At 61.9% G+C, this 43,139-nt stretch carries 35 protein-coding genes and 1 riboswitch (1 of these 36 only partly in view); of the genes, 8 read left to right on the top strand and 27 right to left on the bottom strand.

Annotated features, from left to right (window positions below; all coding sequences use genetic code 11):
* The first annotated feature begins 192 nt into the window (after positions 1 to 192).
* Positions 193 to 5,703, top strand: a complete 5,511-nt coding sequence (locus NKI18_RS13515; RefSeq protein ID WP_353019863.1) for a PDDEXK-like endonuclease domain-containing protein — start codon at positions 193 to 195, stop codon at positions 5,701 to 5,703.
* A gap of 57 nt (positions 5,704 to 5,760) precedes the next feature.
* Here NKI18_RS13515 and NKI18_RS13510 read toward each other — a convergent pair whose 3' ends face one another.
* From NKI18_RS13510 to NKI18_RS13500, 3 genes are all read right to left on the bottom strand, one after another.
* Positions 5,761 to 6,531, bottom strand: coding sequence for an amino acid ABC transporter ATP-binding protein (locus NKI18_RS13510; protein ID WP_352452513.1), 771 nt, complete (start codon positions 6,529 to 6,531; stop codon positions 5,761 to 5,763).
* Positions 6,528 to 7,208 carry an ABC transporter permease subunit gene (locus NKI18_RS13505; protein WP_023721020.1) on the bottom strand — a complete coding sequence of 227 codons (681 nt, stop codon included), beginning with the start codon at positions 7,206 to 7,208 and terminating at the stop codon, positions 6,528 to 6,530. Before NKI18_RS13505 ends, NKI18_RS13510 begins: the two co-directional genes overlap by 4 nt.
* A gap of 122 nt (positions 7,209 to 7,330) precedes the next feature.
* Positions 7,331 to 8,104: an amino acid ABC transporter substrate-binding protein gene (locus NKI18_RS13500; RefSeq protein ID WP_023721021.1), complete on the bottom strand. Its 774-nt coding sequence runs from the start codon at positions 8,102 to 8,104 to the stop codon at positions 7,331 to 7,333.
* A gap of 325 nt (positions 8,105 to 8,429) precedes the next feature.
* On the opposite strand from NKI18_RS13500, the gene NKI18_RS13495 reads away from it, so the two are divergent.
* A complete protein-coding gene (locus NKI18_RS13495) occupies positions 8,430 to 9,287 on the top strand; it encodes an RNA polymerase factor sigma-32 (RefSeq protein WP_023680558.1) in 858 nt (285 codons plus the stop codon).
* A gap of 13 nt (positions 9,288 to 9,300) precedes the next feature.
* On the opposite strand, the gene NKI18_RS13490 is transcribed toward NKI18_RS13495, so the two are convergent.
* From NKI18_RS13490 to thiB, 4 genes are all read right to left on the bottom strand, one after another.
* On the bottom strand, positions 9,301 to 10,770 hold the full coding sequence (locus NKI18_RS13490) for a M48 family metalloprotease (RefSeq protein ID WP_352621109.1): 1,470 nt from the start codon (positions 10,768 to 10,770) through the stop codon (positions 9,301 to 9,303).
* Between the two features lie 254 nt (positions 10,771 to 11,024).
* Positions 11,025 to 11,816: a thiamine ABC transporter ATP-binding protein gene (gene thiQ, locus NKI18_RS13485; RefSeq protein WP_352621107.1), complete on the bottom strand. Its 792-nt coding sequence runs from the start codon at positions 11,814 to 11,816 to the stop codon at positions 11,025 to 11,027.
* Entirely contained in the window at positions 11,813 to 13,432 is a 1,620-nt protein-coding gene (gene thiP, locus NKI18_RS13480; protein WP_352621105.1) for a thiamine/thiamine pyrophosphate ABC transporter permease, read from the bottom strand. The genes thiQ and thiP overlap by 4 nt, the downstream gene beginning before the upstream one ends.
* 251 nt (positions 13,433 to 13,683) lie before the next feature.
* Positions 13,684 to 14,697, bottom strand: a complete 1,014-nt coding sequence (gene thiB, locus NKI18_RS13475; RefSeq protein ID WP_352621103.1) for a thiamine ABC transporter substrate binding subunit — start codon at positions 14,695 to 14,697, stop codon at positions 13,684 to 13,686.
* 43 nt (positions 14,698 to 14,740) lie between these two features.
* Positions 14,741 to 14,855: riboswitch (TPP riboswitch) on the bottom strand.
* Positions 14,856 to 14,982: 127 nt separating this feature from the next.
* On the opposite strand from thiB, the gene NKI18_RS13470 reads away from it, so the two are divergent.
* The 4 genes from NKI18_RS13470 (at position 14,983) to NKI18_RS13455 (ending at position 18,062) form a co-directional block, all read left to right on the top strand.
* Positions 14,983 to 15,627: a thiamine diphosphokinase gene (locus NKI18_RS13470; protein ID WP_352621101.1), complete on the top strand. Its 645-nt coding sequence runs from the start codon at positions 14,983 to 14,985 to the stop codon at positions 15,625 to 15,627.
* 15 nt (positions 15,628 to 15,642) lie between these two features.
* Positions 15,643 to 17,463, top strand: coding sequence for an ABC-F family ATP-binding cassette domain-containing protein (locus tag NKI18_RS13465; protein ID WP_352621100.1), 1,821 nt, complete (start codon positions 15,643 to 15,645; stop codon positions 17,461 to 17,463).
* A 117-nt stretch (positions 17,464 to 17,580) separates the two neighbouring features.
* A complete protein-coding gene (locus tag NKI18_RS13460; RefSeq protein WP_023680565.1) occupies positions 17,581 to 17,763 on the top strand; it encodes a type II toxin-antitoxin system CcdA family antitoxin in 183 nt (60 codons plus the stop codon).
* Positions 17,763 to 18,062 (top strand): CcdB family protein, encoded by a 300-nt coding sequence (locus tag NKI18_RS13455; protein WP_352621098.1) that lies wholly within the window; start codon positions 17,763 to 17,765, stop codon positions 18,060 to 18,062. Before NKI18_RS13460 ends, NKI18_RS13455 begins: the two co-directional genes overlap by 1 nt.
* A gap of 31 nt (positions 18,063 to 18,093) precedes the next feature.
* Here NKI18_RS13455 and NKI18_RS13450 read toward each other — a convergent pair whose 3' ends face one another.
* Positions 18,094 to 19,764: a hypothetical protein gene (locus NKI18_RS13450; protein ID WP_352621096.1), complete on the bottom strand. Its 1,671-nt coding sequence runs from the start codon at positions 19,762 to 19,764 to the stop codon at positions 18,094 to 18,096.
* A 72-nt stretch (positions 19,765 to 19,836) separates the two neighbouring features.
* The gene (locus NKI18_RS13445) at positions 19,837 to 21,135 is read right to left on the bottom strand and encodes an adenylosuccinate synthase (RefSeq protein ID WP_023680654.1); all 1,299 of its coding nucleotides are present in this window, start codon (positions 21,133 to 21,135) and stop codon (positions 19,837 to 19,839) included.
* A gap of 321 nt (positions 21,136 to 21,456) precedes the next feature.
* On the opposite strand from NKI18_RS13445, the gene NKI18_RS13440 reads away from it, so the two are divergent.
* Positions 21,457 to 22,359 (top strand): DMT family transporter, encoded by a 903-nt coding sequence (locus NKI18_RS13440; protein WP_352621094.1) that lies wholly within the window; start codon positions 21,457 to 21,459, stop codon positions 22,357 to 22,359.
* A gap of 59 nt (positions 22,360 to 22,418) precedes the next feature.
* On the opposite strand, the gene serA is transcribed toward NKI18_RS13440, so the two are convergent.
* From serA to glmM, 5 genes are all read right to left on the bottom strand, one after another.
* Positions 22,419 to 24,017 carry a phosphoglycerate dehydrogenase gene (serA, locus tag NKI18_RS13435; protein ID WP_352450817.1) on the bottom strand — a complete coding sequence of 533 codons (1,599 nt, stop codon included), beginning with the start codon at positions 24,015 to 24,017 and terminating at the stop codon, positions 22,419 to 22,421.
* A gap of 182 nt (positions 24,018 to 24,199) precedes the next feature.
* Positions 24,200 to 25,375: a phosphoserine transaminase gene (locus tag NKI18_RS13430; RefSeq protein ID WP_352621092.1), complete on the bottom strand. Its 1,176-nt coding sequence runs from the start codon at positions 25,373 to 25,375 to the stop codon at positions 24,200 to 24,202.
* Positions 25,376 to 25,557: 182 nt separating this feature from the next.
* Positions 25,558 to 26,307, bottom strand: a complete 750-nt coding sequence (locus NKI18_RS13425; RefSeq protein ID WP_352450819.1) for an outer membrane protein — start codon at positions 26,305 to 26,307, stop codon at positions 25,558 to 25,560.
* Between the two features lie 232 nt (positions 26,308 to 26,539).
* Entirely contained in the window at positions 26,540 to 27,367 is an 828-nt protein-coding gene (locus NKI18_RS13420; protein ID WP_352589941.1) for an outer membrane protein, read from the bottom strand.
* Between the two features lie 227 nt (positions 27,368 to 27,594).
* Entirely contained in the window at positions 27,595 to 28,947 is a 1,353-nt protein-coding gene (glmM, locus tag NKI18_RS13415) for a phosphoglucosamine mutase (protein ID WP_031213285.1), read from the bottom strand.
* Between the two features lie 874 nt (positions 28,948 to 29,821).
* Here glmM and NKI18_RS13410 point away from each other — a divergent pair.
* Positions 29,822 to 30,484 (top strand): hypothetical protein, encoded by a 663-nt coding sequence (locus NKI18_RS13410; protein ID WP_353019869.1) that lies wholly within the window; start codon positions 29,822 to 29,824, stop codon positions 30,482 to 30,484.
* A gap of 585 nt (positions 30,485 to 31,069) precedes the next feature.
* On the opposite strand, the gene ftsH is transcribed toward NKI18_RS13410, so the two are convergent.
* The 13 genes from ftsH to NKI18_RS13345 all read right to left on the bottom strand — a co-directional run.
* On the bottom strand, positions 31,070 to 32,995 hold the full coding sequence (ftsH, locus tag NKI18_RS13405) for an ATP-dependent zinc metalloprotease FtsH (RefSeq protein ID WP_023677989.1): 1,926 nt from the start codon (positions 32,993 to 32,995) through the stop codon (positions 31,070 to 31,072).
* A gap of 105 nt (positions 32,996 to 33,100) precedes the next feature.
* A complete protein-coding gene (gene tilS, locus NKI18_RS13400) occupies positions 33,101 to 34,531 on the bottom strand; it encodes a tRNA lysidine(34) synthetase TilS (protein ID WP_352621113.1) in 1,431 nt (476 codons plus the stop codon).
* A 57-nt stretch (positions 34,532 to 34,588) separates the two neighbouring features.
* Positions 34,589 to 35,704, bottom strand: a complete 1,116-nt coding sequence (gene ybgF, locus NKI18_RS13395) for a tol-pal system protein YbgF (RefSeq protein ID WP_352621089.1) — start codon at positions 35,702 to 35,704, stop codon at positions 34,589 to 34,591.
* 188 nt (positions 35,705 to 35,892) lie between these two features.
* Entirely contained in the window at positions 35,893 to 36,399 is a 507-nt protein-coding gene (gene pal, locus NKI18_RS13390) for a peptidoglycan-associated lipoprotein Pal (protein ID WP_023677992.1), read from the bottom strand.
* Between the two features lie 245 nt (positions 36,400 to 36,644).
* Positions 36,645 to 37,022, bottom strand: a complete 378-nt coding sequence (locus NKI18_RS13385; RefSeq protein ID WP_023677993.1) for a four helix bundle protein — start codon at positions 37,020 to 37,022, stop codon at positions 36,645 to 36,647.
* Positions 37,023 to 37,096: 74 nt separating this feature from the next.
* Complete coding sequence (tolB, locus tag NKI18_RS13380; RefSeq protein ID WP_245274748.1) at positions 37,097 to 38,368, bottom strand: Tol-Pal system beta propeller repeat protein TolB; 1,272 nt, start codon at positions 38,366 to 38,368, stop codon at positions 37,097 to 37,099.
* Positions 38,369 to 38,446: 78 nt separating this feature from the next.
* Positions 38,447 to 39,604, bottom strand: coding sequence for a cell envelope integrity protein TolA (gene tolA, locus NKI18_RS13375; protein ID WP_353019859.1), 1,158 nt, complete (start codon positions 39,602 to 39,604; stop codon positions 38,447 to 38,449).
* Positions 39,605 to 39,611: 7 nt separating this feature from the next.
* Entirely contained in the window at positions 39,612 to 40,070 is a 459-nt protein-coding gene (tolR, locus tag NKI18_RS13370; RefSeq protein ID WP_352522864.1) for a protein TolR, read from the bottom strand.
* Positions 40,071 to 40,079: 9 nt separating this feature from the next.
* On the bottom strand, positions 40,080 to 40,790 hold the full coding sequence (gene tolQ / locus NKI18_RS13365) for a protein TolQ (protein ID WP_352489260.1): 711 nt from the start codon (positions 40,788 to 40,790) through the stop codon (positions 40,080 to 40,082).
* A 292-nt stretch (positions 40,791 to 41,082) separates the two neighbouring features.
* Entirely contained in the window at positions 41,083 to 41,553 is a 471-nt protein-coding gene (gene ybgC, locus NKI18_RS13360) for a tol-pal system-associated acyl-CoA thioesterase (RefSeq protein ID WP_352540302.1), read from the bottom strand.
* A 127-nt stretch (positions 41,554 to 41,680) separates the two neighbouring features.
* Entirely contained in the window at positions 41,681 to 42,721 is a 1,041-nt protein-coding gene (gene ruvB, locus NKI18_RS13355; protein ID WP_352454896.1) for a Holliday junction branch migration DNA helicase RuvB, read from the bottom strand.
* Positions 42,718 to 43,122 (bottom strand): type II toxin-antitoxin system VapC family toxin, encoded by a 405-nt coding sequence (locus NKI18_RS13350; protein WP_352622663.1) that lies wholly within the window; start codon positions 43,120 to 43,122, stop codon positions 42,718 to 42,720. Before NKI18_RS13350 ends, ruvB begins: the two co-directional genes overlap by 4 nt.
* Positions 43,119 to 43,139 carry the 3' end of an AbrB/MazE/SpoVT family DNA-binding domain-containing protein gene (locus NKI18_RS13345; RefSeq protein WP_352569593.1) on the bottom strand. It continues 264 nt past the right edge of the window, so the window shows 21 of its 285 coding nt (coding positions 265-285); the start codon falls outside the window, past its right edge — the gene reads right to left on this strand; it ends in the stop codon at positions 43,119 to 43,121. The genes NKI18_RS13350 and NKI18_RS13345 overlap by 4 nt, the downstream gene beginning before the upstream one ends.

The raw sequence follows: 43,139 nt of genomic DNA, 5'->3' as shown, positions 1-43,139 counted from the left end.
GGCGCCACATCGGCCACCTCGTTGAAACGATCGAGGCAACCGAATGCAACAACTACTTCGCAAACGCCGGCTACGCTTCCATCAAAACGTGAAAGGCTCTAGAATAACCTGTGGTGGCCTAGATTAAAGCTCAGGAAACCAAACGCGCGACCCTATACCTATCGCCAAAGAATCAACCTAGAGCTTCCATAAATGGCACCCAGAACATCTGGCCGAAAAGACGCAGGCCAATTCTCAAAATTGGTCGCGCGAAAGATCGAAGAGATCCGTCCGCGTCTTCTCGATCTTACGCCTAGAAATCCGCTCATCTCCATGAGCTTTCATGCACGCTCGACCAGCCATGTGAGAGTGGTCGACGAGTTGCCGGAAGCACTTTATTTCCGGCTGACAAACGGCGAGAAAATGGTGTTCTCACCGCTGCCCCCGTTTGGTGAAGACAGCAAGGATGAGCAACCATCTTCTTTCGTTGAAGCTTACACGATGGCCTATCGGAGCGACGAGGCCTTCACAGATTCTATGGCACAGTTAGATCCCGAAGACCCAAGTTATATTGACGACGTTCGGAGATTAGAGCGCGAACTAAAGGATCGCCTACGTGCGCAACTCGGAATGCCAATGCGCATCACACGCAAAGACGAATCTGTTGTTCAACACGCGAAGAACAATGGCATCTCTGCGAGCTATGACCTTCCTGCGCCGCAAGAGCAGCATGAAGACGGGCGGCACGAAGATGATCATATCCAGACTCTCTTGCTGCCGCCTGATCTCGAACGGAAGCTAAACGGCATCATATCCAAGGCCAGAACTGTCGAGCAGGAAACTGGCATTAGCGTCCTGCGGACGGCAATCGGTTTCTTGGAGTGGAAGGATCCGGCGCGGGCAGATGGTCGGATTTTTCTATCGCCGCTCATTCTTTTGCCAGTGAAGATCACTCTGAAGCGCACTGCGGAAGGTCCGGTTTATTGGACAGAAGGCACTGGCGACGAGGCAGAACTCAATCTTGCTTTGAAGGAGAAGCTATCCCGAGAGTTTGCGATCGAACTCCCCGATTATGACGGCGGGTCTGTCGAGGATTACTTCGAGGTGCTCGGCGAAACAAATCATCGAAAGCTACCCTGGCGGGTGCGGCGACAGGTCGTGTTCGGTGTTTTCCCGGCTGCGCGCATGTCGATGTATGCCGACCTGGACACTTCAGAAACCGACTTTGCGGAGAATGGCACCCTAGAAAACATTCTAGTAGGTTCGGATCGCCCAGCGGACGGCGCACTAGCGGAAGAATATGACGTGGATGACCGGGACATCGAGGCTAGCGTCCGCTACGTGGTCAAGAAGGCCGATTCCTCGCAGTTCAGCGTCCTTGTCGATCTCGCAAAAGGCAAGAACCTTGCCGTTGAGGGGCCGCCTGGCACAGGCAAGTCCGACACGATCGTTAACGCAATTGCTGCAGCGCTTGGGGCTGGAAAGCGAGTGCTGTTCGTTGCCGAGAAGTCCGCAGCGCTGGAGGTGGTCAAGAATCGGCTGGACGAGGTAGGCCTTGGAGAATTCGTCCTGCCATTATTGGCTGGGAGCTCGTCTCGCGAAGAATTTATGGAGTCGATTCGCGATAGACTGGGGCTACGTGCGCAACGGCCACGAGAGTTGCAACAACAACTTGATCGATTTTCAGCGGCGCGCGACAGCCTATCCGAATACGTCGAGGTATTGGGAAGCGAATGGAACCACACCGCTATTACCGTTCACGAACTTCTTGGTCACGCCATTGCAACGGCAAAGAATCTGGATTCAGTTCCTAAAGATATAGTATTGAATCACCATTTGCCTGAGACGGATTTTTCTGCCGCAAAAATCACTGAACTTGCTGCCGATGCGTCACGTTTAGGCACGTTGTTCTCCGAGGCAAAAAACGCTCCGTCTTTTTGGCAATTCGCCGGTGGGATCAATCCAAGCCCCTTCGTCATTGATCGGATACTCGATCAAGCCAGGCTCGTAGCCGAAGCGTTTGAAGATGTCGCGAACAGGCAAGCGGCTCTGTCCGCTTACAAGCTTGCCGGCTACGGAACAGCTGAAACGCATGATCAGCTTGTTGAGATCCTCTCATCGCTCGCGGAAATTATTGAAATAGAGACAGCGGGGGACCACTCATCCTTGCTTTGCTGGAAAGATGTTGGGGCGCTGCGTAGTTTCCTGACCGGTTGTCGTAATTGCCAGAAGACCTCTGTCGAGCTTGCAGAAACTCTGGTCGAGCCGGCAGAGAAAAACGCAGATGGGATGATCGAGTCGATCTACAAAATTTGCGCTGACTACGGGTTCGACACTCTGGACGTTAGCCGCCTCACCCGACGCCAAGAAACGCTTCATGGAGCGGTTGCCTCAATTGCTCGCGTCGAGCAAGTTATCCAGCGTTTCATCAAGCATTGTCCTGAATCCGAGCGATGGCCCCTTGGGGATATCGTTCGGTCGAGAAATCTTATTTCCGCGACTAGTCCAACGGTCTTGCGCATGCGGTCGGCTCGGCTCGAAGATGCCGCAGCCGTCGCGACTCTCGCGGACCTGGTGCGCAGCGGCATCGACTTAAAGCAACAAAAGTCCGAATTGACCGACGTATTGCGCGTCAGCCAGATAAACGGCTCAGCGTTGTCATCTGCACTCGTATGCATTCGGAATGCCGGGCGGCTATCCTTTTTGACGGCCTCGTACCGGGAAGCCAAGAGACGATATGCAGCCGTCTCTCGCCGGAGCAAGTTTAACAGATTTCAGGCTCTAGCTGATTTGGAGAAGGCGGTTTCTCTAGCCGAAGAGTCGGATGCATTCTTGGAACGTGCGAGAAACACCGGGGTTTTCGGCGTACAATTCAACGGACTGGAAACCGATTTTTCGCTGTTTGCCGAACTCGCCAATTTCTATGAAGCCGTGGCCGCGCAATTTCCCCATGTGGAGCAGCGAGAGCTACGCTATTTTCTGAAGACCGCGGAAACTGATGTCTTATCGGAGTTACCGATCCTTCCCGAGATATCGGGCGATTGGAGCGCTGGCGATGTCACCAGGTTACACCATAAGAGAAAAGACGAAGCCGAGCGCTATAGTGAAGGTTTGAAATCACTTCTCCCCTTACTGCCTGCATTGAAGAATCTGTCATCTATCGCAGTGGAGAATTTGCCCGGCCTGGCCAAGGGCGTCCAGAAGTTCGGCGTCGAATGTGACGAGTTGGACAATGACAAAAATATGCAAACTGCCCTAGGGAAAAGATTTGCCGGCTGGCGAACACCCGTTGATGATGTTGAGCCTTATGTCTCTGCGGGTGAAATAATTTCGTCTGCCGGCGAAATGGCCGATGGTCTACGAAGAGCATGTCGCCAGAACCGCTTGTCTAGTTTGCGTCATGAGGCGAACGGTATTTTGGATCTTTTCGTTATTGCCAACAGCAAATTGGAGGAGTTGGATCAGACGGCTGAAGGTAATTTTGTAGAGCCGCTCCACGGCAAAACGCCGTCAGAAGTCTTCAACGTGGTTAAAATTGCTGCGGAAGACCGGACAGGACTCCGCCGCCATGTCGAGATTAATTCATTATCATCTTCACTGGATCAGGCCGGTGTTCTAACGACAATAAATAGGCTGAATGGGTCCGGAACAGTCGCCGGAAACCTCGGTTCTAATCTTCAGGCCCTGATCAACCGCGCATCCGCTGAACGAATCTATCGCTACTACGGGCGAGGATTGCACGAATATTCCGGTGTCCGCATGGATGAATTGCGGAAGACATTAAAGGCTGCGGATGATGAAGTCCGTTCCTTGTCACGCAAAGCCCTGCGAGCCGAACTCATCGCCGAATCGCGTCCGGCATCCGGCATTAGTCGTGGTCGCGTCGGCGATTTCACCGAAATGGGTTTGATTGAGCACCTAGCTGACAAGCGGCGGATTCGCCAGCCTGTTCGTGAGATCATGCGTAAAGCTGCTCGCGCACTGTTAGACCTGAAACCGTGTTGGATAATGTCACCGTTGGCAGTAGCGCGGTACATTCCCAAGGGGTCTGCAGAGTTCGATCTCTGCATAATCGACGAAGCATCCCAGATGCCCCCCGAGGATGCTATTGGAGCACTGTTTCGCGCCCGCCAGGCAATGGTCGTTGGCGATACCAAGCAGCTGCCGCCGACGAATTTCTTCCATCAGGTTTTCGATGATCAGGAGGAGGATGACGATGCCGATCCAGTTACTGACGAATCTGTTCTCGAAATGGCAAATGCCACCTTCCGACCGAAGCGCATGTTGCGGTGGCACTATCGCTCGCGCAATTCAGCTTTGATTCGATTTTCAAATCGCATTATGTACGACGACAATCTTGTCGTGTTTCCGTCGCCGAATGAAGAAGACAAGTCCACCGGCGTTTCGCTGGTAGAGACAAACGGAATTTACAAAGCCGGCCTAAACGACATTGAGGCCCACAACGTTGTAGAGCATGCGCTGGTGTTGATGCGAAAACACCCAGAACGTTCGCTCGGCATTGTAGCGGTGAATAAATCGCAGGCCGAGCATATTCGCGAACTGCTCGACTATCAAATTGCCCGCGACAAGATCGCATTTGAATACGTCGAACGTTGGAAGGAGCGCGACGTCGGCCTAAACGCTTTTTTCGTCAAGAACCTCGAAAACGTCCAGGGTGACGAGCGCGATGTTATATTCATTTCGACGGTGTATGGACCTCCCGCCGCTGGCAAAAAACCGCACCAGCGGTTCGGGCCGATAAACGGCATTGGGGGGCAACGGCGGCTGAATGTCCTTTTTTCGCGTGCACGGGACCAGATTGTCACTTTCACCTCAATGACCGGTGCCGACATAACTGCGGACCAGACCTCAAATCCCGGCGCCTGGATGCTGAAGCGTTGGCTGGAGTATTCAGCCGGCGCGCCCTTGGATGTGGCGGACAGTGGCACTCACGATGCATTCGACTCTCCACTGGAAAACTATGTAGCAAGCCAGATCCGATCGATCGGCTGCCTTGTCGATTGCCAAGTCGGCGTGGACGGCTATTCGATCGATCTTGCAGTGCGGCATCCCGCTTGGCCGTATGGCTATATCCTTGGTGTCGAATGCGACGGTGCAACATACCATTCGTCACGATCTGCTCGCGACCGCGATCGGCATCGACAAGAAATCCTCGAAAATCTCGGGTGGCATCTTTATCGGGTATGGTCGACAGATTGGTTCGCAAACCCTCGCGAAGAAGCCAACAAGCTGCGAACTGCTATCACCGAGCGAGTAAAGGTGCTCAAAGAAGATTTAAAGAAAACAACCGCCAGCCCAACGCCTGCTCCCCCAAGGCAAATGCCAATCTCTGATGGTCGCGAGCCAACGATCGCTCGTCCGGATCAACGCAACGGCGGGCAGAACTCCACTCTTAGTCAAACGACCCTGCCTTTTGAACAGAGCGTCGCCACTCTGGAGACACCGCAAACCACGCGTACAGCCACATCACGCGCCGGAGCTCAATTGGGCGACACAGTGCGCATTCGTTACATGGATAAGGCGGATGATGTTTTTCAATTCAAGATAGTCACCCTACCGAGCGCTCCGGAGAGGGGGCTGGTAAATGCATCAGCTCCTTTGGCAAAATCGGTGATCGGTTGCGAAGTCGACGATGAGTTCGAAGTGTTGTTCGGCAGCCGCATTCGAAAAGCCGTCGTCGAAAAACTGAATAAGGGCGGGTAAACCCGACCCGGCCTTGCGCCGGGTTTTTTTGTCTTAGCTGACCGGCGACGGGCATATCTAACCTTCGCCGCCCTCCCTTTCCGCCTCGTGCTTCAGCGTGGCGATGAACCGCTTGGTCCGCTGGCGTTCCGGGTTGCTGAACAGCACCGCGGCCGGGCCTTGTTCGACGATGTTGCCGGCATCGAGGAACACCACTTCCCGCGCGATCTTGGAGGCGAGCCGCAGGTCATGCGTCGCCATCACCATGGTCGTGCCCTCGCTGGCGAGCTTGCCGAGCACGTCGACCACCTCCTGCGCCAGTTCCGGATCGAGTGCAGAGGTCGGCTCGTCGCAGAGCAGGACCTTCGGCGAAGGCGCCAGCGCCCGGGCAATCGCCACACGCTGCTGCTGGCCACCTGACAGCGTCGCCGGCCAGGCATCGGCCTTGTGCGCCATGCCGACCTTTTCGAGCAGGGCCAGCGCCCGTTCGCGCGCCCTCTCCTTGGGCCATTTCAGCACCGTCACCAGCCCCTCCATGATGTTCTCGATCGCAGTGCGATGCGGAAACAGCTGGAAATTCTGGAACACCATGCCGGTCTGCAGCCGCAGCCGCTGGATATCCCTGGTCGAGACCCTGCCGCCGGGGTGGAATTCGAGTGCATCGTCGCCGATCCGTACCGTGCCTGAAGTCGGCAGCTCGAGCAGGTTAATGCAGCGCAAAAGCGTGCTCTTCCCTCCGCCCGACGGCCCGACAAGCGCCGTAACGCTGCCTTCCTCGATGGTGACGGTCACGCCCTTCAGCACCAAATTGTCGCCGAAACGCTTTTCGATGTTGGTGAGGCCGATCATGCGCGCGCCTCCAGGAAGCCGCCATAACGGTTGAGCCGCGTTTCCAGCCGCGCCTGCAAGGCCGACAGCACGGAGCTCATGACCAGATAGAGGGCCGCTGCCTCGACATAGAGGATCAGCGGCTCATAGGTGGTGGCGACGATGCGCTGCGCTGCCTGGAACATCTCCGGCACGGTGATGGCGGCGGCGAGCGAAGTGTCCTTGACCAGCGAGATGAAGGTGTTGGACAGCGGCGGCACGGCGACGCGCCCCGCCTGTGGAAGAATGGTGCGCCGCATTGCCTGGGCCCAGGTCATGCCGATCGAATAGGCCGCTTCCCACTGGCCCTTGGGCACCGAACCGATGACGGCGCGGATGATTTCCGACGAATAGGCACCGATGTTCAAGGTGAAGCCGATCAGTGCTGCCGGAAAGGCGTCGAGCAGGATGCCGACCGATGGCAGGCCGTAGAAGATAAGGAACAGTTGCACGAGAAGCGGCGTGCCGCGGAATATCCAGACGTAGAAGCGGACCACGGCGACCAGCGGTTTGGGACCGAACAGCCGGACAAGCGCCACAACCAGACCTAGGACAAGACCGAATGCAAACGACAGCAGCGTCAACGGCACGGTGAAGATCAGTGCAGCCCACAGCAGCGTAGGCAGGGATTCCAGCATCAATTGCAGCCAATGCGGCACGAAGGCTCCTCCTTGCCAGATTGCCGTCGCTCATATCACGCGAAAGCGGCGGGCCGTCGAAAGACAGCTCGCCGCGATACGAACGACGCGGGCCGGCATTCGGCCCACACGAGAAAGCCGTTTTACTTCGAAACGTCCTGGCCAAAATAGGTGTCGGCGATTTTCTGGTAGGTGCCGTCGGCCTTGATGTCGGCCAGCGCCTTATTGATGGCGGCCACCAGTTCCGGATCGCCCTTGCGCACGATGACGCCGGAATAGTCGGCGTTTTCTTCCTGCGCGGCAATCTTCACATTGGCGTCGGGCTTGTGCTTCTTGAAGTCGAGGAAGGACAGGCTGTCGTTGATGGTGGCGTCGGCGCGGCCCGTAAGAAGCAGCTGGATCGACTGGTCGAAGCCGTCGGTGCCGACGAGCTCGGCGCCGTTGGTTTCAGCCAGCTTGCCGAAATTCGAGGTCAACGACTGCGCCGCCTTCTTGCCCTTGAGATCGGCGAAACCCTTGATGTCGGTGTTGTCGCCGCGCACGATCAGCACCGCCTTGGAGGCGATGTAAGGATCCGAAAAGTCATATTTGGCCTTGCGCGCCTCGGTGATGCCGACCTCGTTGATGACGGCATCGTAGCGGTTGGCATCGAGACCGGCGATCAGCCCGTCCCATTTGCCTTCGAGGAACTGGGCTTTGACGCCGAGGCGCTCGGCGATGGCCCGCGCGATCTCGACGTCGAAGCCGACCAGCGCGCCGGAAGCATCATGATAGGTGAAGGGCGCATAGGTTCCTTCCGTGCCGACCTTGAAGACGCCGGACTGCTTGATCTGGTCGAGATTGGCGCCGGCGTGGCCGGCGGCGATGGCCAGAACCTGCAGCGTTCCGGCGATGATGAGCGATTTGAGCCATTTCATTTTTCTGTGATCCCGTCCTTGGCCGATGTCCGGCGTCATTGCGAGTGCCGGAAAATGACAGATGCGCGATGCCAGAATAAGAAACTAAATTTCAAAAATCTCGCGCCCTTGAAATCCAATCCTCAACCAGCATCTCCGGGCGCCATCCGGCTGAGCCAAGGCCGGTGGCGAATCGCCTGGAACAGCGCAATCGACATGACAGTCCGGGGGAACATTCCCCCGCATGGCACGTTCTTCGCTGTTGTAGGGCGCGGCGCCGCCATTTCAACCATCGGCGCCAACTCACGATTCGATCGCACCGCAACGCCTGGAGCAGGAGCGCGGCATGATGGAAGACAGTGCAGGACGGACCATGGTTCGCGCGGCGATGAAAGCCCCTTATCTGGAACGTGACGAAGAGCATCTCCTGGCGCTGCGCTGGAAGGAAAACAATGACCAGCACGCGCTGCACCGCATCACCGTCGCGCATATGCGGTTGGTCATTTCCATGGCGTCGCGGTTTCGCCACTACGGCCTTCCCCTGGGCGACCTGATCCAGGAAGGCCATGTCGGGCTGCTGGAGGCAGCGGCCCGTTTCGAGCCCGAGCGCGAGGTGCGGTTCTCGACTTACGCGACTTGGTGGATTCGCGCCTCGATGCAGGACTATATCCTGCGCAACTGGTCGATCGTGCGCGGCGGCACCAGCTCGGCGCAAAAGGCGCTGTTCTTCAACCTGCGGCGTCTGCGCGCCCGCCTGGCAAACGGCGCCGAGCAGATGTCGAATGCCACGCTCTACCGCGAAGTGTCGGCGGCTCTCGGGGTATCGGAGGCCGATGTGGCGATGATGGATTCCCGCCTTTCGGCGCCGGACAGCTCGCTCAACACGCCGCTAGCCGACGATGCGGGCGCAACCGAGCGGATGGAGTTCCTGGTTTCGGATGACCCGCTGCCCGATGAGGTCGTCGGCGATACGATCGACGTCGAACGCCGCTCGGTGTGGCTGAAGACGGCACTCGGCGCTCTCAATGCGCGCGAGCTCAGGATTATCGAGGAGCGCCGGCTGAGCGACGAGGGCGCGACGCTCGAAGCGCTTGGCGAGACACTCGGCATCTCCAAGGAACGTGTCCGGCAGATCGAGGCGCGCGCCATGGAAAAGCTCAAGGCGGCGCTGGTGAAGCAGAACCCGGAATTTCTCGCAGCCTGAATCGCGTCGGCTGCTATTTGTCGGTGACGATCTTGACCTTGTCGCCGGCCGAAACCGCGGCACCCGGCGACAGCGCGTTGAGCACCCTGAACAAATCCAGCTTGCGGTCGACGCCGACCATCTGTGCGGCCAGCGAGCCCATTGTCTGGCCGGGCTGCACCGTGACGATGCGGATACGCAGCGGCTTCAACGCCGCCTTCTCGGCAGCACTCAGGATGCGGAACGAGCCGCTGACCGAGCGCGCCACCGTGCTCAGCGAGGTGCTGGCCGAAGGTGCCGCGGTCAGCAAGCGGTAGACCTGGCCGCCGGCGCGGATCACCGCAATATCGAATTGCCAGCCGTCGGCGCCGGCATGCGCGGTTGCCGCTTCGTTGCCGTTGATCGTCTCCTGGCGCACGCTGCTGTCGTCGAGGCCGGCAACCCAGCCGCTGCGGATGTAGTCGGTCAGCGAGCGGTTCTTGTCGATCGAAACGCCGTCGAAGCGGATCGCCATGTCGCCCGGGCCGGTCGCCGTCACCGCCGCCGCCGAATTGTCGATGACGAAGCCGTTGGGCACCGAGAACGACACGCCGAGGCCAGGATGCAGGAAGGTTTCGCCGCGCACATAGCCTTCCTCCGGCGTGTCGCCGTAAAGCAGCCCGTCTACGCCGGCAAGAAATGAATCGCGGTCGCGCGACCCGACACCGGGCGCGCCGAACTGGCGGGCGTGGCGCTGCGCGAGGTCGATACGCTGCGGCGTGTTGGGGTGCGTCGCCAGGAAGTCGAGGCTGGCGTCAGTGGCGCCGCTGATCGAGCGAAAATCGGTATAGGCCGACATCGACTGCAGGAAGTGGCCGGCGGCGTAGGGATCGAAACCGGCTTCGCCGATCGATTTGATGCCGATGGCGTCCGCCTCCAGCTCCTGATTGCGCGAGAACTGGGCCAGCCTCAGCTTGCCGCGGATCAACGCCGCCTTGGCCGTCGGGTTGTCGCCGAGCACATCCGAAACGACCTTGGTCGCCAACCCCTCCTCGGCTTCCAACTGCTGGCGCTGCAGGCCGTGGTTGGCCGTAACGTGGCCCATCTCATGCGCAATGACGGCGGCAAGCTCGGCCGAATCGTTGGCCAACGCAAGCAGGCCGCGGGTGATGTAGAGATAACCGCCCGGCAGCGCGAAGGCATTGACGTTGGGCGAGTTGAGGATGGTGATGCGGTAGGTCTGGGTTGGGTTGGCCGACACCACGGTCAGTCTGCCGACGATCTTGGCCACCATGCGCTCGAGCTTGGGGTCGGAATACTCGCCGCCATAGGTAGCGAGGATGCGCGGGTGCTGCGCCTTCGCCAGTTGAGCGAGCTTGCCGTTGGCGGCGACATTGTCGACCGTGATCGGCTTGTCTGAGGGCTGAAAGCCTGATTCCTGCACGTCGGGAGGCGTGAACATCTGGCAGCTTGCCAGCGCCACGGCGAGACCGGCCAGCGCCAGAAAGCGCGCCAGCGGTTTCACCCTCCGATTGTCGATGCCGGTCGGCAGATCGGCTTCCTTTCAAGTCCTGGCACGTGACGGCGAAAATCGGGCGCGATTTCCGGAAAGCATCACGCGCAAAATCAAGTGCTACGGCGTCCTTCGTGCGTCCGACAGATACGAGGCAGCAAGGGCAAATCACGGTCTAAGCCGGACCAGCTCCTGGCGGACCTAGCCACACTACCTCGACCATGGCAAGCAAGCGCCGCTTCGCCTTCCGCCGGTTTGACCATAAATTATGTCCGCTTCCGGGCAACATCTCGTGATCCAGCCGCAAACGGACCCGAGCCGATATAGCGTCGGAATGCCTCCGGTCCAGCCCCGACGAAAAAAACGGCCGCGGTGCCTGTCGCGGCAACCGTGCCACCATCCAGGAAAACCATGTTTTGGCCGATACGGCGCGCATCGTCCGGCTGGTGCGTGACGAATAGCACCGTCATGCGCTGCTCCGAATGGACGTCGGCCACCAGGTCGAGCATGTCGTCGCGCAGTGCCGGTCCGAGCGAAGCGAACGGCTCGTCGAGCAACAACACCGGCCGGTCGCGCACCAGGACCCGGGCGAGCGCGACGCGCTGCCGCTCGCCGCCGGAGAGTTCGCGCGGCAGCCGGCTTTCCTTGCCGGCAAGGCCGACGCGCTTCAGCGCTGCGGCGATTGCGGCGCGGTCAGCCTCGCTCAGCCTGAGCGAAGGCGAGCGGCCGAGCCCGACATTCTGCTCGAGGGAAAGATGGGCAAACAGGTTGTTTTCCTGGAACACCATCGATACCGGCCGCGCTGATGGCGGCGCAGTGCTGAGGTCGGCGCCGCCGATCAGCACGCGGCCCGACCGCGGCGTCTCGAAGCCGGCCACCAGATTGAGCAGCGTCGACTTTCCCGAACCGCTCGGCCCCATGATCGCGGTGATTTCCGACGCCGGGAAATCGACATCGAATATAAGCGGCGTTTCACCATAGCTGAACGAGACATTATCGAGCCGCACGGCTGCGCCTTTTTCCACCGAAATGGACCGTTCCGGGCTGATCGGCATCATGATTTCTCCCTCCTTCCCAGCCAGTCCGCGGTCAGCACCAGCGCCAGGCAGACAAGGCCGAGCAGCAGCGCCAGCCCGGCCGCATCCTCGGTGCGGTAACTGCCCATGCGCGCCAGCAGCAGATAGGGCAAGGTCTGCACGGAATCGCTGCCGAATAGCGCAATGACGCCGAGATCACCGAGCGACAGTGCCATGGCGAAAGCGAAGCCGGTGGCGAGCGGCCGCCGCAGCGACGGCCAGTCGACCTGCCGCAACCGGTTCCAGCCCGAGATGCCAAGCTGTGCGCAGAGCCGTTCGTGGCGTTCGCTCGCCGCATCATAGGCAGGGCGGATGGCGCGGATGGCGAACGGCATCGCCATCACCGCATTGACCGCAACGACCATGACAGGGGCGAGCGCAAAGACATCGCCGACGGTGCGCAGGAGCAGGAACCAGCCGGCACCGATGACGATGGGCGGCACCACCAGGACGAACCCCGCACCGGTGTCCGCCAGATGTTCGAGCAGTGTCCGCCGGCCCTGCCGCCGGGTGAGCGCCAGCGCCCGGCGCGCCATGACCAGCGACAGCGACAACGCCACAGAGAGCAGCGCCGATAGGAGGGAGAGCACGGCACTGGTCGCCGTCGCTTGCCGCACCGCGCTCTCGCCGGCCAGGCGGCCGAGATCGGCGCCAAGCCCGGCTGCCAACGTGGCCGCCATCGGCCCGGCGACAAACAGCAGTGCCAGCCCGATCGCCAATGCGTTCAGCACGGTCTCGGCCGCACCGGCTGAAAAATACCGGCGCGGCGCCACCGGCAGATTGGCATCCCCGACCATATTGGCGCCGAGCCGCGTCAAGGCCAGCACGACGACGAAGGTCAGGGCAATCTGCAGCAGGGTCAGCGTCACAGCCCGCGCCGGGTCGAAGTCGAAACGCAGCGCCTGGTAGATGGCAACCTCCAGCGTCGTCGCGCTGGGTCCGCCGCCGAGCGTAAGCACGATGGTGAAGGAGGTGATGCACAGCATGAAAACGAGCCCGGCAACGCCCGGCAAGGCCGCACGCAGCGGCGGCCATTCGATCAGCCGGAAGGCCGGCGCAGCACCCATGCCAAGCTGGCTCGCCAGCCGCCATTGGTCGGCCGGCACGGTCTGCAACGCCTCCAGGAACAGCCGCGTCGCCAGCGGCAGGTTGAAGAAGACATGGGCAACGAGTATGCCCGACAGGCCATAGATGCCGGGCCAGCTCTGGCCGCCTAGCGAGCCCAGCGTGCCGGCAAAATAGCCGGCGCGGCCATAGAGCGCTAGGACACCGAGTGCGGCAACAATGGCCGGCAGCGCCAGCGGCACGGCGAAAAGCTGGAGGATGAAGCCTCGCCCGAAAAAACGCGGATGCCGCGACAGGGCGCGCGCGATGAACAGCGCCGGTGCAACGGAGAGCAGGGTCGACAGCAGAGCCTGCCAGAGCGTGAAACGGACGACGCGCAAGAGATAGGAATCGAAAGCGGCGGCGGCGCCGGACAGGTCGCGTGTGGCTTCGACGACGAGCCCGGCGAATGCACCGCCGATCAGCAGCGCGATGGCGGCGAGCGCGACGATGCCGGCAGTGACGCGGGGATCGGCCGGATGACGCGTACGCATGTCGTGCTACCCGACACTACGACAGGTGTTGATCGAAGGAAATACCTGACAATGGCCGAGCCCACCCCTCTCTGGCCTGCCGGCCATCTCCCCCTCAAGGGGGGAGATTGCGCACTCAGCCGCCTTCGCCAATCTCACAAGTGGCAGGACGAGGAGAGGCGACAAAGCTGCCGATCTCCCCCCTTGAGGGGGAGATGGCCGGCAGGCCAGAGGGGGGTGGCTTGGCGCAAACATCCGACGAGGCTTGAGCCCTACCTGCTCATCGCCGCAAGCCACTCATCGACCCAGGCCTTGCGGTTGGCCGCGACGTCTTCCGGGCTGAACAGCAGGGTCTTGGTCGGCTTGACCAGCTTGTCGAACGCCGGGTTGAGCGGCTTGTCGGTTTTGCCGGCCGGGAACATCCAGTTGGTTTCGGGAATGACATCCTGGAATTTCGGTCCGGTCATGAAGGCAATGAACTTTTCTGCCAGCGGGTTCTTCGCACCCTTGGTGGTGATCCCCGCAACCTCGATCTGCAGATATTCGCCCTCCTCGAAGGACGCCGCCTGGTAGCGCTTGGTGTTTTCGGCGACCATGTGGTAGGCCGGCGAGGTGGTGTAGGACAGCACCATCGGCGCCTCGCCCTTGGTGAACAGGCCGTAGGCCTCGCTCCAGCCCGGCGTTACCGTCAGCACCTTCGCCTTGAGTTTGGCCCAGGCTTCCGGCGCCTTGTCGCCATAGACCGACTTGACCCACAGCAGCAGGCCAAGGCCCGGCGTCGAGGTGCGCGGATCCTGGATGACGATCTTCTCTCCGGCATCGCCCTCGACCAATTCCCTGAGGCTCTTCGGCGGGCTCTTCAGTTTTTCGGTATCGTAGACGACGGCGAAATAGCCATAGTCGAACGGCACGAAAATATCGTCGCTCCAGCCGCCCGGCACACTGACGCCCGACACGGCGCCGTGCGGCGAAAACAGGCCGGTTGCCTTGGCGTCGGCGGTTAAGTTGGTATCGAGGCCAAGTACGATATCGGCCTTGGTCGCGGCGCCTTCCAGCTTCACACGGTTGAGCAGCGCCACGCCGTCGGCGACCGAGACGAATTCGACGACGCAACTGCATTCTGCCTCGAAGGCCTTCTTCACCGCCGGTCCCGGACCCCAATCGGCGGTGAAGCTTTCATAGGTATAGACCGTCAGTCTATCCTGTGCCGATGCCTGCCCTGGCAGGGCGAGCGCGGATGCCGCAAGCAGGACAATTGAGACAAGAGAGTGGAAAAAACTGCGCATCGGCGCCTCCTTCGTTCGCGTTGAAAGGAATTGAGGCGTCGGGCTGTCCGAAACGTCTAATCCCTCCGCCGGTACAAACCGGATCAGGTTCAGCGGGTTGGCAGTCTTGCCTCTCAGCCGGTCCGCGAAAATCGCGTCCGGCACCCCGTTAGAGCGTTGCGACACATAGGCCCGGCCGAAGTGCTGCGCAAGCGGAAGTTTGCCGGGCATCCAAAGCCCAGCCTTCCGTTTCGTCTGCCGTTTCATCTTCCGTTTCCGGGGCAGGGCTGGTAAGGGCCACGAGATATGAGCACATTCACCATCCTGCTTGGCGGCGATCTCATCCGCACGCCGCTGCTCGACCGCCAGGTCGAAGGCTCGCGCGTCATCGCCGCCGATGCCGGCATCGGCCATGCCCGCATGCTGGGCCTGAGGCCGGAACTCTGGGTCGGCGATTTCGATTCGGTGCCTGCCGAGTTGCCGGAGGATCTGGCCGCCGTGCCACGGCAGGTGTTTCCCGCCGAAAAAGACAAGACCGACGGTGAACTCGCTATCGCCGCCGCACTCGAACGTGGTGCGACCAGCCTTGTGCTCGCAGGCGCCTTCGGCGGCAAACGTACCGACCACATCTTCCTGCATCTGGCGCTAAGCGTCCGGCTGGCGGAAGGCGGGACGGAAGTGCTTTTGACCAGCGGCGCACAGGAAGGCATTCCCTTGCTGCCGGGAAAGACTGACTTCGACTATGCCGACGGCACGCTGTTTTCGGTGCTCGGCTTCTCCGATCTCGCCGGCCTGAGCGTCACCGGTGCCAAATGGCCGCTCGATCATGTCGAGGTTGCGTTCGGCTCGTCGCTGACCATTTCCAACGAGGTCAGGGGCCGGTTGGAAATCGCGCTGGCCAGCGGCCGCGCGCTGCTGCTCGCGCATCCCTACCCTCTTCCGGAAAGCTGAGCCCAGAAAGCTGACATGGCGCCGCCGCTTCTCAATCTCGACGGGATAAAGCTGACCTTTGGCGGCACGCCGCTGCTAGACGGTGCCGCCCTGACAGCCTCAGTTGGCGACAAGATCGCCCTGGTCGGCCGCAACGGCTCTGGCAAGTCGACGCTCCTCAAGATCGCCGCCGGGCTGATCGAACCGCAGGACGGCGAAGTCTTCCGCCAGCCTTCGGCGACCGTGCGCTACTTGCCGCAAATGCCCGACATGGACGGCTTTGCGACTGTCCGCGCCTATGTCGAGGCGGGGCTCGGGCCGGCCGACGATCCCTACCGCGCCACCTATCTGATGGAGCATCTCGGCCTGACCGGCGAGGAACGGCCGAACGACCTCTCCGGCGGCGAGGCGCGGCGCGCCGCCCTCGCCCGCGTCATGGCGCCGGAGCCCGACATTCTCCTCCTCGATGAGCCGACCAATCATCTTGACCTTTCGGTCATCGAATGGCTGGAGGAGGAGCTTGCCCGCACCTCCTCGGCACTGGTCGTCATCTCGCATGACCGCCGTTTTCTCGAGCGCGTGTCACGCGCCACAATCTGGCTCGACCGCGGCCAGACCCGCCGTCTCGACAAGGGCTTTGGCTATTTCGAGGAATGGCGCGACACGGTGCTGGAGGAGGAAGAGCGCGAGCAGCACAAGCTCGGTCGCCAGATCGTGCGCGAGGAGCACTGGCTGCGCTTTGGCGTGACAGCAAGGCGCAAGCGCAACATGCGCCGGCTCGGTGAGTTGCAGACCATGCGCCAGCGCTTTCGTGGTCATCGCGGCGCCGAGGGTGCGGCGACGATGACAGCCAGCGACGCCGCCGAATCCGGCAAGCTGGTGATCGAAGCCAAGAACATCGAGAAGAGCTTTGGCGATCTGACCGTGGTCAAGGGATTCTCGACCCGCATCCAGCGCGGCGATCGCGTCGGTCTGGTCGGGCCGAACGGCGCCGGCAAGACGACGCTGTTGAAGATGCTGACCGGCGAAATGAAGCCGGACGCGGGCACGGTGCGGCTCGGCACAAATCTGGAGATCGCCACGCTCGACCAGAAGCGCGAAGCCGTCGACCCGCAGGAGACATTGGCGCAGTATCTCACCGACGGGCGCGGCGAGAACCTCGTCATCAATGGCGAGCAGCGCCACGTCGTCTCTTACATGAAAGACTTCCTGTTCAAGCCGGAACAGGCGCGCACGCCGGTGCGCGAGCTTTCGGGCGGCGAGCGGGCACGGCTGATTCTCGCACGCGTTTTGGCGCGGCCGGCAAACCTGCTTGTGCTCGACGAGCCGACCAACGACCTCGACATGGAGACGCTGGAGCTGCTGCAGGAACTGGTCGCCGGTTTTGCCGGCACGGTGATCCTGGTCAGCCACGATCGCGATTTCCTCGACCGCACCGTGACCAGCATCATCGCGCCGGATGGCGACGGCCGCTGGATCGAATATGCCGGCGGCTATTCCGACATGCTGGCGCAGCGCGGCGGCACCAGGCTGGACGACCGCAAGGCGCGACCAAAGGCCGAGACGGGCGACGCGACGGCGGCAAGCAGGAGTGAAGCGGCCGCACCGAAGGGCCCGGCCAAGAAACTGTCGTTCAAGCAGAAATTCGCGCTGGAAACCTTACCCAAGAAGATCGAGGCGGTGTCGGCCTCGATCTCGCGGCTGGAGAACAACATCGCCGATCCGGCCTATTACGAGCGCGACCCGGCCTCGTTCCAAAAGACGATTGCCGCGCTCGACAAGGAGCGCGTCACACTGGCAGCGCTCGAGGAGGAATGGCTGGAACTCGAGATGCTAAGGGAAGAGATGGAGGGATGAGAGGTTGCATGCACGCTCATATGCGCCTACATTATGCGCATAAATGGGAGCGGCTGTATGCTTCAATCGAATCCAAAAACCCAAAGAAAGTCGGTTAATACATCGATCGACTCCCGATTGATCGAGGATGCCAAGGCGTTGGGCATCAATATATCCCGCGCTGCGGAAGAGGGCATCGCCAAGGCGATTTCGGCCGAAAAAAACCGCCGGTGGCAGGAGGAAAACAAGGAAGCGATCGACAGTTCGAATGACTATGTCAGGCGCAACGGCTTGCCTCTGGCCAAGCACCGGCTGTTTTGATGGCACGTTATGATTTCTACCAGAGTGCCGAAGGCGACGGTTACCTTCTCGATGTCCAATCCGACCTTCTGGGACGGCTCGACACGAAGGTCGTCGTCCCGCTGATGCCAGCCAATAAGGCCCCAGTGCCGGGCCGCCGGCTAAACCCTATCTTCACCATCAACGGTAAGGACCATGTCATGGTCACTCAATTCACGTCAGCCTTGATGACCTCTGAATTGCCCGTTGCCGAAGGAAATCTTTCTCGCCATCACGACGACATCGTGAGCGCGCTCGACATGCTGTTCCAAGGCTTCTGAGCCAGAGAGGCGTTGGGCTGGTGAGCCGGCCTCACCCCGCCGTCTTTGTCTGCCAGGCCTTTAGCGCCTCGTCGAACACCTTCTCGCCTGGAATGCCCTTTTCCATGGTGAGCAGCGCCCGCCGCCCGGTCTTGTAGACGACCGGCACGTCGATCCAGTCCTGGCCTCTGAGCAAGGTCAGATTGGCGTCTTCATCCGCCTTGGTATCGTTGAGCGCAACCAGGAAGAAACCGTCGGCGATCTTGGCCGGGATGCCGATCAGCGGGCTTCCGGCATCCTGCTCGGAGCCCTTCATGGCGACACGCAGGATGTTGTCGACGCCGCCGCCCTCGAAGCCGTCGGGCGTCAGGAAGATCATCTCGATAATATGGCTGGCCGGCAGCGTCTGGTCGGTGTTGCGACGGATCGTCATGCGCAACTGGATATCCTTGCCTGGAATGGTCGCCTCGGCGCGGATCGCCGGCTCGGGCGGCAGGTCGCCACCGGGCGATTCCTGCACCAGCGACCAGACGATGTTGCCGGGCTCGGCCGAGCCTTGAGCGGTGCTGGTGCGCTCCTCGTAGAAGATCGCCTTCTGGCCGACGGCCAACGTGGCTTGCGGCGGAACTGCCGTTGGTGCCGCTGCCGGTGCGGGCGGCGGGGCGGCCGCTGCAGGCGCTGCTGCCCCGTTGGCGGGCGGCGTTGCGGGAGTTGGTGCAGCGGACCCATCGACTGCTGGAGCATTGGCCGTGGCTTGCGTGTCGGCGGGTGCGGCCGGTGCCGGCGCGGCGGGTGCCGGGGTGGTCGGCGCTTGTGCGGCCGATGGCGGCGTGGTCAGTGCGGCGACGGATTCGCCTTCGCCGATGCCCGCCTGCCCGGCCGCGGGGCCGGGATCGACTTCGTGGCCCTCGGGCGTCAGGCGCTGCGTGAACTTCGCGCCCTCGCCGGCCTCCGTCGGAGGCGCGGCGGCCGGTACGGCCGCATCGGCCTCCGGCTTGGCCGGGGCTGGTTTTACCAGCGGTTCGGTGGCGACGGCTTTGGTCGAGTCGAGGCCGAGCATGCTGCCGAACGCATCCTTGTTCAGCCAGATGCCATAGCCACCACCGGCAATGACGAGCAAGGCAATGGCGGCGGCGATCACACCGCCATAGCTGCGCCTGCGCTCGGCAGGATGGAGCCGCTGGAACCTGTCCTCCGCGGGGCCGCCGTCGTTGGAAAAGTCGTCGCCCCGAAAAACGCCGTCTTGGCCGTCAGCCGTCGGAAGATCCATATCGGATGGCGGCGGACCAGCGCGCTCCTGAGAAAGAGCGACGGGCTGCGGCTTTTGCCAGTTCGGCGCCGCCTTGGCGGGCGTGGGCTGCCAGGCCGGCCCGGTCTTTGCCGGCTCGGTCTTGGCCGGCTGCCATGCCGGCTCCGTCTTTGCTGGCTGTCGGATATGGCTGGACTGGTTCTTGTTGCGGTCGATGGAGGAGAAGATGTCCTCCAGTTCCGCCAGCGGGTCGGGTGGCGGCGCAGGCTTGGCATAGTCCCGCTCGACTTTGGCGATGGCGTCTTCCAGTGCACGCATCTGCCGGTCGACATCGGAAGGCGTCATCGTGGCCTTCTCTGCGAGTTGTTTCGCGATTGACGAACGGGCCCTGTCATAGACCCTGGCGCGCACTTCCGCCGACGGCTCACCGAGTTTATCGAGCGCCTTTTTCAGAATAGGAACAAAATCTACCATACGTCAGTCGACCTGCATTTGTTTCTGGGCCGGCCCCCGCAAATCAGCCGCAATGCCCGGAAGGCTGAGAAACTAGTCTTGAAACGGATCGGTCACAAGTATCGTGTCGTCCCGTTCAGGGCTGGTGGAAAGGAGTGCGACCGGCGCGCCGATCAGCTCTTCGATGTAGCGGACGTACTTCACCGCCTGGGCCGGCAGGTCGTTCCAGCTGCGCGCGCCGGCAGTGGTGCCTTTCCACCCCTCCAGCGTCTCGTAGACCGGTTCGACGCGGGCCTGCGCACCCTGGCTGGCCGGCAGGTAATCGATCGCCTCGCCGTCGAGTCGGTAGCCGGTACAGACCTTGATCTCGTCCAGCCCATCGAGCACATCGAGCTTGGTCAGCGCAATGCCCTTGATGCCGTTGACGGCGACAGCCTGGCGGACCAGCACGGCATCGAACCAGCCGCAGCGCCGCTTGCGGCCGGTGACGACGCCGAATTCATGGCCGCGCGTGCCCAGGAACTCGCCGATCTCGTTCTTCTGTTCGGTTGGAAACGGGCCTTCGCCGACGCGCGTCGTATAGGCCTTGGTGATGCCGAGCACATAGCCGATGGCGCCCGGCCCGACACCCGACCCGGCGGCGGCCTGACCGGCAACCGTATTGGACGAGGTGACGAACGGATAGGTGCCGTGGTCGATGTCGAGCAACGTGCCTTGCGCGCCCTCGAACAGGATGCGCTCGCCGGCGCGGCGCTTGTCGTCGAGGATTTTCCAGACGCGGTCCATATAGGGCAGGATCTCGTCGGCCACCGAGATCAGCTCGCTCATGATCGCCTCATGCGTGACCTCGGCATGGCCGAGCCCGCGCCGCAGCGCATTGTGGTGCGTCAGCAGTCTGTCGACCTTCAAGGGCAGCGTTTCCAAATCCGCCAAATCCATCACCCTGACCGCGCGCCGGCCCACCTTGTCTTCATAGGCGGGACCGATGCCGCGACGGGTCGTGCCGATCTTCGTTCCGGAATTGGAAGCGGCGTCCTCGCGAAATCCGTCCAGCTCCCGGTGCAAGGACAGGATAAGCGCGGTGTTTTCGGCTATTTTCAGGCGGTCTGGCGTCACCTCGACGCCCTGCGCCTTCAATTTCGCAACCTCCGCGACGAAAGCGTGCGGATCGAAGACGACGCCATTGCCGATGATGGAAAGCTTGCCTTGCCGCACCACGCCGGACGGCAGCAGCGACAGCTTGTAGACCTTGCCGTCGACGACCAGCGTGTGGCCGGCATTGTGGCCGCCCTGGAAGCGCACGACAACATCGGCGCGCTCCGACAGCCAGTCTACGATCTTGCCTTTGCCCTCATCGCCCCATTGCGAGCCGACGACCACCACATTGGCCATATTTCTTTTCCCTTGAGACGCCGCACGAGCAGCTTGAAACAATTCGAAACGATAGGCCTCTATCGCATCGGCCCCCAAAATCGGAATCGATTTTCGGAAAAGCACGACGCGAGATTAAAGCCTTCCGACGCGTACTTTGTAGCGTCCAATTGCACGCACGTCGCTCTATAGCGTCAAGACCCGGCGAACGCGACCACTCTTTGCCGCCCAAAACGCTCCGAGGCACAACAATTTTCGCCTTTGACATCATTTACTTGGGCTGGCGGTCGCAATAGGCCCACACCGACCGTCAAATTCCCTCTGCCTGGCCGGGAGTTCACGATGCATCGAGCCGCCTATCTGTTCCTGCTGTGCACCACCTTGCTGTGGGGCGGCAACTCCGTGGCGGGAAAGCTGGCGGTCGGTCATATCTCGCCGATGACGCTGGTCTTCCTGCGTTGGCTGCTGGCGGTTCTGATCCTGCTGCCGATCGGCTGGGGAACGCTACGCCAAGACTGGCCGGTGGTGCGCAGGCACTGGTTGCTGCTTGGCGGGCTCGGCGCTTGCGGCTTCGCCTTTTTCAATGCGATCTTCTACACGGCGCTCAACTACACGACGGCGATCAACGTCTCGATCGAGCAGGCGGCGATACCGATCGTGATCATCATCGCCAATTTCGTGCTGTTTCGCCTGCGGGTGAACCGGGTGCAGATAGCTGGCGTCGTGCTGACCATCATTGGCGTCGCGGTGACGGCGAGCCATGGCGACCTGCGCCAGCTTCTCAAGCTGGATCTCAACTTTGGCGACGCGATCATGCTGGTCGCCGTGCTTTGCTACTCCTTCTATTCGGTGGGGTTGCGGCTGAAGCCGGTCATCCGCTGGCAGAGCCTGATGCTGGCGCTGTCGGTTGCCGCACTCGTCACATCGCTGCCTTTCTTCCTGTGGGAGATTGCCGCCGGCAAGGTCATCGTCCCCGATGCCCGCGGCTGGGCGGTCGCGTTCTATACCGCCATCGGTGCTTCGGTCATCTCGCAGATCTTCTATATCAGGGGCAACGAGCTGATCGGCGCCAACCGGGCCGGCCTGTTCATCAATCTGGTGCCGATCTTCGGTACGCTGCTATCGGTGCTGATTGTCGGTGAGACATTCCAGCTCTATCAGGCGCTGGCTCTCGCGCTGGTGCTCGGTGGCATCAGCCTCGCCGAATACAGCGGACGGAAAATGGCGGCATCCGCTGCTGAATGAAGTCGCTTGCCGCGACGTTCCACCGCCCCGCATGCTGCTGCACACGGGGCGACGGAATTTCAGGCTATCCCCACATCGAAATGCAGCCGCTTGGCGGAGTCGATCGACTTGTGCGAGCGCACCTGCGCCAACACGTTTTCCGGGAACGGCGCATCGAGATAGAGCAATGCGATGGCATCGCCGCCCGGCCGGTTGCGGCCGAGCTGGAAGTTGGCGATGTTGACGCCGTTCTCGCCGCACACCGTGCCGAGCAGACCGATGATGCCGGGCGCGTCGGCATTGGTCGTGTAGAGCATGTGCTGGCCGACCTCTGCGTCGAGATTGATGCCCTTGATCTGGATGAAGCGCGGCTTGCCGTCCGAGAAACAGGTGCCGGCGATTGAGCGCGTCCTGTGCTCGGTCTTGACCGTCAGCTTGATATAGCCGTCGAACACGCCCGACTTGTCACGCTTGACCTCGGCGACGATGATGCCGCGCTCCTTCACCATGATCGGCGCCGACACCATGTTGACGTCGGAGACCTGCGGCCGGATCAGCCCGGCAAGGGTGGCACTGATCAGCGCGCGCGTGTTCATCGTCGCGGTCGAGCCGTCGAACAGTATCTCGACCTCCTTGATCGGATCCTCGGTGACCTGTCCGACAAAGGCGCCGAGCACTTCGGCAAGCTTGACGAAAGGTTTCAGCCGCGGCGCCTCTTCGGCGGTGATCGACGGCATGTTGATGGCGTTGGAAACGGCGCCCTTGATCAAATAGTCGGACATCTGCTCGGCGACATGCAGGGCGACATTCTCCTGCGCTTCGGTGGTCGACGCGCCGAGATGCGGCGTCGCCACGACATTCTCCATGCCGAACAGTGCGTTGTTGTCCGCCGGTTCGACCTCGAACACGTCGATGCCGGCGCCGGCCACCTTGCCGCTCTTCAGCGCCGCGATCAGGTCGGCCTCGACAATCAGCCCGCCACGGGCGCAGTTGATGATACGCACGCCGGTCTTCATCTTGGCGATCGCCGCGGCGTCGATGATGTTGCGCGTCTTGTCGGTAAGCGGCGTGTGCAGCGTGATGAAGTCGGCGCGGGCGAACAGCTCGTCGAGCTCGACCTTTTCGACGCCGAGCTCTTCGGCGCGGCTGTCCGACAGGAATGGATCGAAGGCGATGACATGCATCTTCAGGCCGACGCCGCGCGTAGCGACGATCGAACCGATATTGCCGCAGCCGATGATGCCCAGCGTCTTGCCGGTGATCTCGACACCCATGAAGCGGTTCTTTTCCCATTTGCCGGCGTGGGTCGAGGCGTTGGCCTCCGGTATCTGGCGGGCCAGCGCGAAGATCATGGCGACGGCATGCTCGGCGGTGGTGATCGAATTGCCGAAGGGCGTGTTCATCACGATGATGCCCTTGCGGCTCGCCGCCGGGATGTCGACATTGTCGACGCCGATGCCGGCGCGGCCCACGACCTTCAGCCTGGTCGCGGCATTGATCAGCTTCTCCGTGACCTTTGTCGCCGAGCGGATGGCCAGCCCATCATACTGGCCGATCACTTCGAGCAGTTTTTCCTTGTCCTTGCCGAGATCCGGCAAATAGTCGACCTCGATGCCGCGATCCCTGAAGATCTGCACGGCGGTTGTGGAAAGTTTGTCTGAGACGAGAACGCGGGGCATTGGCTTGGTCCTTTGCGATTGGCGTCCCTCCCCCTTGAGGGGAGGGTCGGCGCGAAGCGCCGGGGTGGGGTCGTTGCGGCCGGATGCGGCCAAATCTTTTTCTTTCTGGATGGCGGATCGTTGAGCGGGTGGAGGCGACCCCACCCGGCCCTTCGGGCCACCCTCCCCTCGAGGGGAGGGAGTCAGGCCGCCGCTTTGAGCGACGCCTTTTGCGCGGCAAAGGCCCAGTCGAGCCAGGGCAGCAGCGCTTCGAGATCGGAGGTCTCGACTGTCGCGCCGCACCAGATGCGCAGGCCGGGCGGTGCATCGCGGTAGGCACCGATGTCGTAGGCGACGCCTTCCTTGTCGAGCACCGAGACAATTGCCTTGACGAACGCAGCCTGTCCATCGGCGTCGAGTGCAGCGACATCCGGATCGGTGAAGGAAAGGCAGACCGATGTGTTCGAACGCGTCGCCGGGTCTACGGCAAGATGGCCGAGCCAGGAAGATTTTCCGACAAAGCGATCGAGAACAGCGGCATTGGCATCCGCTCTGGTGACCAGCGCGTCGAGGCCGCCGATCGACTTCGCCCAACGCAGCGCGTCGAGATAGTCCTCGACGCACAGCATCGACGGCGTGTTGATCGTCTCGCCCTTGAAGATGCCTTCGATCAGCTTGCCGCCCGAGGTGAGACGGAAGATCTTCGGCAGCGGCCAGGCCGGTTTGTAGCTTTCCAGGCGTTCGACGGCGCGCGGGCTGAGGATCAGCATTCCGTGCGCGCCCTCACCGCCCAGCACCTTCTGCCAGGAGAAGGTGACAACGTCGAGTTTCCTGAAATCGAGCTGTTGCGCAAAGGCCGCCGAAGTAGCGTCGCAGATGGTCAGGCCCTTGCGGGTGGCCGGGATGAAATCGCCGTTCGGCACGCGCACACCCGACGTCGTGCCATTCCAGGTGAAGACCACGTCGCGGTCGAAGTCGATTTTGGTCAGGTCCGGCAATGCGCCGTAGTCCGTCTCTAACCTGCGAACATCGGCGAGCCTCAGCTGCTTGACCACATCGGTGACCCAGCCGGAGCCGAAGCTCTCCCAGGCGACCATGTCGACGCCGCGTTCGCCGAGCAGCGACCACAGCGCCATTTCGACCGCGCCGGTATCCGAGGCCGGCACGATGCCGATGCGGTAATCCGCCGGAACCTGGAGGATTTCCCGCGTCAGCTCGATCGCTTGTTCGAGCTTGGTCTTGCCGATCTTGGCACGGTGCGAGCGCGCGAGCGCGGCATTTTTGAGCGCCTCGACCGACCAGCCGGGGCGTTTTGCACAGGGACCTGAGGAAAAATTGGGATTTGCCGGACGGAATCCGGGCTTCGTATGCGTCGTCATCGTGGTCTATCCTTCCAGATAGTGGCCCCTCGTTGGGGAGGGGTGGCCCACGGACGGCGATATGCGTTCAGGCTTTCGGCGTCAAGGGGAAAGTTTTTGTCGCTGCCGGGATATTGCCGGCGGCGAAACGCAAACGGCGGGCCTACGACCCGCCATTGTCAACGCCTCGGCTTCGATCGAGCCTACCAGAGATCGTAGCGTAGTCCGACTTTGACTTGATGATTGTTGATTCCTTTGCGGATCGGAAAGGAAGTCAGGCTCTCGGCAGTCACATATTCGGCGTCTGGCGCGGAAAAATACTGATAGCCCAGATCGACTGAGACGTTCTTGGACACTTGGTAGGCAAGGCCGGCATTCAGCGTGTAGGCGAAGGAGTATTGGGTCTTGTTGTCACGCAGGACGAAATCGTCGGTGGGGTCGGCGTTGTCGGTGAAGTAGCTCGCCGAGAGGCGACGCTTGCTCTGCAGGATACCGACACCAGCGCCGAGATAAGGTGTGATTCCGACATAGGTCCCAAGATCGACATAGCCATTGAGTATGCCTGAGAAGGCATAGTTCTTCAGGGTCGCCGATGCCACGGTCGTTCCGTCGTTATAGCCGACGTCGATCTTGTTGCCGGGAAGATAGCCCACATTGAGATCGGCGCGCAGATAGTCGTTGAAATGGTAGCCGAAGCCGATGCTGGCGAAGATGGGATCTTCCTTTTCGTCGAAGCTCGCGGGTGTAAAGGCGAAATGCTCATCCTTGAAGCTCTTCTGCACCAGATAGGAGACATCGCCACGCAGATACCATCCCGAGCCAACCTCGACCGGTACATAGTCGGGCGCCTGGTCGACATAGACCGGCGGTTCGTAATCGGCGCCAAGCGCCGGCGTCAGCGGCACCAGGACGACTGCTGCAAGCGCCAGTGCTACAGGCGATTTGAATGTCATGGTCCTCGGCTCCCGAACTTGGCGCATTCGCGATCGCGCGCCGTTTCAGACAGCATTGTTAACCATAGTGGTTAAGTGCGGGTTAAGGATAACAAGGCGTTAGCAATTGATTTGATCCGCCTTCGCTCCTCGAGCCGGACGGTGTTACAGAGCGCCGCAGCATGTTTAGGCAGCCAAACGAAACCGCCCGGCATCAGCCGGGCGGTCAACGAATTCCTCGATTTCGAAGCGACTACTTGGTGTAGACGGGCTCGGGTTCCGGAACATAAGGTTCCGGTTCAACGCAGTCCGATCTGCCGAACTGGTAGCGCAGGCCGCCGCGCACCTCATGAACATTGATGCCATTGTCATAGCCGGGGCCGACGCCGCTGCCGAAGTCGAACATCTTCCCACCGTTTATATGGCTGTAGCGGTAGCCGACGTCGAGTTTGACGCGATCGGTCAAACAGTAGGATGCGCCAACCATGGCAGCATAGGCAAAACGCCAGCCCTTGCCGCCGCGGTGGAAGAATTCACCGTCTTCATCGCTGTTGTGGAGTGTATCCCACTTAACCCAGGCGCCGCCGATGCCGGCGCCGACATAGGGCGTGATACCGTGCCATGTGCCGATATCGACATAGGCGTTGGCGAGCAGCAGCAGCGCGGTATAGGACGAGGTGTCGACCGAAGTACAAGGATCTCCATCAAGGCAGATGCCGCTGGTCGAGCCGCGGAAGGTGGATTTGCTCATCCAGTCCGCGGTCAAGTCGGTGCGGAAGTGCCGGTCGATTTGATAGCCAACGCCGGCACCGGCCGAGAAAGCACTCTTCAGCTTGCCGCTGTCAAAAGTGCCGGTTCCGGGAGGCGGTCCGTAGGTGATATAGTCGGCGCCGCGAAACTTCGACCAGTGATAGTCGATGTCGCCACGGATATACCAGCCGCCAAAGTCGGCCGGCTGCTCGTAGGCGATCGGTGGCGGCGCCTCCTCGACGACGGGCGGCTCGACGAAATCGGCGGCGAATGCCGGCCCGGCGCCGGCAAACACCGCGGCCAGGAGAGCCATTCTTGCTGTGTTGAACATGCTTATCACCCCTGAGAAACCCTCGAACGGCGAACGCGCCCGAAATGTGATTGACCTCAGTTGTGGATAATGAATCGGAAAGGTTAAAAGGCGTTTAACCGTATTGATTAACCACGAATCTCTAAAAGTCGAGCAATCTGGCGGCCGTTGCTGCAGGCGGAGCTGGCCGCGACCCAATAAAAAAGCCCGCCGGCAAGGCGGGCTTTTGAACCGATGTTGGAGGGAGATCAGGCGGCGCTGCGCGTTTCCGAAATGACCTCGACGATGTCGTTGACCACGGACTCGACAAGCTGCGGGTCGTCGCCCTCCGCCATGACGCGGATGAGCGGCTCCGTGCCGGATGGCCGGATGACCAGGCGCCCGGCCTTGCCGAGGCGATTGCGCGCATCTTCGATCGCCGCTTTGACCGGCGCCTCCTCCAGCGGCTTGCCGCCGGAAATATGCACATTCTTCAAAAGCTGCGGCACCGGCTCGAATTTCTTCGACAGTTCGCTGACCGGCCGGTTATGCCGCTTGATGCAGGCGAGCACCTGGAGCGCCGAGACGAGCCCGTCGCCGGTAGTCGAGAAATCGGACAGCACGATGTGGCCCGACTGTTCGCCGCCGACATTGAGCCCATGGGCACGCATGTGCTCGACGACATAGCGGTCACCGACCTTGGTGCGATGCAACTGCAGGTTCATGTCGCCGAGGAAGCGTTCGAGGCCGAGATTGGACATCACCGTCGAGACGACGCCGCCGCCGGCCAGCCGTCCGCTCTGGTGCCAGGATTCGGCGATCAGTGCCATGATCTGGTCGCCATCGACGATCGCGCCGTTCTCGTCGACGATGACGACGCGGTCGGCATCGCCGTCGAGCGCAATGCCGATATCGGCGCGCACCTCGTGCACCTTCTTTTGCAGGCCGGCCGGATGAGTCGAGCCGCATTCCTTGTTGATGTTGAAGCCGTTGGGCTCGACATTGATGGCAACGACCTCGGCGCCGAGTTCCCACAGCGCGTCGGGCGCCACCTTGTAGGCGGCGCCATTGGCGCAATCGACGACGATGCGCAGGCCCGACAGCGACATCGAGCGCGGCAGCGTGCGCTTGGCGAATTCGATATAGCGGTCATGCACGCCGTCGACGCGTTTGGCGCGGCCGAGCCCATCGGAATCGGCGAGCGCCAGTTCGATATCCTTGTCGAGCATCCCCTCGATACGCTCCTCGATCTCATCAGACAGCTTGTAGCCATCGGGACCGAACAGCTTGATGCCGTTGTCGTAATAGGGGTTGTGCGAGGCAGAGATCATCACGCCGATATCGGCGCGCAGCGAGCGCACCAGCATGGCAACAGCCGGCGTCGGAATCGGGCCGAGCAGGAAGACATCCATGCCGGCGGCGCACAGGCCGGACACCATGGCGTTCTCGATCATGTAGCCGGAAAGCCTGGTATCCTTGCCGAGCACGACGCGGTGGCGGTGGCTGCCGCGCTGGAACGAGAGGCCGGCGGCCATGCCAACCCGCATGGCGACCTCCGCCGTCATTGGAAACTTGTTGGCTCGCCCACGAATGCCGTCCGTACCGAAATAATGTCCTGCCATGTTCGCCAGCTTCCCGATGGTTCTTTCCGAGCATCTCATGCCATAAAATGGCCCAAGCCCCGTCATCACATTGTATGATTATGGACGACCAATCCTTAGAAAATTATTGTTTTGTGTGTTTTGCGTCACGCTAGTGTGTTGATTTTCAAGTTCCGAGCCCTTGTTGCGGCAGCAACATCAGAAACGTCAACTCAAACCTCATCTGGATCCTTTGGTCTGTGCCAGTGTGGCCTTGAACTCGAATCCGCATCGTGCTGCTCCAGACAGCGGTAGGCTCAGGTCCGCCGCACCCGCCGATTTGACTGGCCGTCATGCGACGCAGTGTCCTCGCTGGGAACCAGCCATATGCGCGCTCTCCGTGCAATGCACCCGCACGAACTTGGCCGGGAGACAGTCCCGGCAACGAATTCATCACCTTAAAGAAAAGAATGCACTTCTAAATTTGTCTCTGCGCTACTTAGCATCTGGCGCAACCAGCCGTTGAGCGCTATTGCTGCACTGGGACATATCATGAACCGCCGTAGGGAGAAAACGCATGCTCATCCACCGACTTGCCACTTTGACGGGTCTTGCCGTCGCGACCTTATTCCTGGCGGCGCCTGCCAACGCGCTGACCATGGCCGAGTGCAGCACCAAGTATAACGCGGCTAAGGATGCGGGAACGCTTGGCGGGCAGAACTGGAACCAGTTCCGCAAGGCCCAATGCGGCACCGATGCCACCGCCGCTACAACCGAACCCGCGCCAGCCAAAGCCACGGCCAAGGCCGCCGGCACGACCAAGGCAGCCGCCGCCGACGATGCGGCGCCGGGCCTGACGGCGAAGGAGTGCAGCACCAAATACCAGGCCGCCAAGGCTGCCGGCACGCTGAACGGCATGAAGTGGAACGATTTCCGCAAGACCCAGTGCGCCGCCGGCGCGACGGCAGCCGCACAACCCGCTGCCACGACCAAAGCAGCGGCGGCCAGCAGCGATGACGCGGCGCCTGGGCTGACGGCCAAGGAATGCAGCACCAAATACCAGGCCGCCAAGGCTGCCGGCACGCTCAACGGCATGAAATGGAACGACTTCCGCAAGAGTGAATGCGCCGCCGGCGCAACTGCAGCCGCACAGCCTGCCGCGGCACCTGCCAAGGCGACAACAGCCGCCGCGACCGATACCGGCAAAGGCCTCAGCATGGCGGATTGCAGCGCCAAATATCAGGCTGCCAAGGCCGGCAACACGCTGTATGGCATGAAGTGGAACGACTTCCGCAAGAGCCAATGCGGCGCCGGCGCAGCCGACGACGACACCCTGCCGGCTCCCGATGCCAAGTACACCGGCGATCCGCAACCGCCGACCATCACCGCCCCCCAGGGCGTGAAATTCCCGACGGCGATCTCCAAGAAGTATGCAACCGAGACCCCGGCCAAGGGCCGCATGCACACCTGCCTCGACCTCTATTACGCCAACAAGGACGCCAACACGCTGGGCGGCCTCAGGTGGATCCAGAAGGGCGGCGGCTTCTACAGCCTCTGCAACGCCAAGCTGAAGAGCTGACCGGCGCCACCATCCGACGACATGAGCCCGCGAGCCGCAAGGTTCGCGGGCTTTTTTGTTGCTGCCGAACACGTGCGAGGAGCGCCATCCGCGCGCAAGCGGCGCCGCTGCCAATCTGCCCCTCGTGGGGGAGATGTCCGGCAGGACAGAGGGCACTGTCCAGGGCACTGTCCCGCCGACATCGATGGTCGCCAGCACGCGCGACGCTTGGTCGAAAAGGAGCCTAAAATAAAAAAACCCGCCTCCGTGGGCGGGTCGGCGGCGCCAATTGGCACCATACTCAAATTAGTAGCATACCTGCCGGCACAAAGCAAGAACAAAATGTGGCGCGGCCGGCAAAAAATGCGAACTTCATTCTCCGGCGCGCCTTGTCGATCTTCCCGAAGTCGTCAACGAGGACGATAGAAGGCCCCATTCCTTCGCGCCCCGCTCTGTCCTGCCGGACATCTCCCCCACGAGGCGGGAGATTGGCCGTCATCGTCACTTTCGCCAGTTTCCAGCGATGCAGGAAGGATCGCATTCCCAAAAGAAAACGCCGCGGTTAGAGCCGCGGCGTTTCGAAGTCGATCTGTCCTGGGCCGGAGCCTAGCTTGACGGCTGGGGTTCCATGCCGCCTTCGGGCTCGGGGCCCTTCTTGCGGCGGCCGGACTTCGGCACGGCCGAGCCGCGGCTCGGCGGCGTGTCGTCGCCAAGGTCGCGCGCTGGCTTATTGCCGGCGATCAGCTGCTTGATCTCCTCGCCGGACAGCGTCTCGTATTCGAGCAGGCCCTGCGCCAGCGCGATCCATTCCTTCTTTTTCTTGGTCAGGATGGACCTTGCCGTCGAATAGGCCTCGTCGATCAGCCGGCGCACTTCGGCGTCGATGATCTGCGCCGTCTCTTCCGAGATGTTCTGCGTGCGCGCCACCGAATGGCCGAGGAACACCTCCTCCTGGTTGTCGCCATAGGCGACATGGCCGAGCTTGTCGGAGAAACCCCAGCGCGTCACCATGGCACGCGCCAGCTTGGTCGCCTGCTCGATATCGGAGGAGGCGCCGGAGGTGATGTTCTCCTTGCCGAACTTGAACTCCTCGGCGACACGGCCGCCCATCATGATGGCGAGGCGCGAGATCATGTATTTGTAGCTCATCGAATAGCGGTCGCCTTCCGGCAGCTGCATGACCATGCCGAGTGCCCGGCCGCGCGGGATGATGGTCGCCTTGTGCAGCGGATCGGCCGACGGCACGTTGAGCGCCAGGATGGCATGGCCGGCCTCATGATAGGCGGTCAGCTCCTTCTCGGCCTGCGTCATCGCCGACGAGCGGCGCTCGGCGCCCATCATGATCTTGTCCTTGGCGTCCTCGAATTCGGCCATGGTGACGAGGCGCTTGTTGCGCCGCGCCGCCATCAGGGCGGATTCGTTGACCAGGTTCATCAGGTCGGCGCCGGAAAAGCCCGGCGTGCCGCGCGCGATCACCTTGAGGTCGACATTGGGCGCCAGCGGCACGTTGCGCACATGCACTTTCAGGATCTTCTCGCGGCCGACGATGTCGGGGTTCGGCACCACCACCTGGCGGTCGAAGCGGCCCGGCCTCAGCAGCGCCGGATCGAGCACGTCTGGCCGGTTGGTGGCGGCGATCAGGATGATGCTTTCGTTGGATTCGAAGCCATCCATCTCGACCAGCAGCTGGTTCAGCGTCTGCTCGCGTTCATCATTGCCGCCGCCGAGGCCGGCGCCGCGATGGCGGCCGACCGCGTCGATTTCGTCGATGAAGATGATGCAAGGCGCGTTCTTCTTGGCTTGGTCGAACATGTCGCGGACGCGGCTTGCGCCGACGCCGACGAACATCTCGACGAAGTCCGAGCCCGAAATGGTGAAGAACGGCACGTTGGCTTCACCCGCGACCGAGCGGGCGAGCAGCGTCTTGCCGGTTCCGGGAGGACCGACGAGCAGCACGCCGCGTGGGATCTTGCCGCCGAGCCGCTGGAATTTCTGCGGGTCGCGCAGGAACTCGACGATCTCTTCCAGATCTTCCTTGGCTTCGTCGACGCCGGCGACGTCCTGGAAGGTGACGCGGCCATGTGCTTCGGTCAAAAGCTTGGCCTTCGACTTGCCGAAGCCCATGGCGCGGCCGGAACCGGACTGCATCTGGCGCATGAAGAATATCCAGACGCCGAGGATGAGGATCATCGGCAGCCAGGAGATCAGGGTGCCGAACAGCGAATTGGAGCCGTCGGACTCAGGACGCGCATTGATGGTGACGTTCTTGTCCTGCAGCCGCGAAACCAGCGACGGGTCCCCAGGCGAATAGGTCTGGAAGCCGTTGGAACTGTCCGTGTAGTTGCCGGAGATACGGGCGCCGGCGATGGTCACCGACTTGATCCGTCCCGCCGCGACTTCCTGCAGGAACTGCGAATAGGGAACATCGCTCGAGGCTCCACGCGTCTGGGGCGTTTGGAAAAGATTGAAGAGAGCGATGAGCAGGACCGCTATGATCGCCCAGAGCGCGAGGTTGCGATAATTCGGATTCATCAATTGTCCCGTTGGCGCCGCTGGGCGGACACGCGTGGTGAGAGGAAACTTGGCCCTAACATAGGGAGAGCGTTCCCCCTTGCCAAGCATAACAGCAGGTCTCGGTTAAGCATTCGCCCGTGGTAGGCCGGCACTGTGGCCACCGAATGGCGAGGCTGGAACCGGCGCCGCGCCAAGCAAGGCGGCGACGGCATCGGCCGGCGCCAGATCGAAGGACGGCAGGAAACGGGCGAAGGGCGCGACTGCCGGATATGCGGCGACAGCCGCCGGCATCGGGCCTTCCTCGGGCAAACCCGGGCCTTCCCCGAGCAAACCAAGGCATTCGCCATCCTGCCATAGCGCCGGCTCGGCGGCCAAGGCGGCACGTACAAGGCTTGCCGGCGTGCCATGCCCTTCAATTGCCCGCTTTGCGGCAAGAGCCGCCCCGAGCGGTGCTACCAACAGCGGCGCGATCAACAATGCACCTGAACTGTCGCCCAATGTGATCCGTCTGCGGCAGTCCCAAAGCGCATTGCCGGAAAGCGCAACAGCGGGCGGCAGATCCCGCAATTCGCGGTGCAGAAAGATGCCGGTACGCCGGGCATCGATCACGGTCCGCGACAATGTGGCACAAAGCGGCCCGGTGCGGAACCGGCCGAAAAGGGCTTCGCTGCGGGCCTGGTCGGGAAGGAAGGCGGTGCCGCCGGTCGCCGCCAGCAGGATGCGCAGCGCATAAATGGCCGCCCGGCTGTCGGCGGCCGTCGCAAAATCCCGATCGAGGCGGACGAGGCCGGCGGCCGGCCTGGAGGCCAAGCTGCGGATCAGCATGGCCGCGCGATGTCCCAGCTGCTCACGCTCGGCCGCCGCCTTTCTGGCCAGCGCTATCGCTTCAGCCACGCGAGGCGCACCATCGCCTTCGGCAAGTGCTGCGCGGACGCGCGGCCGCTCGAAAGCGGTGTCGGCATTGGTCGGATCTTCGATCCAGGCAACCTGTTCACGCCGCAGGAATTCGCGCAGTGCCTCACGCCTTACGCCGAGCAGCGGCCGCACGATCCAGTGCCGCCACTCGTAGAGGGTTGCCGGCGCCATGCCGGCAAGGCCCCGCCCTTCCTCGCGCGGCCTCTCCTCACCTGGCCCGTCGTCACGTGCTTGCCGCATCAGCACGGTCTCGGCCTGGTCGTCGGCGGTGTGACCGGTCAGGATCAGGCCGATGCCTGCCGCGTCGGCGGCCTCGGCGAGCAGCCGGTATCGCGCTTCGCGAGCGGCGGCGGGCAGGCCGGTCGATGGTTTGTGCCCCGACCAGGCGAGGACGCGATGGGCAATGCCGCGCGCCGCGCACAGCCTGGCCACGGCTTGCGCTTCCGCTGCCGCTTGCGGCCGCAATTGGTGATCGATCGTCACCGCCAGCAATTTCGTTGCCGGCGCGTTACGGTCGAGATGGGCTTTGAGGAGGAGGAGAAGGGCGGTCGAGTCGCTGCCGCCGGACACGGCCGCAACAGCGCCGTTGGAAAAGTCGATCCGCGAAAAATCCGAAAGGTCAGGCTCGGTGTCGAGCATCATGCATGTCGCCCAAAAGTGGGCCCGGTTTTGCGGCAACGACACACAACGGAAAAACTAGCACGCCGCGAGTGCCCTTTCCTGCTTGACCCGCTCCTTGAGCGCGCCGGAAATATCGGGGTAGCGCTTGCCGATCTCGCTGAAAGTGGCACAGGCCACGTCGCGCTGCTTCAGCCCGACCAGTGAAACGCCGAGTTTCAGCAGCATGTCGGGCGCCTTCTTGGCCTTGGGATAGTCCTTGCTGGCAGCGAGGAAAGTCTCGGCCGCATCGCGGTATTTCTGCTGGCCGAGCAGCGATTCACCGAGCCAGTAATGCGCGTCCGCCGCCTTGGCGTCTCTGGGAAAACGGGCGATATGGTCGCGGAAGCCCTGTTCGGCGGTGCTGTAGTCGCCCGACAGGATGAACTGGTAAGAATTGCGGTAAAGCTCTTCCGGATCGTTGGTCGACGGGAGTGCCGCGACCACCGTATCATCGGATTTACCGGCCTTGTTGCCGGCTGCGCTGGCGCCGTCGGCTGGGGCCGTATTCTGCTGCGGCGCATTCGCTTGCGCATTGCCGTCGGCTTCGACGACATTGCCGTTTTTGTCGACGGTGATGGTGCCGAACCTCTTGGGCGGCGCGCCGGGGATCAGCTTGCCGGGATCGCCGTTGGGCGATTCGACGATGACGTCCTCGACGCTCTTGTCGCCATCTGCCGCCTTGCCCGCATCGGCCGGAGCCGGCGTCCCCGGCGCCTCCGCCACGTTACTGTCGCCGTTGGGGCTGTCGCTGCTAGGCGCCGCCTCGGACTTCTTCTGCTCGGCCGGCTGCTGCGCGCCTTGCGGACCGCCTTCCAACTGCTGGAAGCGGAATTCGTTGTCTTCCTGCTGCTTGCGGATCTGCTCCTGCATCTGCAGGACCTGGAAATTGAGTTCCTCGATCTTGCCATTCATCTGCCGGAGCTGTTCCTCCAGCGCCGGAGTGCCGGTGCCATCCTGTTGCGCGAATTGAACCTGATCCGGCTTTTTCTTTTCGCCGAAAATGCCGGGCAGTTTGATCGTCGGCAGGTGGAAGGAAAAACCGCTTTCCGATGACTGCCCGGCGCCGTTTGCCCCGATACCGTCAGCAAGTGCCGCGATACTTGATACGAGCAGCAGCGCAAGCGTGCCGCTCAAGACCGTTCTGAAATGCATGTGCCTCTCGCCGTGAAACCATTGTTGCGCGCCTCTCATTCGAAGTAGACCAGTCAACTGGGGACTAGCCAGACGCTCTCGGCTCTTAACAGGACGTGAGACTTCGGCCAAATTTTGTTTGGAGCGAGCAGATATGAAAAAGGCGGCCTTTTGGCCGCCTTTCGCACCAAGTGTTGCATTTATGCCGATCAGGAACCGGCGCCGCCCAGCGTGGTTACGGCGCGGCGGTTCTGCGACCAGCAGGAGATGTCGTCGCAAACCGCGACCGGACGCTCCTTGCCGTAGGAAATGGTCTTCAGGCGCTGCGCCGAAACACCCTTGGCGACCAGGAAGTCGCGTGTGGCGGCAGCACGGCGGGCGCCGAGCGCCAGATTGTATTCGCGCGTGCCGCGCTCGTCGGCATGGCCTTCGATGACGATGGCATACTGCTTGTACTGGTTCAGCCACTGCGCCTGGCGCGACAGCGTCGTCTGCGCATCGGCGCGGATCGAGGACGAATCGGTATCGAAGAAGATGCGGTCGCCGATATTGACGGTAAAGTCCTGGGCCGACCCGGGCGTTGCCGCGCCAGCGCCGTTGAGGCCGAGATCGGCGGCGCTGTTCGGCGTCTTCTTCGAGGCGCAACCGGTGATCGCGAGCATAGCGACCAGAGCGATCATGACCGGGTTTGTGGTAAGTGCTGCGATACGGCCCATGCCGCCTCTCCTTCGCAATTCGAGTGATTTCATTGATCGTCCAGTAACCACGTTTGGGTTAACCGACGCTCAAGAAACACGGTTAAAATTTGGTTTCGGCTGCCGTCCGCAGCCCTTATGCAGGGGATATCCTGAGGAGCCACCCCGATGAGCCACAATGAGCGCGGACCGTAGGCGGAAATGCGGCCAAAACATGAAAAAGAGGGAATTGAGGAACTGAAGAACTGAGGAATTGAAGAAAGAGATCACCTCAGCTTCTCTCTGAGATTGACCAGCATTCCGTAGATGCGGGCATAGGATTGCAACCAATCGTCGCGTTGCGCCTGTGTGATGTACTCGAGGTCGAACGCATACGAAATCCAGGTCTCCACCTCACTGCATGATCCTATGGCCATCGAAATGAAGCGTGCGAATTCGGGCTTGGAGTGAGTCTGTTTGGCAAAGCCTTCGGCCAAATTGGCGCAGATCGCCTTGCTGGAACGACGTAGTTGATCGGCGAGCGCGTATTGCTCCATTTTCGGAAAAGCAAGCGTGGCTCTGTGTACCCCAAGGGAAACCGCATAGGCACGCTTATAGACTTCTAAATCCCTCGCGTGCTCGATGTAGACCCCTGCCTTCTCCATTCTTCAGTTCTTCAACTCTTCAGTTCTTCAACTCGTCAGTTCGTCAGTTCTTCAATTCCTCAGTTCTTCTTCCATCACTCCAGCAGCGGCGACCAGGCCGGATCCGAGGCGAAGTTCGCCGTCGGGATCGACTGTTCGTTGCGGCCGGTGAGATCGACCGAAACAAGTTTTGGTCCGCCATTGGAATCGCGGAAGAACATCAGCACCCGGCCGTTGGGCGCCCAGGTCGGCCCTTCCTGCTGAAAGCCGGTGGACAGGATGCGCTCACCCGAACCGTCGGTGCGCATGACGCCGATCTGGAATTCGCCGCCGGTCTGCTTGGTGAAGGCGATGAGATCGCCGCGCGGCGACCACACCGGCGTCGAATAGACGCCGTCGCCGAACGAGATGCGGGTCTGGCCCGAGCCGTCGGCGCCCATCACATAGATCTGCGCGCGGCCGCCGCGATCCGAGGTGAACACCACCTTGCTGCCGTCAGGCGAGTAGGACGGCGAGGTATCGATGGCGGTCGAGTTGGTGAGCCTGGTCGTCGAGCGGCTTCTCAGATCCATGGCGAAGATGTTGGAATTGCCGTCATCGCGCAGCAGGCTCATGATCACCTTCTGGCCGTCCGGCGAAAAGCGCGGCGCAAACGTCATGCCGGGGAAATTGCCGACCAGCTCGCGCTGCCCCGTCTCGATCTGCAAAAGATAGACCCGCGGTTGGCCGCTTTCATAGGACATGTAGGTGATTTCCTGCCGGTTCGGCGAGAAGCGCGGCGTCAGCACGATCGATTTGCCGTTCGACAGATAGCGGACGTTGGCGCCGTCCTGGTCCATGATGGCAAGCCGCTTCTTGCGCGCATTCTTGGCACCGGATTCGTCGATGAAGACGACGCGCGTGTCGAAATAGCCCTTCTCGCCGGTCAGCCGCTCGTAGATCGCATCGGCGATGATATGGGCGACGCGCCTGGTATTGGCGTCATTGGCGAAGAACTGCTCGCCCGACATCTGCTGGCCGGCAAACGTGTCCCACAACCGGTACTGGGCGCGAATGCGGCCGTCAGCCTCCTTGCCGACACTGCCGGTGACCAGCGCCTGCGCATTGATCACCTTCCAGTCTTCGAAGCGCGGCGTGGCATCCGGGTTCGAGATCTTTTCAATGAAAGCGCTTTTGTCGATCGGCGCGAACAGGCCGGAGCGTTTCAGGTCGGCACTGACGATGCCGGAAATCTCGGCGCCGAGCGCATCGCCGCCCTGGAAGTCCGTGATGGCGATCGGCAACGGCTCGACATTGCCTTTATTGACGTTGAGCTCAACGAGCGCCCGCGCCGGCAGGGTGACAGCAACAGTCATACCCAGCGCCATCGCTGCGATCGTCAGGAGCGGCTTGAGGATGGATTTCATGTCTTCTCGCTTCTTTCGCTGATTCTGTGAGCGCCGGGCCTAAAGACCGAGCATCTCCCTGGGGTCAAAAGTGACCCGAACGTCGGACCAGATGTCTTGCTTGCCCGCCGGAACCTGCAAGCCGGCCACATCGCATTTCTGAACCGCGCGCACTGCACTTTCGTCAAACGGGCGGTTTCCGCTCGACTTTTCAACGCTCGGCCGGCCATCCAGCTTGCCGGAGGCGTCCAGATTAAACCGGACCACGACGACGAAATTCTCCGAACCCTCGAGCCCTGCCGGAAGCGTCCAGCAACCACCAAGCTGGGCCTCCAATGCCCCCTGCTCCGATTTCGAAAGCTTCTGGCCCTGATCCTTCTCGCCGCCGAGCGATGCCTGCTGGGTCGAGCGCTTGGCGCCGCCACCGGCTGGCTTCCGCTTGTCGAGCAGAGCCGAGATCTCGTCGGCGTTGAATTGCTTGTCGTCCGATTTCGGCTTGGATGAGGCTTCCTTGACCGGCTTGTCGGCGTCCTTGCGCTCCGGCGCCTTGGCGCTTTCGGCCTGGGCCGGCTGCGGCTTCGGCCGAGCCTCGGGCGCCGGCGCCGAATCCGGAAGCTGCGCCTCCTCGGTTGGCGGTTGCTTGGCAATCGCCTCGGCGACGGCATCCGGCTTGACCTCGGGCTGCGGATCGATCGCGGCAGTCTTGTCCTGCGGCGGCGTGGGCGTCGGCTCCTTGGCCGGCGTCGGCTTGGGCTCGGTCTGCTTGACAGGTTCGGGCTTGACCTCTTCCTTCGGCTGCGGCACCGGCGCCACCTCCGTAGCGGGAATAGGCTTCGGCTCTTCCTTCGGCTTCGGCACGTCCTCGGGCTTGGGCTGTTCGACCGGCGTCGGCGCGGGTGGCGGAGCCGCCGTCATGTCGACCGGCTGGGGCTTGGGCTCAGGTGTCGGCGGCTTGTCGGTGTCGACGCTGTTATCGCCGACTTTCTGGGCATCGGGAACGATGTCGGGACGCTGCGTCGGTACCGGCGCCGGCTTGTCGTGCATTACAGCCTTCTTGTCGCCTTGCAGGACCTGTGCCGTCGCTTCCATCGGCACGATCTCGACCGACACCGATTCCGCATCGGACGCAGGCATCGCGGGCGGCGCCGACAGCGTGAACAGCCCGAAGGCGATCGCCACCGTATGCAAGATCACCGATGTGGTGAGGCCGGTCCTCATCTTGCGTCTACTGATCCTGTTCCTGCAGTGAAACCAGGCCGATATTCTTGTAGCCAGCAGCCGAGATGCGGGCCATCACCTTCATGGCAGTGCCATAGTCGGTGGACTTGTCACCCCTGATGAAAATGCGCTCGTCATAGCCGGTCTTCGAGATCGCCTGCAGCTTTGCCACCAGCTCCTCGATCGGGATCTCGGTTTCCTGGAGGTAGATCTGACCGGCCGAGTTGATGGACACGGTTATAGGCTGCGTATCGGCGTTCATCGCTTTGGCCTGGGTATCCGGCAGGTCGATCGGCACGCCGACCGTCAGCAACGGCGCCGCGACCATGAAGATGATCAGCAGCACCAGCATCACGTCGACCATCGGCGTGACGTTGATCTCCGATATCAAGGCGTGATGGCGGCCGCGCCGCCTGTGGCCGCGCCCGCCGCGTCCTCCGCCACCTGCGCTTACGGACATTCCCATGATCGTTCCTCAGGCCTTCTGCGCGACTTTTTCATCGATTTGGCGCGAGAGTATGGCGGAGAACTCATCCGCGAACCCTTCCATGCGCACCGCGATCTTGCTCGCGTCGGACGACAGCTTGTTGTAGGCGATGACGGCCGGGATTGCGGCGAGCAGGCCGATGGCTGTCGCCAGCAGCGCTTCGGCGATGCCGGGCGCGACCACCGACAGGCTGGTGTTCTTCGAGGCGGCGATCGCCTGGAACGAGGTCATGATGCCGATAACCGTGCCGAACAGGCCGATGAACGGCGCCGCCGAGCCGGTGGTGGCGAGGAAGCCGAGCCGCCCTTCAAGTTTTTCCATCTCGCGGGTCAGCGCCAGATCCATAGCCTTGTCGATGCGGGTCTGCAGGCCGAGCGGCGATTTCGCGCCCTTCTCGAAGCTTTTCTTCCATTCGCGCATGGCGGCGACGAAGATCGCGCTCATGCCGGTCGTCTTGCGGTCGGCGAGCGTGCGGTAAAGCTCTTCCAGCGACTGCCCCGACCAGAACACCTGTTCGAAGCGGTTGAGCGCCAGCCGCATGCGGGCATAGGCGACGAGCTTGTCGACGATGATCGCCCAGGTCCAGATCGAGGCGCAGAGCAAGCCGATCATGACCAGCTTGACCACCCAACCGGCCTGCATGAACAAGGCCCAAATCGATAAATGCGCGCCCGGGTCGGCGAGAGCGATGTTTTCCATGTTACGTCCTTAAAGATTTTCCGGGCGTGGCTGGCGGCTGGCCCATGGGCATCCCTTGTGGTCCGTTCGCGTTAAGCTTGCGGAATAACCCCAAATGCACCGTTGGCGGCCTTTTCGGGGCAAATATTGGTGAAAGGAAGGCGCTTGGATTCTCCCAATCTTAACCAGTCCCTTCATGGACCGTTATGGTTAAGGATGGGTTAGGACGTACAGCGCGGCGCATTGCCGCGCCCCGACGCCGACGGCGATCCTCGCCCCGACCGGGAGCTCCGGATCTTCCGCCTCCGAACTCTTATTTGCGCGTTCCGGGCATGAAGGCTGCCACCCAGTCCTTGGGAAAGCGCCGCGGCCGCCCGTTCTCGCCGACGATCGCCGCTTCGACACGCGCCTCGACCAGCACTTCGCTGCCGCGCTTCAATTGCTGCGCCATGACGATGCGGGCGCCGGAAATCTCGTCGGTGCGCGTGTCGATGGTCAGGATGTCGTCCATGCGGGCCGAACCGCGGAAATCGATCTCCATGCGCCGCACCACCCAGACTATTTTCTCGCCATGCTTGCCGTCGGCAAGCTCGGTGTGGTGGACGCCGGCCAGCCGCAGATAGTCGGAACGGCCGCGCTCGAAGAATTCGAGATAGCGCGCGTGGTAGACGACGCCGGAAAAATCGGTGTCTGCATAATAGACCCGCGCCATCAGTCGATGGCCGAATTCCGTCAGCGCGCCGGAAAGTCCGGCGGACAATGCCGATTCACCGTGATCGTCCATTGCGCTATCCTTTTGGCCCGACAGGCCCTGTTTCAAGCAACACCTGTTTTGCGCATAGACCGGCGATGATCAAGACCTGGAGGGCTGGGCCGGGGACTGCCAGCACCGAAGCCATAAGCAGCGGAACTTAGGGTTCTTCCTGGAACAGGCTGATCTGCTGCTGCGCCAGGTCCTTTGGCGCGTCGAGGCCGAGATGCCGCCAGGCATTGGCCGCCAGCACGCGGCCGCGCGGGGTACGCATGATGAAGCCTTGCTGGATCAGAAAGGGTTCGATGATGTCCTCGATGGCATCGCGTGGCTCGGAAAGCCCGGCCGCGATGGTCTCGATGCCGACCGGCCCGCCGCCGAAATTCCGGGCGATCATCGACAGATAACGGCGGTCGAGCGCGTCCAGGCCGAGCCCGTCGACCTCCAGCCGCGTCAGCGCCTCGTCGGCGATCTTGCGGTCGACATGGCCGTCGCCGGCAACGCTGGCGAAGTCGCGCACCCGGCGCAACAGCCGGCCGGCGATGCGCGGCGTGCCGCGCGCCCTCCGGGCGATCTCCAAAGCACCGTCGTCGCCGAGCGGCATGGCAAGGATGCGGGCGCCGCGCCGCACGATCTGCTCGAGTTCCTCGACCGAGTAGAAATTGAGCCGCACCGGAATGCCGAACCGGTCGCGCAGCGGGTTGGTCAACAGGCCGAGCCGGGTGGTGGCGGCGACAAGCGTGAAGCGGGCCAGGTCGATCTTGACCGAGCGCGCCGCCGGCCCCTCGCCGATGATCAGGTCGAGCTGGAAATCCTCCATCGCCGGATAGAGGATTTCTTCGACCGCCGGGTTGAGCCGGTGGATCTCGTCGATGAACAGCACGTCGCGGTCTTCGAGGTTGGTGAGCAGCGCCGCGAGATCGCCGGCCTTGGCGATGACCGGACCCGAGGTCGAGCGGAAATTGACGCCAAGCTCGCGCGCCATGATCTGCGCCAGCGTCGTCTTGCCGAGGCCGGGCGGGCCAACGAACAGCACATGGTCGAGCGCCTCGCTGCGGCCCTTGGCGGCTTCGATGAACACTTTGAGATTGGCCCGCACCGCCGCCTGGCCGACGAAGTCGCCGAGCGTCTGCGGCCGCAAGGTCTGCTCGGCGTCCTCGCCGCGTCTGTCGGGAGCAATGAGGCGTGGCGAAAGGCTCATGCGAGCAGTTCCATACCGGCAATGGACCTTGCAGCCCGCTGGTCGAACGTGACCGTATGCGAGCAACGGAAATTTCGATTGTGCTCGGCTATCAGCGCATCAGCAAAGTCGACCTGGCTCGAATTCGATCGTTCGAGCGCGATCACGATGGCATCGAAATCCTCAAACACCAGCGTCTTGATCTTGAGCAATCTCTGGATCGCGGCCAGTATTTGCTCCTTTGGCTGCCGGTAACGCGAAAGCAGTGACCAACTGAATTCCACCAGCACAATCAAACTCACAAAGCCGAGCTTGTCGCCGCTGAGGCTCTTACCGAAGGCGAGAGACTTGGCCTGTTGCTCGGCATCATCGTTCAGCACCATTCGAAGCAGAACGTTAGTATCGATACCTATCGACGTCACGCGTCGCCCTCTTTTCC

The organism is Mesorhizobium sp. M0800 (assembly GCF_040320095.1).
Taxonomy (GTDB): Bacteria; Pseudomonadota; Alphaproteobacteria; order Rhizobiales; family Rhizobiaceae; genus Mesorhizobium.
Note: the sequence above shows the minus strand (reverse complement) of the source record. Positions and strands in the feature narration are given on the sequence as shown.

What these genes read in the sequence shown, in the direction of transcription:
- NKI18_RS13515 (WP_353019863.1), top strand. Translation starts at nt 193, where the DNA reads ATGGCACCCAGAACATCTGGCCGAAAAGACGCAGGCCAATTCTCAAAA.
- NKI18_RS13510 (WP_352452513.1), bottom strand. Translation starts at nt 6,531, where the DNA reads ATGATCGGCCTCACCAACATCGAAAAGCGTTTCGGCGACAATTTGGTG.
- NKI18_RS13500 (WP_023721021.1), bottom strand. Translation starts at nt 8,104, where the DNA reads ATGAAATGGCTCAAATCGCTCATCATCGCCGGAACGCTGCAGGTTCTG.
- NKI18_RS13495 (WP_023680558.1), top strand. Translation starts at nt 8,430, where the DNA reads ATGATGGAAGACAGTGCAGGACGGACCATGGTTCGCGCGGCGATGAAA.
- thiQ (WP_352621107.1), bottom strand. Translation starts at nt 11,816, where the DNA reads ATGATGCCGATCAGCCCGGAACGGTCCATTTCGGTGGAAAAAGGCGCA.
- thiP (WP_352621105.1), bottom strand. Translation starts at nt 13,432, where the DNA reads ATGCGTACGCGTCATCCGGCCGATCCCCGCGTCACTGCCGGCATCGTC.
- thiB (WP_352621103.1), bottom strand. Translation starts at nt 14,697, where the DNA reads ATGCGCAGTTTTTTCCACTCTCTTGTCTCAATTGTCCTGCTTGCGGCA.
- NKI18_RS13470 (WP_352621101.1), top strand. Translation starts at nt 14,983, where the DNA reads ATGAGCACATTCACCATCCTGCTTGGCGGCGATCTCATCCGCACGCCG.
- NKI18_RS13465 (WP_352621100.1), top strand. Translation starts at nt 15,643, where the DNA reads ATGGCGCCGCCGCTTCTCAATCTCGACGGGATAAAGCTGACCTTTGGC.
- NKI18_RS13455 (WP_352621098.1), top strand. Translation starts at nt 17,763, where the DNA reads ATGGCACGTTATGATTTCTACCAGAGTGCCGAAGGCGACGGTTACCTT.
- NKI18_RS13450 (WP_352621096.1), bottom strand. Translation starts at nt 19,764, where the DNA reads ATGGTAGATTTTGTTCCTATTCTGAAAAAGGCGCTCGATAAACTCGGT.
- NKI18_RS13445 (WP_023680654.1), bottom strand. Translation starts at nt 21,135, where the DNA reads ATGGCCAATGTGGTGGTCGTCGGCTCGCAATGGGGCGATGAGGGCAAA.
- NKI18_RS13440 (WP_352621094.1), top strand. Translation starts at nt 21,457, where the DNA reads ATGCATCGAGCCGCCTATCTGTTCCTGCTGTGCACCACCTTGCTGTGG.
- serA (WP_352450817.1), bottom strand. Translation starts at nt 24,017, where the DNA reads ATGCCCCGCGTTCTCGTCTCAGACAAACTTTCCACAACCGCCGTGCAG.
- NKI18_RS13430 (WP_352621092.1), bottom strand. Translation starts at nt 25,375, where the DNA reads ATGACGACGCATACGAAGCCCGGATTCCGTCCGGCAAATCCCAATTTT.
- NKI18_RS13425 (WP_352450819.1), bottom strand. Translation starts at nt 26,307, where the DNA reads ATGACATTCAAATCGCCTGTAGCACTGGCGCTTGCAGCAGTCGTCCTG.
- NKI18_RS13420 (WP_352589941.1), bottom strand. Translation starts at nt 27,367, where the DNA reads ATGTTCAACACAGCAAGAATGGCTCTCCTGGCCGCGGTGTTTGCCGGC.
- glmM (WP_031213285.1), bottom strand. Translation starts at nt 28,947, where the DNA reads ATGGCAGGACATTATTTCGGTACGGACGGCATTCGTGGGCGAGCCAAC.
- NKI18_RS13410 (WP_353019869.1), top strand. Translation starts at nt 29,822, where the DNA reads ATGAAGTGGAACGATTTCCGCAAGACCCAGTGCGCCGCCGGCGCGACG.
- ftsH (WP_023677989.1), bottom strand. Translation starts at nt 32,995, where the DNA reads ATGAATCCGAATTATCGCAACCTCGCGCTCTGGGCGATCATAGCGGTC.
- tilS (WP_352621113.1), bottom strand. Translation starts at nt 34,531, where the DNA reads ATGCTCGACACCGAGCCTGACCTTTCGGATTTTTCGCGGATCGACTTT.
- ybgF (WP_352621089.1), bottom strand. Translation starts at nt 35,704, where the DNA reads ATGCATTTCAGAACGGTCTTGAGCGGCACGCTTGCGCTGCTGCTCGTA.
- pal (WP_023677992.1), bottom strand. Translation starts at nt 36,399, where the DNA reads ATGGGCCGTATCGCAGCACTTACCACAAACCCGGTCATGATCGCTCTG.
- NKI18_RS13385 (WP_023677993.1), bottom strand. Translation starts at nt 37,022, where the DNA reads ATGGAGAAGGCAGGGGTCTACATCGAGCACGCGAGGGATTTAGAAGTC.
- tolB (WP_245274748.1), bottom strand. Translation starts at nt 38,368, where the DNA reads ATGGCGCTGGGTATGACTGTTGCTGTCACCCTGCCGGCGCGGGCGCTC.
- tolA (WP_353019859.1), bottom strand. Translation starts at nt 39,604, where the DNA reads ATGAGGACCGGCCTCACCACATCGGTGATCTTGCATACGGTGGCGATC.
- tolR (WP_352522864.1), bottom strand. Translation starts at nt 40,070, where the DNA reads ATGGGAATGTCCGTAAGCGCAGGTGGCGGAGGACGCGGCGGGCGCGGC.
- tolQ (WP_352489260.1), bottom strand. Translation starts at nt 40,790, where the DNA reads ATGGAAAACATCGCTCTCGCCGACCCGGGCGCGCATTTATCGATTTGG.
- ybgC (WP_352540302.1), bottom strand. Translation starts at nt 41,553, where the DNA reads ATGGACGATCACGGTGAATCGGCATTGTCCGCCGGACTTTCCGGCGCG.
- ruvB (WP_352454896.1), bottom strand. Translation starts at nt 42,721, where the DNA reads ATGAGCCTTTCGCCACGCCTCATTGCTCCCGACAGACGCGGCGAGGAC.